Origin of the sequence: Natronospirillum sp. (assembly GCF_022565775.1) — a bacterium.
In the GTDB taxonomy this organism is placed as follows: domain Bacteria; phylum Pseudomonadota; class Gammaproteobacteria; order Pseudomonadales; family Natronospirillaceae; genus Natronospirillum.
Genome location: NZ_JAIUMC010000010.1, coordinates 1 through 55,840, shown reverse-complemented (window position 1 = coordinate 55,840; position 55,840 = coordinate 1). Strand labels below are relative to the sequence as shown.

The window sequence follows — 55,840 nt, the reverse complement described above, 5'->3', positions numbered from 1 at the left end:
TAGCGCTGCATGAAGGTGCAGAGAAATTCACTGACACAGACATCCAGCAGCGCCGTCGGGCAACTGAGACGCACCGTGCCGCAGGGCTCGGCGCGACGGCTGTCAATGGCTTCCTGAGCGGCTTCTGCTTCCACCAGCATGGCGCGACAGTGCTGAAAATACACCTGCCCGGCTTCAGTCACCGCCACATGGCGGGTCGAGCGCTGCAGCAGCCGCACGCCCAGACGCTCTTCCAGCGCCGCGATACGGCGGCTGAGTCGGGACTTGGCAATACCCAGAGCTCGGCCGGCCGGGGCAAACCCGCCGTGCTCCACTACCTTGGCGAAATAATAGAGATCGTTGAGATCCTGCATGCTAGCGTCTCGCATCGTTCTATATTTGGAACGATGAGTGTACCAATTGCCCTCTAGTCACTCCAGCGTTGCTGATTCAGAATAGTCACCATCATCCAACACACCCCTCAGGAGGTTGTCATGAAAAAGATACTCGGCGTCTACAAGGCTCCGCCCCGCCACTGGGTTGGCGACGGCTTTCCGGTGCGCTCCCTGTTCTCCTACAACAGCCACGGGCACCATGTCAGTCCGTTTCTGCTGCTGGACCATGCTGGGCCCAAGTATTTCGAACCGGCTAAGCGCCCGCGTGGCGTGGGTGAACACCCGCACCGGGGCATAGAGACGGTGACCATTGTCTACAAGGGCGAAGTGGACCACCTGGACTCCACAGGCTCTGGTGGCCGGATCGGCCCGGGCGATGTGCAGTGGATGACCTCCGGTGGTGGCATCATGCACCAGGAGTTTCATTCCGAGGCGTTCACTCGCCAGGGTGGCGAACTGGAAATGGTGCAGCTCTGGGTCAACCTGCCGGCAAAGGACAAGATGACCACACCGGGCTATCAGACCATTCTGAATACCGATATTCCGACACCGGAGCTGCCTGACGGTGCAGGTACAGTCAGGGTGATCGCCGGTGACTATGCGGGTCACAAGGGCCCTGCCCACACTTTCACCCCGATGAATGTCTGGGATGTGCGGCTGAACGCCGGCCATGAAGCCCGGCTCGATCAGCCTGAAGGCTGGTCCGGCATTGTGGTGGTGCTGCATGGTACTGTGCAGGTGAATGGCACCGAAACCGTCCGTGAAGGTGAGCTGGCCATGCTGGATCGTTCCGGCGACGGCCTGTCACTGACTGCAGACAGCGACGCCACCGTGCTGGTACTGGGTGGAGAGCCCATCGATGAGCCGATTGCCGGCTACGGACCCTTCGTCATGAACACCGAAGCGGAGATCCATCAGGCTATCAAGGACTTGCAGACCGGCAAGTTCAGCCGCATACCGGCCTGAACCACGAAAGCAATCGACTGCCTACTATTCCCGCCCCTGCGAGACCAGCAGGGGCCGGGACTTCTGCCGGGCTTCGAAGGTGGCACGGCTGTCGATATCCTGCCAGTTGGCAAGGATCAGGCACTGAGCGACAGCACTTTCCAGTGTTGTGCCGGGGCCGGTGATGATCACCCGATCCGGCGCAAACTCTCGCAATGCCACAGTCACCGCCCGCGTGAAGTCGTAGGGCTCGGTCACCTGATGGCCGAGCGTATAGTCCCAGAGTTTTGCCGGGTCTGTGCTCCAGGGCGACCAGATCTGTCCGCGGCCATCCACCATGGGAATGCGCGGCCGCTGCAGCGGCAGATCGGCCAGCAGGTCTCGGGCCCGCTCGCGCACTGGCTGCTGCAGCGGCGTATGAAAGGCGGCATGGTTCTGCAGCCGCAGGGGAAACTGCTTGCGCCTGGGCAGCGCCTTGGCCAGCGCCTCGATGCCGGCCTTGTCGCCGCCAAAGACCAGCAGCCCGCCGAGCTCGATGGAAATGTACAGTTCGTGCCCGTGCTCGGCCCGCAGAGCGGCCATGGTGTCTAGACAGGCCTGCCGCGCCGCCGGATCAGGGCGCCAGTCCTCATCGAACCAGGGGTAGACCAGTTGACCGCCGATCAGCTCTTGCTGCATCAGCGTACCCATCTGGTTGACCAGATGCAGTCCGGCTTCGGCTTCCAGCGCACCGGCAGCGGCCAGGGTGGTATACCAGCCCATGGAATTGCCGGTAACGGCGACGATTTCAAGCTCGCCTTCCAAAGCCTCCTGCGCGTCCAGATAGCTGCAGGCGTAGATCAGCGGTGAAGCGTGCTCCCCCCTACCCTGCAGCGCCGGGCTGAACGGCTGGTGACTGTCCAGTTCGGTCAGGGTGGGCTGGTTTTGCTCGCGGCGGTAATCATCGAACACCTGAATCAGATCCGAACGGCCGGGGTGCCGACGGTTCAGGTAGCCCCACTGTTCGGCATTGTAGGTGCCGCGCCCGGGGCAGATCAGTATGGCGCGCTCTTTCCGTGCACTCATAAGGTGGTCTCCCGGTCATGCTGGGCCGTCAGATTCAGGGCGGCGGCAACGATAGCGTCTCGACTCGGCAGGGTACTGGTGGCTGCCCGCCCAAGGGCAATAAAGCTGTCATCGGCGGTCAACCGGGCAAGTCGATCACCGGGAAAGCCGCGCTCGGTCAGCTCGGCCATCAGTTCCTCGCTCACCGAGCCGTGCCGTCGGCATTCGTCCACGATCAGCACATGGCTGCAGTCACGCACCGCCTCGTGCAACGCATCGTGGTCAATGTCAGTCAGCCAGCGCAGGTCGATCAGGCGCGGTGCCAGCCCCTGCTCGGTCAGCATCGGGCGGGCCTGTTCGCTCAGAAAGACGCCGTTGCCATAGGTAATGATGGCCAGTCTGATGGCGTTATTCGACCGGCTGCCGCTGTCTTCCGGCGCCTCATCGCAGCGGAACTGACGGTGCGGAATGCGATAATCCGCCCCCGGATCGGTGCGGCACCAACCCTGATCACCGTCTTCATGCAGGTCCCGGCAGTGATAGCGTGCAATGGGTTCGAGAAACACCACCACCCGCTGCTCCTCGTCGGCCAGTCGCACGCATTCCTGCAGCATGCCCACTGCCTCGGCACCATCACTTGGGCAAGCCACCACCAGCCCCGGAATATCCCGCAGCACGGCCAGGGCATTGTCGTTGTGAAAGTGTCCGCCAAAACCCTTCTGGTAGCCCAGACCGGCAATGCGCACGATCATCGGGTTGGTGTACTGGCCATTCGAGAAGAAGCTGAGTGTAGCGGCTTCGCCGCGTAGCTGGTCTTCCGCGTTGTGCAGATAGGCCAGAAACTGGATCTCGGCCATGGGCAGCATGTCGTTCTGACCCAGGCCTATGGCGAGGCCCAGGATGCTCTGTTCGTCCAGCAGGGTGTCTATCACCCGGTGCCGCCCGAAGGTCTGCTGCAGACGAAGGGTGACCCCATACACGCCCCCCTTGCGGCCGATGTCTTCTCCTGCCATGACCAGATGAGGATAGCGACGCATCAGGCGATGCAGCGCCTGGTTGATCAGCTTGGCCATGGGTTGCGGCGACTGACTGCCGGCCGGCAGGTGGGCGTCCGGGTCGGCCCGGCTGGCCCTTTTCGGTGGCACGATTGAGGCCATGACCTGCTTCGGATCCTGCAGTCGCGGGCGCAAACGGGCCTGCTCGGAGACGGCCTCCACCCGCTGCAGGGTCTGCTCCAGCATCTGCGCCAGATCCGCTCGACTGAAGCCCCCTTCGTGCACCAGACGGGCGGCGCTGTAGCGCAGCGGGTCTCTGGCCTCCATGGCGGTCATCTGATCCGGCGTCAGGTATGACTCCGGTGTGTCGGATCCGGCATGGCCCAACAGGCGCACCGTATCCAGATGCAGGAAGACCGGCTTCTGACGTCGCCGCGCATGGCGAGCGGCGGTGCAACCGGCCTGCCAGGTATCGACCAGATCCAGCCCGTTGGCATGGATATAATGCAACCCCGGGCGTTGACTGACCGAGGCTTCCACCCAGCCCGGCGGTGTGGGTGTGGAAATGCCGATGCCGTTGTCGGCACAGACGAATACCAGCGGCAGCGGCACCCCCTGAAAGGCCGTCCAGCCTGCTGTGTTGAGCGCGCCCTGGGCGGTGGAATGGTTCAGCGAGGCATCCCCGAAACTGCACAGCACCACACTGTCGTTGGCCCACTCGCCCTGCCCGCCCAGTCGGCGCCATAGCCCCAGGCTGTAGGCGGCACCGACGGCCTTGGGCAGATGTGACGCTATGGTGCTCGTCTGCGGGGGTACATTGAGTGGTCGGGAGCCGAGCACCTTGTGCCGTCCGCCAGCAATGGGGTCATCGGTGGAGGCCATGAAGCTGAGCAACATGTCCCAGGTGATGGTCTGCCCCGGCACCGCCTTACTGCGCTGAATGAACAGCGCCGCATCGCGATAATGAAGAAAGGCCGGGTCACCGGAACGAAAGGCCAGCCCGAGCGCGGCATTGGCCTCATGGCCGGCACTGCCGATGGTGTAATAGGCATCCCCGCGCGGCTGAAGGACGCGGGCCTGGAGGTCGAGCACCCGGCTCAGCAGCTGGGATTCGAACAGCTCTGCCAATGCAGGAACCCCCAAATCCGTATCCGCCAATCGGTTGCGGGTATCACTCAGATCGGGCAGCGGTGCCTCCAGCAACAAATGCCGCAGGCCTGTGAAGGGGGAGGTATCGGTCACCATGAACACGCTCCTGCCGAGACTGTCATGAGCTACAGCTTAGTCTTTCCAAAACTATAGGTATAATATTTATAAATTTGATCTGGTATCGGAACAAATTATGGACATTCGAGGTCTGCGCTACTTTCTGGCGACCTACAAGGCCGGTTCGGTGAGTGCCGCTGCCCGGCAATGCCACGTGGCTCAACCTTCCATATCAGCTGCCATCAAGCAACTGGAAGATGAGCTGGGAACGGCGCTGTTTGATCGCCACGCCAAAGGTGTGCGGCCAACCGCTGCGGGGCAGCGCCTCTACCCCATGGCCGCCGGATTGCTGGCAGACAGTGCCGCCATTGTGCAAAGCTTCCGGCAACCGGATCAGCGCCAACCACTGACGCTCGGACTGATGCGTTCGCTGGGTGCCCAGCGTATGAGCGGCTGGCTGCAACGACTGCTGCAGATGGAGGAGCGATTCGAGCTGACGCTGGTGAATCCGGAGGAGCCCTGCGATGCCCGCATCATCACATCATCCATGTGTCATCCGCATGAACACTTCGAGCCCATCTGGCAGGACGCCTACCGTCTTGCGCTGCCTGCCGGGCATCCACTGACCCTGAAACCAAGGCTTGGCCTGGCTGACCTGCACGGCCAGTCGTTCATAATCCGGGAGCACTGCGAAGCGAATGCCCACTTTCTGCAGGCCCTGCACCAGCAGCAGCTAACCGTGCAGCCGCGCGCCCATCTGCGCACCATCGAATACAGTCGCGCTCTGGTGCAGGCCAATGTAGGCCTGGCTCTGGTACCCGACTGGCCAGAACATCGAAAATGCACTGACATGGTGCTGGCGGAGTTGAGCGACTGGCAGCGCACAGTGGTAGTCGGCCTTGCCTACAGTCCCGATCTACCATCGGCACTGCTGGAGCCCTTGCTGCAGGCCTGCACTGCCTGCCAATAGTGCAACTTCAATGGGCGGCTTCCAGTACTTCGGACGGGGGCTAGTGTCCGAGTTCTGCCGGCCGCGACGTCAGCTCACAGGCAAACGGTTCACGGGACCCCGGCAACAGCTGCAGACAAATCTGCGCTATACTGGCAGACTAAAATTTCGTGACAGAGGGAACCTCATGACTGACAACACCCAGCCGCCTATTGTGATTTCATCACTGGACGCCGATCGTTTGGACGAACTGCTGGAGGGATTGTCTGCAGCCGATTTCCCGGGCAGGGCAGAGCTGGAAGCTGAGCTGGCGAGGGCGACCATCGTGGAGCCTCAGGAAGTGCCGGACACCGTAGTGTCGATGAACTCCACGGTTCGGTTCCGGGTGGAGTCCACGGGAGAAGTGTTCAACCTGACACTGGTGTATCCAAAGAACATGGACAACAGCGGCAGCAAGATATCCATTCTCGCCCCGGTGGGCAGCGCCCTGCTGGGGCTGTCACAGGGTGATCAGATCGCCTGGCCGAAGCCCGGCGGCGGGCAGCTTCGCGTTCGTATCGAGGAGATTCTGTACCAGCCAGAGCGCGCTGGAGATTATCATCGGTGAACAACCTGCCGGTATCGCCAGCTGACCACTCCTCGACACCAAACCCACTTCAGCACCAAGGTCAAGTCAGGGCTTTTTCAGGCCCTGACGCAGCATTCCCTCCAGCCCATTCAACTTCACCTCATACATCAGCGCCAACTGACGACCCAGCTTGCTGTCCGGGAAGCCCTGACGATGAAACCGCACCAGATAGGGTTCCGGCAGGTCCAGCAGCTTGCGGCCCTTGTACTTGCCGAACGGCATGGTCTGGTTGATAGCTTCAAGCAGTTCCTGTTGATTCATGCTGTGGTCACCCTCCACCTCCACCGGCTGGCCCGGCACCACCGCCACTGGTATATGGGGGCCGACCGAACAGTGCCTCCGTCCAGCCGAGCAAGCGAAAAATGCCTGTCATCATAATCGACAGGCAGACAACCAGTACCGCGATGCCACCCAGATCCAGCAAGGCAGCCAATGTTCTCGGCATGAAATGACTCAACTCGGCCAGCCCCGCCAACGAGGCAATCAGCGGCAGCATCGCCGAGCCAGTGAACAGGTAACAGAACAGCCGTTCGGCGCCCACCGGACGCTCATGCGCCCCGCGCCAGAAGCCGGGCACAGAAGCGAGCCAGTCGACCAACAGCCAGAACAGCAGCGGCACCAGAGCCCACAACCAGGCCTCGCGGGCATCCACACCCGCAGAACCCAGTATCCAGCCCCACAGCAACAGAACAAGCAGCGTGCCCACCCAATAAGCCCAGCCGAACATTGTTCCTCCAACCCAAGTAGCTACCAACAGGCTAAACGCCCGCTAAAGGCAAAGCAACGGGTTACGCCCCCGGTCCAATTGACCTCCAACATTGGCTACAATTGCCCACGACGTTTGACTGACCATGAGAAAGGAGAATCGGATGCCCATAGTCACCATTCAACAGTCTCCCGGCCGAACAAAGGAACAGCGCCAGCTATTGATCAAGCGCATCACCGAGGCGTTTGAGGAAGCTTATGGCACCCGTTCGGAAGCCGTAACCGTCTTCATGCAGGACTTTGATGACGAGCACTGGGGTAAGGGCGGACTGCTTCATGCAGATCGGGAGAAGAGCTGACTTCAGGGGACGGGTAGTTTTCGGGGTTTCAGAATAGTGCCACCTGAGATGCAATGCGTGGCCAAGGGCCACAGCCTACAGGTCAAGATGCGTAGTCAGGGGCCACTGCCTAAAGGGGACAGTTGCGAAGTCGGCGTTTTCGACAGCGGCTTAGGGTCCTGGCTCACCGGGTACAGAGGCTATGATGGCATCCTCGCTGGTGACAGCGCGGATGGCGAGCAGGCGGGCGAGTTGTTGCTCGTTGTGCATGATATCGCGCAGGGTGTACCCGTCCAGTACGGCCAGGAAGGCGCGCAAAGCTTCATTGAGAACGCCCGTCATCGAGCAGGCATGCTGAATTCTGCATTCGCACTGATCGTGGAAGCATTCAGTCAGGTTCATGTCGGGCTCCATGTCTCTGATCAGGCGACCCAGCACAATATCTTCCGGTGGCTGGGCCAGACATAGCCCGCCGTTTTTGCCACGGATGCCGGACACATACCCTTTGGTCACCAATCGGTTCGCGACTTTCATCAGGTGATTGCGGGAGATGTCGTAGGTCTCCGAAATTTCGGCAATTGTGGACCGCTCACCATCTCGCAGGGCAAGATAAATGAGGGTTCTAAGGGCGTAATCGGTAAAGCGGGTCAGTTGCAATTGGCCACCCGTGGTATGGCCTTACTGGGCCTCTGCGCGCATTAGCGGCGCAGAGGGGATCCACGAAAAGCCAGTCAGTCCATAGATCGTCTGTAATGATTTCATTATATGGACTGGGCCCAGGATGAATACCCCTTTAGGGGTATATCTTGCTGTTTTCCGCAGTCAGGAAAAAGGTGCCTTAAAAGCCCTACAGGTATTTTTTCTGCTCCTCATCCTCTTCGCCGAAGGTGAGGCCCTCCTCGGTGCAGTGGTATTCCTTGATGGCCTTCTCGGCATCAAACGAATAGAGGTGGACGTCAAACCCCCACAGGCGGTGCAGGTGTTTCATGACCTCGTCGGTATCCTGGCTCAGGGGTTTGTTGTTGTCGCGAATGTGATGCAGCGTGATGGAACGATCACCCTCGACATCCACCTCGACAATCTGCAGGTTGGGCTCGCGACTGGCCAGGTTGTACTGATTGCCCAGAATCTGGCGAATGCGCTGATAGCCTTTGGCATCGTGAATGGCTGCCACTTCATATTCCGGAGACTCTTCCCGGTCGAAGATGGCGAAGAAATGAAAATCCCGAATCACTTTGGGTGACAGGTACTGCTGGATAAAGCTCTCGTCCTTGAAGTTCTGCATGGCAAAATGCAGGGTTTCCAGCCAGTCGCTGCCGGCTATGTCGGGGAACCACTCCCGATCCTCGTCATCGGGCTCTTCACAGATCCGGCGCAGATCGCGGAACATGGCAAAGCCCAGCGCATAGGGGTTGATGCCCGAATAGTAGGAGGCATCAAACGGCGGCTGAAACACCACCTTGGCGTGGTTATCGAGAAACTCCATCATGAAGCCGTCGGTTACCAGGCCGCGGTCATAAAGCTCGTTCATGATGGTGTAGTGCCAGAAGGTGGCCCAGCCTTCATTCATCACCTGCGTCTGGCGCTGCGGATAGAAGTACTGCGCCATCTTGCGCACGATACGCACGATTTCCCGCTGCCAGGTCGGCATGATGGGCGCATGCTTTTCAATGAAGTAGAGCAGATTTTCCTGCGGCTCCTGCGGAAATCGGCGCCGGGAACGGGTTTGCTGCTTTTCTTCCGACACCGGGATAGTCCGCCACAGCAAGTTGAGCTGCTGCTGCAGGTATTCTTCCCGCTCTGCCTGCCGGTCGGCTTCTTCGGCTGCTGAAATGGGCGAAGGCCGCTTGTAGCGATCCACACCATAATTCTGGATGGCATGGCAGCTGTCGAGCACCTGTTCGACCGCCTCGACACCATATTTCTGCTCACACCGGCTGACATACTCCCGGGCAAATACCAGATAATCGATAATGGCCGAGGCGTCGGTCCAGGAGCGGAACAGGTAGTTGTTCTTGAAAAAGGAGTTGTGCCCGTAGCAGGCATGGGCAATGACCAGTGCCTGCATGGTGATGGTGTTCTCTTCCATCAGGTAGGCTATACAGGGATCGGAGTTGATGACAATCTCGTAGGCCAGCCCCATCTGCCCGCGACGGTAACCCTGCTGGGTCTGCAAGAACTGCTTGCCGTAGGACCAGTGATGATACCCCAGCGGCATACCGACAGAGCTGTAGGCATCCATCATCTGTTCGGAGCTGATCACTTCGATCTGGTTGGGATAGGTATCCAGGCCGAAGTCGGCGGCAATCTTGGCGATCTGCCGGTCATACTCCCGAATCAGATCAAAAGACCAGTCGGGTCCTCGGGAGATCGGTTCCTGCGCGCGAGCTGCGGTCATGCTTCTCTCCTCTGGAACAGTTCCCGGAACACCGGATAGATTTCGGACTGGTCAAGAATCTGCGCCATTGCAAACCCTTCTTCATGGGCTGCCTTCACGTCTTCATAGGCATACCAGAGGTCCTGATGATCACGCGGGCTGATTTCTATGTAGGAGTAGTAATTCACCTTGGGCATGATCTCGTTCATCAGCAGATCGCGGCAGATGGGTGAGTCGTCACCCCAGTTGTCGCCATCCGACGCCTGCGCGGCATAGACGTTCCAGGCGGAGGTGGGATAGCGCTCTTTCATGATGTCCTGCATCAGGCGCAATGCCGACGATACGATGGTGCCGCCGGTCTCCCGGCTGTAGAAGAACTCTTCTTCGTCCACCTCTTTGGCGCTGGTGTGGTGGCGGATGAACACCACTTCTATGGTCTGATAATTGCGCCGCAGAAACAGATAAAGCAGCAGAAAGAACCGCTTGGCAATGTCTTTGGTGTTCTGCGTCATGGAGCCGGAGACGTCCATCAGGCAGAACATCACAGCGGCGCTCGAGGGCACCGGATGCTTTTCGTGCCGGTTGTAGCGCAGATCGAAATCGTCGATGAACGGCAACTTGCGCAGCTTCAGCTTCAACTCGGCCATCTCGGCTTCCAGTTTGCTGCGTTTGCGCTCGGTGGTCTCGCTGGTGCCCTTCATGCGCGCCAGTTGCTCTTCTATCTCGCGCACCCGGCGGCGTTTCTTGCCACCCAGTGCGATGCGGCGCGCGTGGGCATTTTTCAGCGAGCGCACGACGTTGATATTGGCCGGCACACCCTCGGTGCTGTAACCGGCCCGATGGCGCTCGAACTCCTGTGATTTTTTCAGATCCTTGCGCACCATGTTGGGCAGCGCCAGATCGTCAAACAGGAACTCGAGGAACTCGTCCTGACTGATGTAGAAGGTAAAGTCATCCAGTCCTTCACCATCCTTGCTGGCCTGGTTGCCCTTGCCTTTCCCCTGCCCGGATTGCGGTTTACGGATGCGGTCACCTTCCACAAACTCCTTGTTGCCCGGATGCACCATCTCGCGGTTGCCACCCTGGCCATGGCCGACGACGGGCTCATGCAGATCCTTGCTGGGGATACTGATCGACTCCCCTTTCTCCATGTCGGTAATGGAGCGCTTGTTGACGGCATCATTGACCGCCGCCTTGACATGCCGGCGATACCGTTCAAGGAAACGCCGACGGTTGACGGCACTTTTGTTCTTGCCATTCAGCCTGCGATCAATCACGTAACTGTTGATCATGACGTCCCCTTGATAACCTCAATCAGTGTGACAGTGCCCTACTGGTACTTGCGCACGCGCAGGTACCATTCAGACAGCAACCGTACCTGTTTCTCGGTATAGCCCCGGTCGACCATGCGGTCAACGAAGTCCTTGTGCTTCTTTTGATCCTCTTTCGAAGATTTCGGATTGAAGGAAATAACGGGCAACAGATCTTCCGTGTTGGAGAACATCTTCTTCTCGATCACGGCCCGCAGCTTTTCGTAACTCTGCCAGTTCGGGTTCTGACCGTTGTTGTTGGCCCGAGCCCGCAAGACAAAGTTCACGATTTCATTGCGGAAATCTTTCGGGTTGCTGATGCCCGCCGGCTTCTCGGTTTTCTCCAGCTCTTCGTTCAGCGCCTGTCGATCCAGCATCTCGCCGGTCTCCGGGTCGCGGTATTCCTGATCCTGAATCCAGAAGTCGGCATAGGTCACGTAGCGGTCGAAGATGTTCTGACCGTATTCAGAGTAGGACTCCAGGTACGCGGTCTGGATCTCCTTGCCGATAAAGTCGACATAGTCCGGTGCCAGGTACTCCTTCAGATAGCCGATATACCGCTCATGGACCTCTTGCGGGAACTGCGCCTGTTCAATCTGCTCTTCCAGCACATAGAGCAGATGCACCGGGTTGGCGGCCACTTCGGAAGCATCAAAGTTGAAGACCTTGGACAGAATCTTGAAGGCAAAGCGGGTCGAGAGACCGGTCATGCCTTCGTCGACACCGGCTGAGTCCTTGTACTCCTGGATCGATTTGGCCTTGGGATCGGTGTCTTTCAGGCTTTCACCATCATAGACGCGCATCTTGCTGTAGATACTGGAGTTTTCGGGTTCCTTCAGTCGCGACAAGACGCTGAACTGCGACAGCATGCGCAACGTGTCCGGCGCACAGGGCGCCTGACGCAGAGAGGAGTGCTCCAGCAATTTGCGATAGATCTGCACTTCTTCTGTTACCCGCAGGCAATAGGGCACCTTGACGATATAGATGCGGTCCAGGAAGGCCTCATTGTTCCGGTTGTTCTTGAAAGTCTGCCACTCGGATTCATTGGAGTGCGCCATGATGGTGCCGTTGAACGGGATGGCTGACATGCCCTCGGTGGCGTTGTAGTTGCCTTCCTGGGTTGCCGTGAGCAGCGGATGCAGCACCTTCAAAGGTGCCTTGAACATCTCCACGAATTCCATCAGGCCCTGGTTGGCCTTGCACAGTGCACCGGAGAAGCTGTAGGCATCCGGGTCATGTTGGGGAAATTCTTCCAGTTGGCGGATGTCCACCTTACCCACCAGAGAAGAGATATCCTGGTTGTTCTCGTCACCCGGCTCGGTCTTGGCAATGGCCACCTGATCGACAATCGACGGGAAGAGTTTGACTACCCTGAACTGGCTGATGTCACCCCCGTACTCGTGCAGGCGCTTGATTGCCCATGGCGACATGATGCCGCGCACATAGCGTGGTGGAATGCCGTAGCGCTCCTCAAGCAGCTCCGCATCCTCCAGGGGGTCAAAGAGGTTGAGCGGGCTTTCAAATACCGGGGAACCCTTGATGGCGTAGAAAGGCACCTGCTGCATCAGCGACTTCAGCCGCTCCGCCAGAGACGACTTGCCGCCCCCGACCGGGCCCAGCAGATAGAGAATCTGTTTCTTTTCTTCCAGGCCCTGGGCCGCATGCTTGAAGTAGCTGACGACCTGTTCGATAGGCTCTTCCATGCCGTAGAAGTCATCGAACGAGGGATAGCGCTTGATCACCTTGTTACTGAAGATGCGGCTCAGGCGCGCATCCCGGGAGGTATCAATTACCTCCGGTTCACCGATGGCCTTGAGCATGCGCTCGGGCGCCGTCGAGTAGGCCATAGGATCATCCTTGCAGAACTCCAGATACTCCTGCAAAGAATACTCTTCGTACTTTCTTGCCTCATAACGGCTTTTGAAATGGTTGAAGATATCCATACGAACCCCTGAATTGACCTGACCAAATAGTGTGGGCATGGATTGGCCAAGACTGCGGGTGCAGTACCAAACCAACCTGAAGGAGGCACGCAACAATCCCTGACTCAGACGCTGCATCCGCTCTCGCGGAAGACGATCGGCAACCGACTGTTGGCGAGGTCATCAGAGTGTGATGTGTACCTCCATCCTTGCTGCCTTCAGGACGACCCCTGCCGGGGCCTCCTGTAATGAGTTTAGTCCAGAGGCTGCCAAAGCAAAGTAATCTATTTGTTTTTACACTCCATTACAGACAACTGAAGCCCTGGCATGTAAGACACATTGCCGACGGGTGAACTTTTGCGTAACCGGTGTGTCATACCCCGCAATTAACATTCACTTCAATATCCAGAGTCTGTCCGGGCTGGCCCCGGGCCTGTCTGGTGGAAACCGAAGGAGCAGACCATATGGCTTCAGCCCACCTGAAAGATCTGGTGGCAGAGAACAAGAGCCTGCTGGTGCAACTGGCAGGCCTGTTGGACCGCATTCCGCGGACGCACTACGCGCTGGCAGCCGACGGCAGACAGTCCATCGGTCGGCATCTGCGCCACATCACCGATCATTACGCGGCTTTTCTGGCGGCTGTGGAAGCCCCTGCCGACTTCTCGCTGGACTATGAAACCCGGCAACGGGACCCTGCTCTGGAAACAGAACCCGACAAGGCACTGCAGGTCATCGATGCGCTCGTGGATGAGTTGGATCAGTTGCCGGAAAAGTGCCTGCAGCACCCCCTCAGGATGTGCTATCCCATGGCGGCTGATCCCGGCTCCGGCGAACCGGCAACAAGCATTGTGGAGGTCCCCACCTGTGCGCTGCGCGAGCTGGTCTTTCTGTCCAGCCACACGGTGCACCACATGGCGCTGATCAAGCCGCTGGCCGGGAAACTCAAGGTCAGGCTTCCGGACTCCTTTGGTGTTCATCCCTCGACGCTGCGCCACTGGGCAGGGATGGCCCCGCCCTTGAACTGCGGAGCCCGTTGAGTGGACGCCCTGACCTGGCAACTGGAGGCAAATCGCCTGAGCCTGAAGCTGAGCAGCCGCGATTCGGCAACGACTGGAGCTGCAGGTAAGGCGCAGCAGCACGGGCTCTTCGGCTGCACGGCCGATGGGCAGGCGCAACTGCTGACCACGCACGCCGGCATGACCTTCGGCCTGCTGATGTGCGTCGTTGATCGGGACCGGCACACTCCCGAGACAGCAGATCAAACAACGGGCACAGATCTGTTGGTCAGCCTCTCGTCCACCTCCGACCTGGCCCAAGTAGCAGACTGCTTGCAGCACAGGGACCTGCACGGACAGCCACCCTGGTCTCTGCTGGTATTTCAGGGGTTGCGCCCGCCCGTGCTCTGGCATTGGAACGGACAGGCTCTGCGCCAGATCATTGCGCCTTCGCCGCCGCTGAAGACACCCGGTGCCACTGCTTCAATGGCCGGTCTGGCGTACTGGTCGCAATTCCGCCGAAATAAAGACAGCCTGGCGCTGCAGGTCAACGGCGGCACGGCAACCATGACAACGCACAAGAACGGCCAATGCACCGAGCACCCGTTATCGCTGACGCTTCCCCAGCCCCAGATCCTGCAGGGGGCGAAGGCACCTCGCTTCGAACCCGGGCCCATTGATGTCTGCGGTCTGTTCGAAGAAAAGAACCCCGGACTTTACCGCAGCCTGCCGGCACTTGTGCCGCCGCTGCTGCGCTGGATAGCGCGTGAGAAGGTAATGAACGAGGGACTTTGGGACCTGCGTGATGTACCGAGTTACCAGTTTTCCGACCGGGTTCTGAACAGGCTGGGCGTGCGGGCCAGCCTGCACCCCCGGTCCTGCGCCCTGCCCCAGCCGGCGGAACGCCCGGTTTTTATCGCCAACCACCCGACCGGTGGGTACGACGGGGTCCTGCTGCTCGCCTGGCTGCTGCAGTACTATCCTCGGCTGCGCGTTGTCGTGACCGATGCCCTGTTGTCCGTGCCGCACTTGCGCCCCTTCCTGGTACCCGTCGACCGCTACCGTCAGGCACGCAGTTCAACCCTGAACGTCAAAGAGGCGTTCGCAAGTGACGACGCACTGCTGATTTTTCCGGCCGGCCGCACCGGACGCACACAGGAGGGCCGAATCGTGGATGCCCCCTGGCAAAAAATGCCGGTCACCCTGGCCCGCCAGTTTGAGCGACCGCTGGTGCCGCTGCATATCGAGGGACACCATTCCAGGGTGTTCAACCGGGTTGCGGCCCTGCGCCAGCGCTTCGGTATCAAGCTGAATCTGGAAATGTTGCTGCTGGCCCGGGATTTCATGAACCCGCCCTGTCGCCATTTTGTGCTGGCCGCCGGCAAACCGGTATCGGTAAGTGAACTGGAGCAGATGGGCGCGCGCGACGACGAACGCTTGAAAGCACTGCGCGATCAATATGAGTTGTTCGCAGAGCAGCTGCGCTGCCAACTTCACCCCCCTACCGCCGCCATTACGGGAGAGGTTCCGGTATGACTACATCCATTGCCCATGACATCAGGCATCAGCAAGACCCCTTCATGCCACCGGCGTTTGACGTTGCGGCCGAACTGGACCGCCGGCCCCCCCTGACCACCCTGCGCACCCTGCAGATCCATTGTTTCTTTGGCGACGAGTGCCCGCAGACCCTGCTGGCAATCGGCCGACTGCGCGAGCTGGGCTTCCAGTCTGCCGGCGCGGGCCGGGGTGTGGATATTGACCTGGATCGGCTGGATCGGGGGGATGGCTGCTATGGCCAGTTGCTGGCCTGGGACCCGGACAACCGGGAAATTGTCGCCATGTATCGCTTTCAGTTGGGCGAGCGGGCCACCACCCATGGTGATGCCCAGTTGCGCACCAGCACCCTGTTCGATTACAGCGACCGCTTTCGTGCCGAGTTGCTGCCCTACTGCATCGAGCTTGGACGCTCCGTGGTCAATCGCGCGGCAAGGCGCCAGAGCATGGGCTTCTTTGCCGTCTGGGCCGGGTTGGGTGCCCTGTTGCGACGCTATACATCGGTGGCCTATTTCTTTGGCAACGTATCACTGTATGAAACCATGGACCTGACCGGACGCGACCTGCTGATTGCCTGGCTGGAGAAGCATTATCGACCGCAGGAAACACTGCTCAGGGCCCGCGACGGGCTGCGCCATGTGCCGGCACTGTCGACATCGGACCTGACGGCTGTCGAGCCGGGACAGGAGGACACACCGGAAAACCGTATCCAGTACCTGCGCTCACTGCTCGCCGAGCAGGGCGAAAAGATCCCACCGGTGATGCAGTCCTATATGGCGCTGTCCAACGGCATCTGGTGCGGAGAAACCGTATTCGATGCCGATTTTGGCGATGCGCTGGAGATCGGCATCATCGTACCGGTGGCCACCATCAACGACAGCATTCGCCAGCGCTTTATCAACGCCACCTGAGTGTCAGACCGTGGCCAGGCGAACGGTCTTGCCCGGCGCAACCGCCAGAGTGCGTTGATCCAGGGCCACGTTTACCGTACCCGGGTTGCGCTCCTGCGCCTCGACCACCAGCCCCTCGTCATCCAGGGTAACCCAGAGATGGTTGTCCCGGTACGTCAGCGGGAACCTGAGCCGCTGCCAGGGTGTTGGCAAGTGGGGCTGAAAATGCAACGTATTGTCATGGATCTCGAAGCCGGAAAAACCGCGCACGATCACCTGCCAGATGCCGCCACAGGCGGCCGTATGAATGCCGCCCAGAAACGATCCGCCGCTCATCACCTTCTTGCTGCGGCTGTACAGGTCAATGGTTGCGGCCTCCTTGAAATACCGCCAGGCCTCATCCTGCAGGCCCGCCTTGGTGGCAATCAGTGCATGTACCGACGGGCTCAGTGACGAGCCGTGCTCGGTGCGGGGCTCATAGTAGCCGTAGTTGGCGCGCAGCACCTCGGGCGAGAAGTCATCCACCAGCGCGAACAACTGCAGCAGGTCAGCCTGCTTGAGCACCTGTGCGTGCACGGCAATACCGTTGGGCCAGCCCCAGTACTCACTGGGATCGATCAACCGCTCGCGCAGCGTGTCTGGCGTAATGTCTTCCAGGTTAAAGAAGCCGTCAAACTGCTCTATCAGCAGCGTTTCCGAATCTGGCTTGGGCAGGTAGAGGCGATTAAGGATGTCCTGCCAGTAGTCGACCTCCTGATCGGTCAGGTCAATGGCCGCACGCAATTCAGTCAGCCGTTGCGGTGAACGCTCTGTCATCTGCCGATACAGCGTCAACGCCTTGTCCAGCGCAAAATGGCTCAGATAGAGGGTATAGGCGTTGTTGTCCACATTCTCATGATACTCGTCCGGCCCCAGCAGGCGGATCAGCTCGTACCGGTCAAGGTCGACCCGCAGATGAACCCGGGACCCCAGGAAGCGGGCGATCTCGAAGGCCATTTCGGCGCCGCAGCGCTCGATAAAGTCCCAGTCGCCAGTGGCTTCGTAATACAGCCAAAGGGCATAGGTGATGTCCGGCGAAATGTGAATCTGCCAGCAGTTGAAATGATTGCGGATCGGCCGCCCGGTCAGCACATCGGTAAAGAAAAAATCGGGAAACAGCTCGTCACCCGTCTTGCCACTGGTCCAGGCATAGTAGGCCCCCTGATAACCCAGCCTCTCGGCCTTGCGTCGGGCACCGTCCAGCGTGTCGTAGCGGTACTCCAGTATGCGCCGCGCCAGCTCCGGCTGAGTATACAGATACATGGGCAGGTTGAAGGTCTCCTGGTCCCAGAAGGCCGCTCCCTGATACACCTGACACGACAGCCCCCGCGCCCCGACGGGCAGCCGTGCATGTGACGGCGTGTGTATGATGTTGTGAAATACATTGAAGCGGGCCAGCAACTGGCTCTCCAGATCGCCCTCGATCTGTATATCGCTGACCGCCCAAATGCGCTCCCAGCAACTTCGATGCGCGGCCAGCAAGGCATCAAAACCGGTATTCCGTGCACGCTCGACAGTCGCAACTGCGCCGGCCTGCGGGTCTGTCACGCCATTGCTGTGCTGAATGCTGGCGTACTTCTCAAACACCAGGCTGTCTCCGGCGCGCAGTTGAAAGGTCATCTCACGCAGCACACGGCGCTCGACCTGACGCAGTGTCGTATGCACAGGCACACTGCCCTGCACGGTCATGTCCTCAGCCACCCGAATCAGGGTGTCGTACTCTACTGTGCGCACATCCATCGCGATCAGGTCTGCCGTGTCGCCCAGTGTATGTGCTTCCTGTGAGCGGAAATGCTCGCCACTGATACTCCAGACGCGGCCATCAATCCCGGTCAGCACACTGATTTCCGCGTCCTCTTCAACGGTCAGGCGGTAGCGCATGACCAGCAGATGAATATCGTCATAGGAGGCGAACTTTTCCTCCTCTATCGTGACCGGTCCACCATCGCGCCCCTGCCAGGTAGATCGGCGCGAAAAGAGACCGCAACGCAGATCCATGGCACGCTCGTAAGCCAGCGTCTTGCCGGAGAAAGCCGACAGGGTTTCGCCATTGACCCGCACCTGGAAATACAAAGGATTCGGCACATTGCACAACTCGGTCAGCCGCCCAGGCTCCGCAGTATCCCAGGTGTCGGTGACCACACAGGCCACATAGTGCTCGGCATCCCACTCGGCAAAGGTACCCCGATAACCCATATAGCCATTGCCGACCATGAAGTTGCTGCCCGTCGTGACGATCTGCTCCGGGTCGAAAGTTCGCTCGTAGAACTCCCAGCCCGTATCGGTCTGCAGGTGGTTACTCAGTTGCATGACATCTCCCGGTTCTGAAGGCTGTAGGCGGTCGGCACACGCGATGCTATGGTTGCATCCCTGTCGCAGGCTTTCGTGTCTGCGCGCGCCGGCCGCGGCTATGCATTCGATTGCATTAACGGTTGACCGCGATTGTACACCATTGATTGATGATAGGAACTGCCATGCCTGACCAACACCCAATGATGCCGTTCGAGCAGGCCCGGGAGCGGCTGCTGGCTGCGCTGAAACCCCTGGGCAAGCACCAGACAGTCAACCTGACTGAGGCCTGTGCAAAAACCCTGGCCACAGACCTGAGAGCCCCGGTCAGCTTGCCTCCGGCAGCTAATTCGGCTATGGATGGCTTTGCCCTGGCTACCGACAGCAGTGTCGGTGCCCCCGCTGACAGCCGGTTCAAGCTGCGTGGAGAGGCGCTGGCCGGGCAGCCCTGGCAGGGTAAGCTGGCGCCCGGCGAAGCGATCAGAATCATGACCGGTGCCGTAGTGCCAGCCGGAGCCAACACGGTAGTCATGCAGGAAAACACCCATCTCGATCAAGACCTGCTGACGCTGACCCATGACTGCCCGCCCGCCAACAATATTCGCCCGACCGGAGACGACATTCAGGCCGGAGAGACGGTATTCAAGGCCGGCCGACGGCTCCAGGTCGCTGATCTGGCGCTGCTGGGCGCACTCGGCTTCAGCGAGGTGCCGGTTATCCGGTCATTGCGCGTGGCTCTTCTGGCAACCGGTGATGAACTGCGCAGTGCCGGCGAGACCCTGCAGCCGGGAGATATCTATGAAAGCAACCGATTGGCCGTGTCGCTGCTGGTGCGCCATGAACCCATTGAGCTCACCGATCTGGGCATAGTGCGTGATGACCCGGACTCCCTGCGTAGGGTTATGCAGAGCGCCATGACCCATCACGACGTGGTGGTGTCAACGGGTGGGGTCTCGGTCGGGGCCGCTGACTACACACGGGATATTCTGCAGGAGCTGGGTGACATCGACTTCTGGAAAGTGGCCATGAAGCCGGGCAAACCGGTGGCGTTCGGCAGGTTGGGTGGCGGCTGGTTCTTTGGCCTGCCGGGGAATCCGGTATCGGCGCTGGTAACCGCTCACCAACTGCTGATACCCGCGCTGCAGAGCCTGGCCGGGCAGTCCGTGCACCCTCCGCTGACCCTGACGGCAGAGGCAGCGGAAGCCTTTCGCAAGAAACCCGGTCGACTGGATTTCCAGCGCGCCTGGCTGTTACAGCAGCAGGACAGTTCGGGCCGATGGGTGCATCACGTTCGCCCGGCACCCGGGCAGGGGTCGCACATGCTGTGGTCGCTCAGTCAGGCCAATGCCTATTGTGTGCTGCCTGCGGAGGCCGGGGATGTGGCGCCGGGCGACCCGGTCACGGTGGTGCCATTTGACGGGGCTTTGCGGGTGTAGGCATGCGCGGCCAAGGCCGGCGCCTACAGATGTTCCTCAACTGCTTTCGGTCACCTGCGGCAGTATGCCCTGAAGTACCTGTTCGCTCTGCGCCTCTTCGAGATAGGATTCGTTCAGAGAAATCGCCTGATGCAGCGACTGAATGGCTTCTTCGGTGCGCTCCATCATGGCGTAGGCGCAGGCCAGTTGATAATAGGCGTGGGCGTAGTCCCGGTCGGCACCCAGCGCCAGCTGACAAAGATTGATCGCCCACTGCGGCTCATTCAGATCCAGCACGGCATCAGCCTTGTAGGTCAGCGCCTCGGCATCACGAGGCCGGATGGCCAGGATCTGGTCATAGATCGAAATACGCGTCGGTATGCTGCGCTCCTGACTGGCGCGCAGCCACAGCGCATGAATTTCGTTGGTGCGCTCGATCTCGTCCGCATTCACCTCGATCTGGTGACTGGTCTTCGCCAGATCCTGCTCCAGATCGGCCAGTCGCTGCTCATACTGCTGGATCACCTGGCCAATCTCCGACTTGGCCTGCTTGCGCACGGACAACCGGATATCGCGCAATGATTTCCATCCGGCGATAATCAGCACAGACGACGCGGCGGCGATAAGGTAGAAGAAATAGGTCACCGTGTCCGTGGTATAGGACATGGCCCGATCCATGGTACTCAACTGACGGTCGGTCAACTGCTCGGTCATACGCACCTGAGTCTGGGCAAGCTCCATGCGCAGGCTGCGGATTTCATCCATCAGATAGCGCTCGATAAAGGGCGAATACAGGGGTTCGTCCAATTGCTCGACCTGGCGGCGGAGTGCCCGCTCTTCTTCCGGAGACTGATACAGGCTGCTGTCGAGCTCAAGCCCGGTACCCGGCTCAAAACCCTGCCCTGAAACGAGACTGGCCGCCCCGAAGGCGGCCAGCAACAGACTTGCGGACAGAATGATTCCTGTCAGGCTGCGCATATGGCGTACTCATGATTATGTGGTTCGATAAGAGCTCCATGGAGTGCCTTGACGGACTCCACGTACTTATCTTCTTCCACAATAATCTGAATGTCCACCTGTCGCATGCCCTGGTGAATGGCCAGTACATTGATTTGCCGGTCAGCCAGAGATTGAACCGTCTTGGCCAGCAAGCCGGTAACCTCCATATCACTGCCGATAGCTGACACAACGGCCACTTTCTTCGACGTGATCTGCGCCGAAGGAATCCGCTCATTGAAGTTTTCAGCCACCTTCTTGGCGGTCTTCAGACTGCAATCCACATAGGCGGTCAGGGTGTTGGCGTTGGAGTCCCGACCCAGTACCCGCAATTTGAAGCGCTTGATCATGTCCTGCAGACGCTCTTCATAGCGCGACCGCTCACCTACCATGTCCTGATCGAAGATCTGGATGGCCAGCAGGTGCGGCTGCCCGGCAATTATTTCCACGCGTGGTGTTTCGCTGGTGTAGTCACGGGTGATCAGGGTGCCCGTATGCTCTGGCTCGAAGGTATTCTTGACGCGTAACGGAATATCCCGCTGTCGCATCCCCTTGGCTGCCTTGGGGTGAATGGCTTCCATACCCAGATTGCTGAGCTGGTCTGCTACGTCATAGTTGGTACGACCGATCGGCACCACTTTGCCATCGCCAACCACTTTCGGGTCGGCACTGCTCAGGTGATACTCCTTATGGATGATGGCTTCATCGACATCGAGTTCGCAGGCAATGGTGGCAAAGGTTATTTCGCTGTAGCCCCGGTCAAAGGTGCGCATCAGACCTTCGGTGCAGTGCGCATAACCCGTGACAATGGGCAGCTCACTGTCGACCTGTATGTCGCGAAAGGCGTCGCTGATCCGCTCGACAAGGTTGAGCTCGCGCTCATCCCGCCAGCCGGTCAGGTCGACAAAGCGGGCGTTGATGCCTTCCAGTTGCAGCAACTGGGTCATGTTGTAGGCACTGTGTGCCTCACCCAGTGACGCCAGCAACTCACGCACCGTCAACAGGTGCTCATCAAGCCGAAAATGCCCGTAGCTGCAAAGGCGCTGCAGATCAAGCAAACAGCTGCGCACACCCTCTACCCGCTCGCGCACGAACTGGTCAGCTTGCTGCAACAGCGGGGTGTCTTCAAACAGCTTGGCGTTGATCTCGCACAAGTGCTGGCTGACTCGAGTCAGGGCATCGCCCCAGGCCCAGTCGGAGTCATCGTTGGCAAACAGCTCGTAGACACCCGGCTCGCCGGTTTTCTTGTGTTCGAGCAGCAGATTGGTCACGCCACCATAGGCCGATACCACAAACACGCGATTGTAGAGGCGCGCAGGATCATACTTGATGATATTGTCGCGCACTCTCTCGAACTCGCTCATCGAGGTGCCGCCGATCTTCTCTACGCTGAGTCGGCTGGTAACCGACTCGCTGTTATTATCCTGTTGGGCAGACTCTTCTTCACTCATTGCACTCACTCCTCCGTGCATCAACCGCCGTCTTTGCGGCCATTGATGCCTGTCTGTTCTCACTGACCATGATAGCTCAAATTGATGACCGGTCAGTGACGGGTCGCCAGAATTACCATTCACTGGCAAAAATCAAAGAGGCTACTTGCGTAGCCCCTCTTGAACCTGCCCTGACCGTATCACAGTCAGCCTGATCTGCTTGCCGGTTCAGGCCGCAGATCTGTCGCTAGCGGTCAGGTTCTGCTCGGCAATGGCGGCCTGCAGAATATCCAGACCCCGGTCAAGCTCTTCCTGCGTAATAATGAGCGGCGCCAGACACTTGACCACTTCATCTTCCGGGCCACTGGTTTCGATGATCAGGCCCTTCTCGAAACACCGGGCCGTGATGGCGGAGGCAATGTCGCCGTTCGGGCACTGCAGGCCGGACATCATACCGCGGCCTTTCAGGAACAGCGGCGTGCCCTTGGCCATGGCTTCCAGACGAGTGCGCAGGTGCTTGCCTTTGGCCTGTACCGACTCGGCGAACTTGAGGTCACCCCAGTAATGCTCCAGAGCGGCCCGGGCAGTGATAAACGCATGGTTGTTGCCGCGGAAGGTACCGTTGTGCTCACCCGGTTCGAACTTGTCCAGTTCAGGGCGAATCAAGGTCACCGCGAACGGCAGGCCATAGCCACTGAGTGACTTGGACAGGGTAATGATGTCGGGCTCGATACCACTGGACTCGAAGCAGAAGAAGGTACCGGTGCGTCCGCAACCTGCCTGAATGGCATCGGCAATCAGCAGAATATCGTGCTTGCGACAGATGCTCTCGAGGCGCACCAGCCATTCGTCAGAGGCGGCGTTCAAACCACCTTCACCCTGTACCACTTCGACAATGACAGCGGCAGGCAGGTCAAGACCCGAGCTGTTGTCATTCAGCATCTTCTCGAACAGTGCCAGACCGTCCACACCTTCCATATAGTTTTCAAAGGGCAGGCGGAACACGCCATCCAGCGGCATGCCTGCACCCTGACGGTGGTGCTGATTGCCCGTAGCGGCCAGCGCACCCATCGACACACCGTGGAAACCATTAGTGAACGACACAATAGTATGGCGGCCGGTTACCTTGCGGGCCAGCTTGAGGGCTGCCTCGACGGCGTTGGTGCCAGTAGGCCCGGGGAACATCACCACGTGGTTCAGACCACGGGGTTCCAGAATGACCCGCTGAAAGGTTTCCAGAAAGCGGGCCTTGGCATCGGTGTGGAAGTCCAGGCCGTGGGTCACACCGTCACTTTCGATGTATTCCAGCAGGGCCTTCTTGAGCACGGGGTTATTGTGACCGTAGTTCAGGGTTCCGGCGCCAGCCAGGAAATCCAGGTACTCTTTCCCGTCTACGTCGGTCATCACTGAACCGCGTGCTGTCTTGAATATGGACGGCACGCTCCGGCAATAAGACCGGACATTGGATTCAACGTCTTTAAAGATTCCCATGGTATTTTCCTCCTGGCCTATTTGAATGGGCCGATTGTGTATAGGTACTCGGTATCGTGCTGTCCGGCAAAATGGACTTCACGAGTGAAAAAGGGTTCGTTGGTGATGCCGGTTGAACGACGCTCGGCCAACTTGGTGAAGACCCGCTTTGACGCTTCATTGTCGTCAGTGATGGTGGTCTGCAACTGGGTGACAGCAGAGCAGGCCGGCAGCGCCAGCGCCTGGTGGATCATTCGCTGCGCCAGGTTCTGGCCACGAGCCGCAGCGGCGACGGCAATCTGCCACAGAAAATAGGTGTCGGGCTGACGGGGCAGAATATAGCCAGAGACAAATCCGACCAGCTCATCATCCATCCACGCGGCCACACAGGTGTCACCAAAATGACTGCATTGCAACAGGTTGCAGTAGCGGGAATTCGTGTCCAGCGGTGGGCAGTTGGCGATCAGATCCGATACAAGCGGACCGTCTTCAGGATTCGGGGTACGCAGCGTTATCTGTTTGTCCATGAATAAATTTGGGCAGTTCTTCTGCTTCAGTTAGGGCAAACAGTTTAGCGCCCAATCATTTCATGTCAAACGATTTCAGTTCATCACTAAGGTAATTGAGAGGAATCTTGAGTCTCTGAAATCAGCCATGAAAACGTGAAATGCGCCTGTAATGCCCATATTACGGGGCTTAAATAAAAGAACAGGCCATAGGCAGACAAGACTCAGAAGCCAAAACTCCATAGAACACTAAGCAATTGCAAACTCTGTTCATTTCGAGTACAAATAATTAGACGTGATACGAGTTGCGCCACGCCGAGGAGATCTCATGAACGAAGAAAAGCACCGCGAGGTCATCGCATCCATCCGCCGCATCATTCGGGCGACCGATGTGCATTCCCGGCAACTGGTGAAGTATTCCGGCATGACTTCGGCACAGATTCTGATCATGCATGCCATCGGTTCGGAGCGTTTTCACAACACGTCGAAGATTGCCGAAGAGGTGGCCCTGAGCCCGGCTACGGTAACCAACATCGTTGAGCGGCTTGAGCACCGCAATTACATCGAGCGCCAGCGCGACGAGCGGGACAAGCGGAAAGTGAACCTTTGGCTCACCGACAAGGGACGGGAAGTGCTGAACAACGCGCCGACCCTGCTCCAGCAGAGTTTTGTCGAGCGCTTTGATCGGCTGGAATCATGGGAGCAGAACATGATTGTGGCGGCACTGCAGCGCGTTGCCGGCCTGATGAATGCGGAAGGCCTGGATGCATCGCCGGTACTGGATGTGGGCATCCTTGCCCGTCACGATTGACCACTCGGGACACTAGGGCTGCAGGCGGTTGATTGTCCAGCTTCCCAATTCGAGTGTGTACACCAGCCGGTCGTGCAAACGGCTGCGGCGACCCTGCCAGAACTCCAGGCGCTCCGGCACCACACGAAAGCCTCCCCAATGTTCCGGTAACGGCACGGGCTGGTCTTCCGGAAATCTTGCTTCGGCTTCCGCAAACTGCTTTTCCAGACTGCTTCGTGACTCAATAGGCTGACTTTGTCGGGATGCCCAAGCGGCAACCTGAGAGCCCCGGGGCCGCGACTGGAAATAAGCCTGCGCCTCTTTGGCCGGCACCTGCTCTGCCTCACCGTAGACAATGACCTGCCGCTCTATGGGGTGCCAGGGAAAGTGCAGGCACACTTTAGGATTGGCCTGCAGTTCCCGCGCCTTGCGGCTTTGCAGGTTGGTATAAAACACAAAGCCCTGCTCATCCGCATGCTTCAGCAACACCATCCGCTGACTGGGCCAGCCGCCCTCACCGACTGTGGCCACCACCATGGCCGAGGCGTCCGGGCTGAAGCCCGCCTCCCGGGCGTCGGCGAACCAGGCGTCAAACTGGCGAAACGGCGATGCATCCAGATCCTTGATATCAAGCTCACCCTGGGAATACTCCCGGCGCATGTCATGCAGGTCCATAAATTCTGTTCTCCGATTGGGCTGATAAACGCTTAGCAGTACGCGACTGAGCCACAAGCCGGTTCAGTGCGTACCCGATGTTAACTTGCACAGCACAGGAACGGCACCATGCATTGGTTGATTGTCGGTGGCGGCGCCATCGGTACGGCTCTTGGTCGGACATTGTCCGAGCAGGGAGACAGCGCAGATCTGGTCTCGACCTCGGACCAGAACGGGCTGCCTGACGGAGTGACACATCAGCAGCTCGACAGCTGGGAATGGGCCAACGTGCATCAGTGCATCAGTGACCTCAATCAGTTGCCGGACCGGGTGGTGATCACCTGCGGCCTGCTGTGGCAGGGCGAGCAGCAGCCGGAAAAGCGGCTGGAAGACCTCACCCCGGAACACCTCATCAACAGCCTGAACGCCAATACCCTGGCACCCATGGCAGTCCTGCAGGCCCTCACTCGGCGCCTGCAACGCCAGTCAAGGCTGCAGGCTCTGGTGCTGACTGCCAAGGTGGGCAGTATCAGCGACAACCGGCTGGGAGGGTGGTACAGCTATCGCGCCACCAAGGCTGCGACCAACATGCTGATCAGAACCACTGCGATCGAATGGGCGCGCCGCTTTCCCGACTGTGCCGTTGGCGCCTATCACCCGGGCACCACGATCAGTGACCTGTCGAGCCCCTTCCAGGCGCGAGTGCCGGAGGGCCAGCTCAAATCGGCAGCAGATGCCGCGCAGTGCCTCTGTGCCACCATGAGCAAGGTATCACCCGCTACGACCGGCCAGTTCTGGAACTGGGACGGCTCAACCCTGCCCTGGTAGACAGACAGGACACTAGCGAGCCTAATCCTGCCCCTCGGGCATGGTGGAAGAGTGGTGCTCGATAATCTGCCAGCGCGTGCCGTCATGCCGATAGGCGAAGGTGAAGCGGGCTCTGACATCGGCGCCGGTGGCACCCATGTGAAACAGATAGACGCCCGAGTGCAGCGCTATATCACCGTGCAGGCGCACATGGCTTTCCTGCACTGTGCCCTGAGGCTGCAGGCCGAGAAATTCGGAAAAATAGTCCCTGATGCCCTCGTGATCGGTTCGCACCCGGTTGGACACCGTGGGCAGCAGCACCGCATCCGGCGCATACAGGGCGACAACATTGTCCGGATCCAGGGTGGCCAGCGCCCGATTCCAGTCGTCAAACAGTGCTCTGATTTCCTCGTGATTGGTACTCAACAATATCTGCTCACTCTTGCTGGTTTATCGAATTCTTTTCCCAGCGTTGTGCTCTGTCGACATCACTTCCGCGTGCCTCCAGCCAACGCTCTCCCTCTGCGGTTATTTCCTTCTTCCAGAAAGGTGCCCGGGTTTTGAGGGCGTCCATTATAAAGTCTGTGGCAGCGAACGCATCCCCTCTGTGCGGACTGGTCGTGCCTACCCAGACAATCTGGTCGCCGGGTTCCAGCCGGCCCACCCGGTGAATCAGGCTGATCCGACCGAGTTGCCAGCGGCCCCTGGCCTCCGCCACCAGAGCCTGCAGGCTTTTCTCGGTCATGCCTGGATAGTGCTCCAGCTCCATCGCGGCAACCGGGTCACCCAGGTTGAGGTCGCGCATTCGGCCCACAAAGGAAACCACCGCACCATCGCCTGTATTGCCGGATACCAGCCAGTCGTACTCGGCGGCAAAAGAAAAATCGGCGGTCTGCACCAGAATGCGGTCGGTCATGGCTCAGCCTCCTGTGACCGGAGGGAAAAAAGCCACTTCATCGCCCGGCTGCACAGGCGCCGTGGAGGACGCCATCTCCTGATTGACCGCCACCAGCAGATCTGACGTCAGTGCCTGCCAATCAGCGCCCCGGGCACGCAGTGCCGCGCGCAGGTCGGCTACCGTAGCGGTCTTGGGCCAGGCCAGTTGCACCTGGGGCTCGGGCAGCGCCTCACGCAGGCGGGCGAAAAAGAGTACCTTGACGGTCTGTTCACTCATAATGCCGACTCCGCAGTCCAGTGCCCGCTCTTGCCGCCTTGCTTTTCCAGCACCCGGATGTTTTCGATGACCATGCCGGGGTCAACGGCCTTGCACATATCAAACAGCGTCAGCGCGGCCACGGAGACTGCCGTGAGCGCTTCCATTTCCACCCCGGTCTGGCCACTCAGGCGACACAGGCTCAGCACTTCAACGCCGCTGTTCTCATCATCCAGTGTGAAATCAACCTGCACCTTGGACAAGGCCAGCGGATGACACAGGGGTATCAGGTCCCAGGTGCGCTTGGCCGCCTGAATGCCGGCGATCCGCGCCACCGACAGCACATCACCCTTCTTGTGACCGCCGTCGGCTATCAGTTTCAGCGTTGCCGGCTGCATGCGCACGAAGCCGGCCGCGCGCGCTTCACGGTGTGTCACTGCCTTGGCGGACACGTCGACCATGCTGGCCTCGCCAGCGCTGTTCAGGTGGGTCAGTTTGCTCATCAGGCACTACCTCCCGAGTGGCCGGCTGCTCTGACATGAGGTGCAAAGTTGCAGGGACGGCTGCGGCTGTCCAGTTGCGCCTGCAGAATGCCTTCCCAGGCCAGACGGCAGGCACCGGTTGAGCCGGGCAGGCAGAAAATGAGGGTTCGATTGGACAAGCCGGCCAGCGCTCGACTCTGTACCGTGGCCGTACCGATATCAGCCAGAGAGAGATGACGGAACAACTCGCCGAAGCCATCCACAGTCTTGTCAAACAGCACACTCAGAGCTTCCGGCGTCGAGTCGCGGCCCGTAAGGCCGGTGCCACCGGTGACCAGCACCACCTGGATCTCCGGGTCAGCGATCCATTGCGCCACCACAGCGCGCAACTGGTAGACATCGTCGCGCACCAGATTGCGGGTGGCGAGCCGGTGCCCGGCAGTCTGCAGGCTGTCCACCAGATAGTCACCCGAGGTGTCGTTGTCTGCAGTGCGCGTGTCTGACACGGTCAGCACGGCAACGTTCAGCGGTTCAAATTCGGAAGAGGCGTGATTGCTCATGATGGGGTCTCGTTCTGTTCGGATTCAGCAGGGATGATCTGACGCAGGTCATCCGGTGTATTGGCATTGCTCAGGGCCTGCGCATCACCCTGCAGCCAGGTCACGTCGGCACCCAGGTCCTGCAGCAGCCCCCTGACGGAGCGATGTGCGGGGTCCTGCGACTCAAGGCGCGCTTGCAGCAGGGCCAGACAGTCCGGGTTGCCGGTCAGCAGCAACGGAAACAGGCTGTTGCGGTAGGCGGCATGAGCGGTCGATGTCTGCAGCAAGGCACCCAGATGCTCCACTGGCACGCGCGGCATATCGACCGGCAGAAACAGGCAGCGCTCTCCCGGACTGGCGGTCATGATCGTGGCCATGCCCGCCAGCGGCCCAGGCTGATCGGGCAGCAGGTCGGGCTGACCGTCCGGGCCACTGACACAGACCTCGCTGCAGACCTGCAGCAGCCGATGCCGGGCATGGTCCAGCCAGGTGATATCGCCAGCGGGCGTCGGCCAGCGCAGGGTCTGCTTGGGCTGGCCCATGCGCCGGGACTGACCGCCGGCCAGAATGACTCCACAGACGGCACTCATGCTCAGCCACCCAGCATCGACAGGTCGCGGGTAATGCCGGTATCGCGCTCATGCAGCCCGTGAGTGGCCTTCTTGTCGCCCAGAGAACTGCGTATGACCGCCGCCAGTTCATCGGCCTGCTCGTCATGCTGCAACCAGGGCCTGAGGTCATAGCCGTGATCGCCAAACAGGCAAAGGTGCAGTTTGCCCTGGGCGGACACCCGCAACCGGTTGCAGGTAGTGCAGAAATCAGGACTGTAGGGCATGATCAGCCCGATGCGACCGGCATAATCGGGGTGCCAGAATTCCTGGGCGGGCCCGGCATCGCGCCGCTTCACGACCGGCTGCCAGCCTTCGAGCAACAATTGCTGCTTCACCTGACTGAGGGGCACATGGTGGCGCTCATAAAAGCCCGGGTCAGCACCGGTTTCCATCACCTCGATAAAGCGCATGGTGATCGGCATGTCTCTGAGCCAGTGCAAAAAGCTGCCCAGATGGTCGTTCACGCCGCGCATATAGACGGCATTGACCTTGACGGTCAGACCGGCCTCAAGCGCACAGTCGAGTCCGCGCAGCACCTCCTGCAGCCGGTCATGGCCGGTTATGGCCTGAAACTGGGCCGGGTCCAAAGAGTCGATGCTGACATTGAGCTGATCAAGCCCGGCAGCCGCCCAGCCGGCGGCCCGTTCGGGCAACCGATAGCCATTGCTGGTCAGCGCCACCCGCTCGATATCGGGTGTGGCGCGCGCATCGGCGATGATGGCGTCGAGATCCTTGCGGATGGTGGGCTCACCACCGGTCAGGCGAATCTTGCGGGTGCCGTGCTCGGCGAAAACACGCATTACCCGCCGCAGTTCATCGCGGCGCATGAACGCGCTGGCGCTCGGCCCCGAATACCCGTTGGGCAGGCAATAGGTACAGCGGAAATTGCAGATTTCCGTAATTGACAGGCGCAGGTAATAAAACCGACGCCCGAACTGGTCAGCAAACATCTGGTTAACCCCTTTCCAAATACCGGGAGGCACAGACGTTTCCATACTGTACCCTGCCGCCAGCACGTTGACTGGCGAGGCCCAGGACCCATCTGCAGGTGACGTGTCACCGCAGTGCAGGCATCAAGGGCTCGGAGTTCAAGTTTTCAGTTTCCATCCTACGGCTGAAGCGTAAAATAGCAATACAAAACGGGGGCGTAAGCCCACCGATTACACACTATTTGATCTGAATCTATCAGGAGAGTCTGGTCTGTGAGCGCAGAATCCTTTGGCACCCTCGACACGGGTGACGACAATATTGTTGAAGTCACCGAACAAACCTTCATGCAGGACATCGTGGAGCAGTCCAGTCGCAAACCGGTTCTGATCGATTTCTGGGCCGACTGGTGTGGCCCCTGCCAGAATCTGATGCCAGTACTGGAGGGGCTGGCGCGCGCGCAGCCAGACCGCTTTGTGCTGGCCAAAGTCAACGCCGACGCGGAACAGGGACTGACGGCCCAGTTTGGCGTGCGCAGCCTGCCCACCGTGGTACTGGTGAGGGATGGCGCGCTGGCCGGTCACTTCACCGGCGCCAAGAGCCAGTCCGAAGTGGAAGCCTTTCTCGACGAGCACCTGGGCCCTTATGCCGCGGACACGGCCGAAGCAGAAGAGGCTCCGGAACCGCCGGTGCACAATGAAGAACTGGCCCTGCTGGAAGCCAGCTATGCCGCCGACCCGGGCCCGGCCAGCGCCCATGCTCTGGCCATGGCGTTGGCGGAAGCCGGCCAGTTCGAACGGGCCTTCGAACTGCTGTTGGACCTGCTGCGGCAAGATCTCGGCTGGAACAACAATCAGGGTCGGCAGGACATGCAGCGCCTGTTTGGCGAGTGCCCTGACAAGGCGCTGGTTGCCCGCTTTCAGCGCCGACTGATGACGTTGCTCTATTGAATCCGGCAGCTAAACCGATAATACCGGTGCAAAATGTTGAGTCGCTTCCTTGCACTCTCCATGGCTGAACTATACTTCAGCGATGGGGGTGCATCATGTCGCAGTCAACAAGTTCCGCACCAGAATTGATCGATGCGTTGCCGGTGGGCGTCCTGCAGGTCGCTCCGGACGGCCGCATTGTGAGCATCAATCAATGGGTTCGTCGGCTGCTGCCCGAAAAAGCCCTGGGGCAGTCTCTGAAGCTGTCCGACCTGCTGCCAGACGGGCTCTTGTCCCTGCAATCCGGGGAAAGCATCCAGTGTGTTTTCGGGGGCCTGCCCTGCCAGGCCCTGCTGACTCGCCTCGACACTTCGGCAAAAAAAAACCGGGTGATTACGCTGATTCCCCAGCGGGCACTCTGACTGCGAGCTGAGCTCAGTGCTCGCTGCGCCGCAGGATGGCAAAGTACATGGTATCGGCGTCCTGCTCCGGAAAACCGACCAACTGTTGACTGACCAGAGTGAAGTCGGGCTGGCCCTGGAGCCATTGGAAAACCTGCTCCTCGTTTTCGGCGGTCAGCCAACTGCAGGTTGCGTAGACCAGTGTACCTCCCGGTCGCACTGAGGGTGCTACCTGATTCATGATCCGGGTTTGCAACTCTGTCTGTTCGGCAATGCCCTGCTCACTCAGGCGCCAGCGAGCATCCGGATTGCGCCGCCAGGTGCCGGCGCCGGTGCAGGGTGCATCAACCAGCACACGATCGAACCCGCCCTGCCCTGCTGCTTCTGAAGGCAGTTCCAGCGGCCCGGAAGCATCCCAGGGTCGGGTCTGAATATTGAACCAGCCCGCGCGCTGCGCCCGCCGCTGCAATTCTTCCAGTTTGTAGGCCCGGATATCGGTGGCGATGAGGGTACCCCGATTGTTCATGCGACTGGCCAGAGCCTGCGTTTTCCCGCCGCCCCCGGCGCAGGCATCCCAGACCACTTCTCCGGGACGCGCCCCCACCGCCCGACTGATCTGCTGGCTGGCCCAGTCCTGAATTTCCAGACCTCCGAGACGGTAAGCTGCGCTCTGATAGATACTGCGCCCGCCCGTTGCCTGCAGCGCATCTTCGTCAGCACTCACGGTAAAGCCCAACTGCTCCAGTTCGCGCACCACTGCGCCAGCCTGCTTCGGCTTTTGCACGCGCACCCAGAGGGGCGGCCGCGTATTCTGACCCAGCAGGAACTGATTGACGATGTCTTCGCTCCAGTCACTGGCCTCGGCCCGACGGCGCAACCAGGTGTGCCAGCCGGTTCTCCACCCGTGCAGCAGCCCGCGGGTCTGTTCATTGGCCTGCCATTGGTCCCGGGCACGGTCCCAGAAGGGCTGGCGAAAAGGCAGGTCGTCCTCCAGTTCCCGCGGCGCATCGGCCGATCCAGGCAAGAGTTGCTGCAACCAGAACCAGACCGTGGCAGGGGGCAGGTGTCGCGCCGCCTGCCAGATATCGGTGCCGGCCAATTCGGCATCCCGCGCCAGCGCAAAATCCGCCATGTCACTGACCTGGCGCTGATAGCCTTCTTCCAGCAGCGTAATGGGCAGCAAAAAGCGCATGGTGGTAAACAGGGCGTCGGCGTAAAACAGCCGGTCTTGCCGACCAAACTGTTTTTGCGCCCGCAGTTGCTGACTGAGCCAGCGATCCAGTTGTGGCAACTCGGGCTCTTCACACAGGCGCTGCCACAGACGGCCGAGATGCGGATAGCGATACCCGCGGAAGTCCGGCAGAGCGGGCTGCAGATGAGACCAGTCGCTGGTCATAGGACAGTTTTCCTCAGTGTACAGGTGTTGATTTGTCACCGGTGGGCCGCCATGATGAGCCCCTCAAAAATCCAGTCAGGTCCCGCATGGTAATGGCTCAGGCAGCGCAATTAAACTCTGTTCTACAACAGCACACCTGGTATGCCCGCCTGGTACTGCTGGGCGGCGGCGCCCTGGCTCCGCTTGTTTTCGCACCCTTCAATGTCTGGCCATTGGCCTTGGCACTGCCGGTGCTGTTCTGGTGGCTGACGGCCCGTCAGGCCCCGAAAACGGCGTTCTGGCATGGCTGGTGGTTCGGTGCCGGTTTTTTCGGCACGGGCATCTCCTGGGTGTATTTCTCGATGCGGGCCGTCGAGACGCCGGTGTGGATCTCTCTGGTACTGACCATTGCTTTCTGTCTGGCCATGGCCTTCCTGTTCGCTCTGCAGGCTGGCTTGCCCGCTCTGGCCCGGCGCCGAGTCAATCTGCACTGGCTGATCTACCCGCTGCTATGGCTGGCCTTCGAGGGGCTGCGAAGTACGCTGTTCACCGGCATGCCCTGGCTGATCTGGGGCACCGTGGCCACCGATACGGTGCTGCGCGGCTGGCTGCCGATCGGAGGCGTTTTCCTGGTCAGCCTGCTGTTGCTGGTGACCGCGGCCTGCTTCTGGCAAGTGAGTCCGGCACGCAGGCTTACCCTGGCGGCACCGCTGTTGCTGATCCTGCTCACCTGGGGTGGCGGCACCCTGCTGCTCGACCGCGACTATACCGAACTGGCTCGTGAGACACCGATCACGGCAGCCGCGCTGCAAGGCAATGTACCCCAGGACATCAAATGGCAGCGCCAGCAGATACAGCGCAATCTGGACCTCTATGAGGCGCTCAATGCCGAGCACCCGGAGGCAGATCTGCTGGTGTGGCCGGAAACTGCCATAACCGCCTTTCCGGAAGAAATTCAGTCCCAACTGGAGGCACTTGAACAGCGCCTCTCCGACAATGGCCAGGGCTTGGTGGCCGGGCTGCCCCTGTGGGGCGAGGGTCGTGACTATTACAACGCCATGCGTGGTTTCGGCACCGCCAGCGGGGACTACAACAAGCAGCACCTGGTGCCTTTTGGCGAGTACCTGCCTTTGCAGGGTCTATTGCAGGGCCTGATCGCCTTTTTTGACCTGCCCATGTCGGGTTTTTCAGCCGGTGCGGCAGAACAGGCCCCGATCATCCTGAACATCGATGGCGAGGATTGGCGACTGGGCACCCTGATCTGCTACGAAGCGGCCTACCCCGGACTCTCACGCACCCAGACGCTGGATACCCACCTGCTGGTGGTGATCAGCAACGATGCCTGGTTCGGTCGCAGCCTGGCGCCGGCACAGCATCTGCAGATCACGCGCGCCCGGGCGATAGAAAACCAGCGTGACATGGTGCGGGCCACCCAGAATGGCATCTCCGCCGTGGTCAATCATCATGGCCAACTGATGGCGCGCACACCACAGTTCGAGGCAGCGACCGTTGCCGGACAATTGTTTCTGCGCACCGGTACCACACCCTACCAGCGCTGGGGAGAGGGGCTGGTCTGGTTGCTGAGCACGCTGACCCTGCTGGCCGCTCTGGTGCTGACCCTGGGACTGGTGCGCCGCTGACGAAACCATTGCCACTAGAACCGCCTGCATGGCGATTTCTCGGCGCGTGTTCCGGCAGAGTCCAGTCGAAATAGCGCCGCGACTCAGGTATCCTTGTGGGCCGAAAATCAGCGCATTCGAAACCAACCTTCCGCACCCGGCGGCGGCATGCCGCGCGGACCCGAACCGAGAGAAGTGAACCGAACCCTATGGAAGCCAATTATTCTCCCCGTGACATTGAACCCGGAGTCCAGCAGCTGTGGGCTGAGAACCAGGTGTTTCGTGCTGTCAAGGACAGCAGCCGGGAAAAGTACTATTGCATGTCCATGTTCCCCTACCCCAGCGGTCACCTGCACATGGGGCATGTGCGCAACTACACCATTTCCGATGTCATGGCGCGCTACCAGAAGATGCTGGGCAAGAATGTGCTGCATCCCATGGGGTGGGATGCGTTCGGTCTGCCGGCAGAGAACGCCGCCATCCAGAACAAGACGGCGCCGGCCAAGTGGACCTACGCCAATACCGACTATATGCGCGAGCAGCTCAAGTCGCTGGGCTTCGGTTTTGACTGGTCGCGTGAAGTCACCACCTGCAGCCCTGACTACTACCGCTGGGAGCAGTGGTTCTTCACCCGGCTGTACGAAAAGGGCCTGGTCTACAAGAAGATGGCTACCGTCAACTGGGACCCGGTCGACCAGACAGTACTCGCCAACGAACAGGTTATCGACGGACGCGGCTGGCGCTCCGGTGCGCCGGTTGAGCGCAAGGCGATTCCGCAGTGGTTCATCAAGATCACCGAATATGCCGAAGAACTGCTGAACGATCTGGACAAGCTTCCCAACTGGCCGGAACAGGTCAAGACCATGCAGCGCAATTGGATCGGGCGCTCCGAAGGCGTCGATCTGGAGTTTGGACTGGAAGACAGCGAGCGCACCCTGGCGGTTTACACCACCCGACCGGACACCCTGTTTGGTGTGACCTACATGGCCGTGGCCGCCGGTCATCCGCTGGCCGCCGAGGCCGCTGCCGGCAACCCTGAGTTGCAGGCGTTTATCGATGAATGCCAGCACTCCACCACCTCGGAAGCCGACATGGCGACCATGGAGAAGAAGGGTATGCCCCTCGGCAGGCATGCCATCCACCCGCTGACCGGTGACCGCATACCGGTCTGGATCGCCAATTTCGTGCTGATGGATTACGGCAGTGGCGCCATCATGGCGGTGCCCGGGCACGACGAGCGGGACTGGGAATTTGCCACCAAGTATGACCTGCCTATCCGGCAGGTGATTAGCCCGGCAGAAGGCAGCAAGGATACCGTCGATCTGACACAGGCGGCCTACAGTGCCAAGGGCGTGGTGATGAATTCCGGCCAGTACGATGGCATGACTTCGGAAGCTGCATTTGATGCCATCGCCCAATACCTGGAAGACGCCGGCAAGGGCAAGCGCACGGTCAATTATCGTCTGCGTGACTGGGGTGTCTCGCGGCAGCGTTACTGGGGCGCGCCGATTCCCATGTTCAACCTGCCTGATGGCGGCGAGATTCCGGTGCCGGCGCACAAGCTGCCCGTATTGCTGCCAGAAGACGTGGTCATGGACGGTGTACAGTCACCGCTCAAGGCGGACCCCGAATGGCGCAAGGACGAACTGGATGGCCAGCCCGTCGAGCGTGAGACCGATACCTTCGATACCTTCATGGAGTCGAGCTGGTATTACGCCCGCTACACCAGCCCGCAGTATGCCGACGGCATGGTAGACCCGGAGGAAGCCAACTACTGGCTGCCGGTCGATCAGTATGTCGGTGGCATCGAACACGCCATCCTGCACCTGCTGTATTCCCGCTTCTTCCACAAGTTGATGCGCGACGAAGGCATGGTCGATTGTGACGAGCCGTTCGAGAGCCTGCTTTGCCAGGGCATGGTGCTGGCCGAGAGTTACTACAAGACTGAGAATGGTGCGCCTCAGTGGATATCCCCGAAAGACGTCAAGGTCGAGCGGGACGACAAGGGTCAGGTGGTCAAGGTCAATCAGGTCAGCACCGGTGACGAATTGGTCTACGGCGGCATGACCAAGATGTCCAAGTCGAAAAACAATGGCGTGGATCCGCAAGATGCCATAGCCACCTATGGTGCCGACACGGTGCGTCTGTTCTCCATGTTCGCGGCACCCCCGGAGCAGACTCTGGAATGGATCGACTCGGGTGTTCAGGGGTCGCACAAATTCCTGCAACGCCTGTGGCGCGCGGTACATGCAGTGCAGGGCCAGAGCAAGGGTGACCCGATACCCGCAGACCTGTCAGACGAGGCGCGGGCGTTGCGCCGCAAGACCCACGAGACCATTCAGAAGGTCACCGACGACTTTGGCCGCCGGTTTACCTTCAACACGGCTATCGCGGCCATCATGGAACTGCTCAACACCCTGAACCGCTTTCCGGATGACCGGCCCCAGGAGCTGCCGGTGGTGCGGGAATCACTGGAAGCCATGGTGCTGATGCTGCAGCCAGTGGCCCCGCACATTACCCATGTGCTCTGGCAGGCTCTGGGTCACGACAGCCTGATCGTGGACCATGCCTGGCCACAGGTAGACGAGAGCGCTCTGGTGCGCGATGAAATCACCTATGTGGTGCAGGTCAATGGCAAGGTGCGCGCTCGTATCGACATGCCCGCGGATGCCGACAAGGCGACCATCGAAGCCACTGCCCAGGCAGCGGACAATGTGCGCAAGTTCACCGACGGCAAGGACGTGAAACGGGTGATCGTGGTGCCGGGCAAACTGGTCAACATTGTTGTGGCCGGCTGAGCAGGCCCACTGACGAGATGGATATTCGCCTGGAACAGCTGCGCGGTCATCTGCAGGAGCAACTGCTCCCGATCTATGTGGTGACCGGTCAGGAGCCGCTGCTGATGCAGGAGGCTCTGGACCAGTTGCGCCAGGCGGCCCGTGAACGCGACTATGGCGAGCGGCGGGTGTTCAATGCCGATGCCCAGTTTGACTGGAGCGAACTGGTGGCCGCCAATCAGGCACTGTCGCTGTTCAGTGAACGGCAGATTCTGGAAATACAGCTGGAACGCAAGCCGGACAGCTCAGGGCAGGCTGCGCTGCTTGAGTATGCCGCCTCCCCCAACCCGGACAACCTGCTGCTGCTCAGCGCGGAGCCGCTGGACACGGCGGCGCGCAAGACCAAGTGGTTTCGAACCTTCAGTGCCCAGGCGGGCGTGATCACCGCCTGGCCCGTCAGTCGGCAGGAGTTGCCGAACTGGCTGGCCCAGAGAGCTCGCCAGATGGACCTGCAACTGGATCAGGCCGCTGTGCAGTTGCTGGCGGAGCGCGTGGACGGCAATCTGCTGGCGGCGCGCCAGGAACTCGACAAGCTGGCCTTGCTGTATGCGGGAGAGTCTGTCACTGCCGAAGCCGTGCTGGAAGCGGTCGTCGACAACGCCCGCTTTACCGTTTTTGATCTGGTGGATGCCCTGCATGGGGGTGACCTGGGACGCAGTCAGCGTATTCTGGACAGCCTGCACAGCGAAGGGGTCGAGCCCTTGATCATTCAGTGGACGCTCACCCGGGAAGTCAGAACACTGCTGGCGCTGCAGGCCCGTCTGCAAGCCGGTGAAGCGCCACAGCAGGCCTGCCAGGCGTTGCGCATCTTTCGCCAGCGTCAAGGCCTGGCGCAGCAGGCGGCCCAGCGTGTCCGTCCGGCGCGCTGGCAGGGCTTGCTGACCCTGCTGCAGCGCACGGAAGCAGCGGCCAAAGGCTCGGAGACGCTCAGCCCCTGGCTGCTGCTGGGTCAGGTGGTGCTGCGCTGGACCAGTTAAGGGCCTTCCACAGACCCACGCTCAACTGTGCCGGACCACGCTGACGTCTTCCGCCTGCAGGCCCTTCTCGCTCTCTACCACACCAAAGCGCACGCGTTGCCCTTCATGCAGCGTGCGGTGGCCGCGCCCGCGAATGGACCGGAAGTGCACAAACACATCCTCTTCATTGTCACGCGTAATGAAACCAAACCCCTTGGCCCCATTGAACCATTTCACGATACCCTCTTCACGGGTGTCGACCACGGCCTCAAGGGGCAAAAACAGAACCGCTATCTGAGCCAGCACCACGACAAACCAGGTGGTGAGCAGCGCCGGCCAGAAACCCTCTGCGCCCATGACTCCGGCTTCCGGGCTACCCTGCCAGAAAGCGATACCATAAAGAATACCCAGCGCTGCCACGAGCCCGATGGCGGCGCGAATGACCAATACCAGAACCTTCATCATAAGTTGTCTCTTCAACCTCTATTCAACCTGAAAACCAATGAAAATAACCGACACAGAGGATTGTCTCCGCGGCACACTGTCGCTCTGGCTGATCTCAGGCAATTGCCCGTCGGCCGTGTTATCCTTGACAGTGCGAGTGAGCATAATGCCAAAAAGCGCACCGGGAGGGCAAACGCACGCATGAGCACCGAGTCGGAAAATGGTGTTGCAAAGCGCCTTGACGAACTGGAGGCCAGACTGACATTTCAGGATGATCTGCTGGACCAGCTCAATGCGGTTGTCGCTCATCAGGATGCTCTGCTGCGCCAGTATGAGCAGCGCCTCAGTACTCTGGATTCCAGAGTACGTCAGGTGTCCGAGCAGGTGGCGCCCGAAATCGACAATGCCCCACCCCCTCATTACTGACAGCCTGGTCCGGATGACTGAACGATGTACGCATTGCTGAAAAAACTGCTGAAGCTCTGGATCCGCTTCGACCAGAAGACCGCTGTCGAACTGCCCAGACTGGATCCCGGAAAACCGGTTATCTACGTGGTGCGCTGGCAAAGCCTGTCAGACAGCATGGCGGCTGATCTGTTTCTGGAGCACCATCGCCTGCCCAGGTTGCGCGAAGTCAGTTCCGACCGCCCCCTGGTGGCTCTGGAACTGAAACGGCGCTATCAGAGAAGGCTGCGCCGGCGTGGTGAAGCCAGCACTCTGGGCATGCTGTGCCAGCGTGTTCATGATGATGAGTCGCTGGATTATCAACTGGTGCCGGTCAATGTGTTCTGGGGCCGCGCACCCAACCGGGAAAGTTCTCTTTTTCGCGTCCTTTTTTCCGACCGCTGGACCATTCCCGGTCCGATTCGCAAGTTTTTTACCGTCCTGTTCAATGGGCGCAACACCTTTGTCGAGGTCAGTGCCCCCGTGTCTCTGCGGGAACTGCAGCAGGGCACACGCTCTGCAGAACATATCAGCCGCAAGGCACACCGGGTGCTGCGGGTGCACTTCAACCGGGTACGGCGGCGGGTGCTGGGGCCGGACCTGTCACACCGGCGCACACTACTCACGCAGATTGTTCACTCTGCGCCCGTGCGCCAGGCCATCACACAACATGCGCGCAGCCAGAAGAGCACCCTCGAGAAATCCAGACAGCAGGCCGTACACTATCTGGAAGAAATCATGGCGGACATCTCGCACCCGACCATCCGGGTGCTGGATATTTTTCTGTCCTGGCTGTGGAACCGGATCTACAACGGCGTCAGCATCAACAACATAGAGGCCATCAAGCAGGCCGCACAGCAGAACGCCATTGTCTATGTGCCCTGCCACCGATCTCACATCGATTATCTGCTGTTGTCCTACTGCCTCTATCACCAGGGCCTCAGTCTGCCGCACATTGCCGCTGGCAAGAACCTGAACATGCCAATCGTCGGGTCGATTCTGCGCCGTGGCGGGGCGTTTTTCATGCGCCGCAGCTTCAAGGGTGACAAGCTCTACACGGCAGTATTCAACGAGTATCTGTATCAGATGTTCAGCCGCGGCTTTCCGGTCGAATACTTTGTCGAGGGCGGGCGCTCGCGCACGGGTCGTATGCTGGTCCCGAAAGCGGGCATGCTGAGCATGAATGTGCGCAGCTTCCTGCGCGGCCACGAGGAAAGCCATGAACTGCCGATGAAGTTCGTACCTGTCTATATCGGTTATGAAAAGGTGTTCGAGGCCAACAGCTACCTGAAGGAGCTGCGCGGTCGCTCCAAGCAGAGCGAGTCAGTTCTGGGGTTGCTGGGCACCGTTCGGCGACTGAAAAACTATGGCACGGTCAATCTCAACTTCGGCACGCCCATCGACCTGGGCCAGTTGATCAGTGATACAGCGCCGGACTGGCGTCAGCAGGTGCAGCAGGACAGCCGGCCAGCCTGGATCAATCAGGTGGTGCATGAGCTCAGTGAACAGATTGCCAAGGGCATCAACAAGGCAGCCGCGCTCAATTCCATCAACCTGCTGGCGCTGGTTCTGTTATCCAGCCCTCGCAACGCGCAGGACCGCAACAGTCTGGTGCAGCAACTCAATATCTATTGCGACCTGCTGCGCGCCGTGCCCTACAGCGACGAGATGTCCTTTCCGCCGGGCAATCCCGATCAATGGCTGGATCATGCCATTGGCATGAAGGTGGTGGAAAAGATCGAGCAGCCGTTAGGTGACATCTATTCGCTCAACGATCATCAGGCCGTGCTGATGACCTACTACCGCAACAATATCCTGCATCTTTTTGCGGTACCGGCACTGATCTGCTGTGGTTTGCAGGTGCACGGTACTGCCAAGACACGTGAGACGCTGCGCAAGCAGTTGACACTGATCTACGGTTATGTCCGCCGGGAGCTTTTCCTGCACTGGTCACTCGAAACCGCACTGGAGAAGGCAGACGCCTACATCGACAAGCTGCTGGAACAGGGCCTGATTGTCGCCGACGGGGAAGACCTGCGCGCGACCAAGGAGCCCGAACGTCTGGTTCACTTCATGGAACTGAGTCGCCTTATGATGCCGACGCTGGAGCGCTACTATCTGACCCTGGCCACACTGGATGCCAGTGGCCAGTCGTCGTTGAGCGCCGGGCAACTGGAATCGCGGGCCCAGGAGGTGGCGCAACTGGTCTCTGTGCTGAATGGCCTGAATGCACCCGAGTTTTTTGACAAGTCCCTGTTCAAACAGTTCGTGCAGACGCTGCGCGAGAAAGAGGTGATTCACACCGACGCTGACAACAGGATCCGCTTTGACCAGCGGGTTCCGGACGGGCTGGCAGCAGCGGAATCACTGCTGAACCCGGAGCTGGTGCGCAACGTAAACTGGATTACCGGGCAGTGGCGCACCGGCGATTGAAATCGCTGGCCTATAATGGAGCCTCCTTTGTAGGCGCTGGCCTTGGCCGCGCTCCGGTGCAGAGGCGCGACCCGTCAAGGCGTCCTGCGGACGCTTATGCGTGGGCAAGCCCACGGCCTACAGATGTAGCTACCGGTAGGCCAGGGGCGTAAGCCCCACTCCGGGGCCGACAGGGCGGCTGACCTGCAGAAAACCGCAGACCTGTGATAAACTGCGCACCAGACACGACAGCGCCTCCAGAGGCGCGCCAATGGAGCTCAAACATGACTGATTCGCCTTCCGGCCGCATCGGCAGCGGTGACAAATTCCGTACCGAGCAGGGTTTTTCGGCCATCAAGAATGGCCAGAAAAAGCGCACACCGGAACCTGATGGTGTAGCGCCCGGACGCAAGCCCAAATGGCTGCGCGCCCGCATCCCCGGCGGCGAGCGCTTCGAAGCGGTCAAGCGCAATGTGAAACAGCATCGTTTGAGCACGGTTTGTGAAGAATCCCATTGCCCGAACCTGGGTGAATGCTGGAACAACGGCACCGCCACCATCATGGTCATGGGGTCGGTCTGTACGCGGGCCTGCCGTTTCTGCGCGGTCGATACCGGCAACCCGAACGGCTGGCTGGATCATGAGGAACCCGAGAACACAGCCAAGTCTGTGGAGCTCATGGGCCTGCGCTATATCGTGCTGACCTCGGTCGATCGTGATGACCTTGAAGACGGCGGCGCCGCGCACTATGCGGCCTGTGTGCAGGCCATCAAGGCGCGGACACCGGAAGTCGTTGTGGAAGCCCTGACACCTGACTTTGACGGCATCCGGAGCCATGTGGAAACCGTCGTCGACTCGGGCCTGGAAGTGTTTGCTCAGAATGTCGAGACGGTGAAACGCCTGACGCATCCGGTGCGCGACCCGCGCGCCGGCTATGAAAAGACGCTGAACGTTCTGGCGCATGCCAAACAACACCGGCCGGACGTCATCACCAAAACCAGTTTGATGCTTGGGCTGGGTGAAACCGACGAGGAAATCATGCAGACCTTCAGGGATCTGCGTGCCATTGGTGTCGACATTGTGACATTGGGACAGTATCTGCGCCCCACGGCCAACCACCTGCCGGTAGAACGCTGGGTAACGCCGGAACAGTTTGACGCCTATCGTGAGGCGGGTCTGGAGATGGGTTTCATGGAAGTGCCGTCCGGACCCATGGTGCGGTCCAGTTATCGTGCCGATCGGGTGTTCGAGAAGAATAATCTGGGTCTGGCGGAACCGGCGGCTGTGCCGGGGCAACAAGCCGATCCGTCCATCATCGCCAAATCAGCCAGTTAGCGCAGGCAAGCCAGCGCCCACAACGGAGCCCCATCTGTAGGCCAGGGGCCTTGGCCCCGCTCAAGCACAGGCAAGTCGATACGTCGAACCGCAGCGCCCATAACGTAGGCTCATTTGTAAGCCAGCGGCCTTGGCCGCGCTCAGGGGGCCACAAGCCCCTTCAGAAATGGCGAATGTCGCCGTGCCCCAGGCGCTGCGTAAAACTGCTCAGCCAGGCCTCGCCGACCGACTCGACACTGATCTCGGCATCCGTGAAGCTCTTGAGATGGGTAACGGCCAGCCCCTGGTAACCGCAGGGATTGATGCGCTGAAACGGCGCCAGATCCATGTCGACGTTCAATGCCAGCCCGTGGTATGAGAAGCCGCGACGAATGCGCAGCCCCAGCGAGGCGATCTTGGCCTCTTCTCCCTGCTCGGTTTCCACATACACACCGGGTGCATCCGACTTGGGATAGGCGCTGACACCATACTGTGCCAGCACATCCACCACCGAATGCTCCAGATGATTGACCAGATCGCGCACACCCAGACCAAGGCGGCGGATATCCAGCAGCACGTAGGCGACCAGTTGCCCTGGTCCGTGGTAGGTCACCTGGCCGCCGCGATCCACCTGCACCACCGGAATATCGCCCGGCATCAGCAGGTGCTCAGCCTTGCCCGCCTGCCCCTGTGTGAATACCGGTGGGTGCTCCAGCAACCAGATTTCATCGGCTGAATCCGCACTGCGCTTGTTGGTGTAGGCCTTCATCTGTTCGAAGGTGGGCTCATAGGCCACTGCCCCGAGATGTCTGACCTGCAGCGTTGGTGCGTCTTCCTGTTGCATCAAAGTACCATGCGCACGAAGTCCAGCTTTCTGAGTTCGCTGTTCAGTTGCTGAAGCTGCGCTTCATGCTCCGCGGTAATGAAAATGGTCAGTGAGACAAAACGGCCATTGCGGCTCGGTGATTCGCGCATCGAGTCGCTGAACTCTACCGACAGATCCTGCAGCACAGAGACCACACACTGCCGAAAAGCCGGATCCGCATCACCGACCACCTTGATCGGATAGTCGCGACTGGGGAATTCTATTTCAGGTCGGTTTTGCTGCGTCATGATCCGCTCGTTAACTGAATAGTCCGATAAAGAAGAGGATGATACGGTCCCAAATCCGCTTGAACAGACTGCCCTGCTCAACGGCCGACAGAGCGACCAGGTCGCGCTCGACCAGCAGGTCATCACCGCGCGTCACGCGGATCTGTCCGAGCACATCGCCGACCGCCACTGGCGCTTCCAGTTGGGCGTTGATGTCAAAGGCCGTGCGCACTGTATCGCCGGAGCCTTTGGGGATGGTGATGTAGAGGTCGTCCGCCAGGCCCAGCGAAACGGTATCACTCTGACCGGCCCAGATACGGGACTCTTCCAATTCCCGCTCGCCTTGATGCAACAGCACGCTCTCGAAGTAGCGGAAACCGTAACCGAGCATTTTCTGGGTCTCCTGGAGGCGCGCCTGTTCACTGGCAGTCCCCATGACCACGGTGATCAGCCGCATGTCATCTTCGACGGCAGAGGCCACCAAGCTGTAGCCCGGGTCAGCGGTATAACCGGTTTTCAAGCCGTCGACGGAAGGGTTCTGCCAGAGCAGTCGGTTCCGGTTGGACTGGGTAATATCGGCGTAGGTGAATTCGCGCTCACTGTACCAGCCATAAAACTGGGGATGGTCCTGAATAACGCGCCGCGCCAGCTCCGCCATATCACGCGCTGACGTATAGCCCGGGGGCAAACCGGTCATGGATTCCGGCAACCCGGTCGAATTGCCGAACCAGGTATTGGTCAGCCCCATCTGGTTGCCATACTGATTCATGATCTCGGCAAAGTTTTCCTCGCTGCCGGCGAGATGTTCTGCGATGGCAATGGAGGCGTCGTTACCCGACTGAATCACGATACCGCGCATCAGATCTTCAACGGTGACTTCCGAGTCCACCAGAACAAACATCTTTGAGCCACCGGTGCGCCAGGCCCGCTCGGACACCCTGACCCGATCATCCAGGCTGAGACGACCGGCAGTCAGTTCCACCTCAGCCACATAGGAGGTCATCATCTTGCTCAGGCTGGCGGGCGGGTGCTGGTCGTCCGCATTCCCTTCTATCAGAATCTCGCCACTGTTAGCATCGATCATGATGTAAGACTTGGCCGCGATCGTCGGCGCCGCCGGCACGATCATGCCCTGAGCCATTGCTGTGGAGCAGAGTGACAATGCGACAAGCGCAGCAGTAAAGGTTCTGATCATCTTTCCGTGGAATCCGTCAGGTTGAGGGTCTTTCATTGAATTGTCCGGCGACACGACCTGTGGTCGCGGCTCGGTGAGTATTCTAAGCAATACGGGCCTGCAGGGGCACCCCTGCGCGTGAATCAGGGCCGGATCAGCAATGGTTTGTCATTTCCTTTACTCTGCCACTCTGTCTGCAAGGTTTCTGCACGAGCCCCGGTCAGAGGGCCGACCCGCACACGATGGAAGTCATTGCCCGATTCAACCACTACGTCTTCGTTCAGCTCTCGCGCCAGGGCATCACGAAACTGGTCTGCGGCAGAGCGTTCACGATAGGCACCGAACTGCAGCCAGAAATCAGAGCGTTCTGCAGTCGGGCTGCCACCTGACCCGGGCGTCAAGGCTTCAACACGAACCCGCGCCACGCCCTGCTCGGCAAAACCGAGCCGAATCGCTGCGGCATAAGACATATCGATGATTCTGTTGTCGTGAAACGGCCCCCGATCATTGACCCGGGCCACTACCTCCCGGCCGTTCTCCAGGTTGGTTACCCTGACGAAGGTGGGCAGTGGCAAGGTGGTGTGCGCCGCTGACAGCTTGTACATGTCATAGGTTTCACCGTTGGACGTGGTGTGGCCATGAAACTTTTCGCCGTACCAGGAGGCATAGCCTTCTTCGACATAGCCATCAGCCGAGTCCATGATGACATAGCGCTGGCCAAACAGGGTGTAGTCGGAGTTGCCGCCCCGGCTGCGCGGCTCATGCAGGATCTCAATATCTTCGATGTCCGACTCACTGATCTGAGTGGACGGGCCACGATCCTGGCTCAGCGCGTAGCGCCCGGCATTGGGGCCCGGATCCTGGGTCTCCAGAGCAGAGTAGCCAGCACATCCGGTTAGCAGAAGCAGCATTGCAGCCACTCCGGAAAACAACCCTCGTTTCATCGCCTCAGAATTCCCGACTCAGTTGATACACCGCCATGGCGTAGCTGACGCTGTGATTGTATCGGGTTATAACATAAAAATTCTGAAAACCGTACCAGAACTCGGCACCATTATCGCCTTCGAGGCGCAGCGTGCTGACCATCCGCTCATCTTCCATCGGTCGCACCGGTGACCAGCCGGACTGGCGGCTCTCGGCCAGCGTCATATGCGGCTGGCGTCGGTTGTTGGCCACAATGTCTTCAAAACCGTTGCCTTCCACATGCGCCCGCATGGCCACCGGCCCACCGGTTTCCCAGCGATGCTCGGCCAGATAATTGGCCACACTGCCGATGGCGTCTTCCGGGTTGTTCCAGATATCCCTGCGGCCATCATTGTTGAAATCTATCGCATAGGCGAGATAGCTGCTGGGCATGAATTGCGGCATACCCATGGCGCCGGCATAGGACCCGGTCAATTCGAGGGGGTCGACGCCTTCTTCAGTCACCAGGCGGAAGAAGGCTTTGAGCTCCCGCTGAAAATAGTCACTGCGCGCACTATCCCCAAAGGCGGTGGTACCGATGGCATTCATCACCGGATGATTGCCCGTGATACGACCATAGCGGGTTTCCACACCGATGATGGCGGTGACAATTCGCGGGTCAACACCCAGCTCGTCTTCCACTCGGGCCAGGGTGTCCGCATGTTCTTCCATGAAGTCGCGGCCGCGCTCAACACTCAAGTCGTTGACAAAGATGGGCCGATAATCTGCCCAGGTCGAGGTGCGCTCCCGTGGCGCGGCGATGTTGGTGCGGGTGCTTTCAAGAAATTCACCCTGGCTCAACCAGGCGCGAATCTGCTCCGCATCCAGCCCTTCTTCAGCCAGCTCCAGAACCATGGCTTCGGCTCGCGGGTCGACCAGAAATCCGGTGTCTGCGCTTGCCTGCGTGCCCAATAGCAGGCCAACGCCCACTGCCAATCCCGCTGTCCACTGCTTCATTGCGCACCCCTCGCTGGTAAGGTCGTTGTCGCTGTTATAATTTCTTGTGTGTGGCCACCGACATGATGATGCCGAACGCGGCCAACAGGGTTACCACTGATGTCCCTCCATAGCTGATCAGCGGCAGCGGAACGCCAACCACTGGCAATATGCCGGAAACCATCCCTACATTGACGAATACGTAGACAAAGAAGGTCAGGGTCAATCCACCGGCCAACAGCCTGCCGAAAGTATCCCGCCCGTTGATTGCTATAATCAAGCCGCGCGCGGCAATAGCGAGGTAAAGACACAGTAAGACCACCAGCCCGATAAACCCGAATTCTTCGCCCATGACCGCAACAATGAAGTCGGTATGGCTTTCAGGCAGGAAATTGAGCTGCGATTGCGTGCCCATCAAGTAGCCCTTGCCTTCCCAGCCACCCGAGCCGATCGCCGTCTGCGACTGAATGATGTTCCAGCCAGACCCCAGAGGGTCTTTTTCAGGGTCAAACAGAGTGAGAATGCGCTGTTTCTGATACTCGCGCAGAACCAGCAACCAGAGCGCGGGGAAAGCCGCCACTGCCAGCAAAAGCCCGCCACCGATATACCACCAGCTCATGCCGGCCAGAAACACCACAAACAGGCCACTGGCAATGATCAGCAGGGCTGTTCCGAGATCCGGCTGCTGAACCACCAGAAACGCCGGAATCAGGCACATCACCAGACACACTATGACCTGCCAGAGGTTGGGCGGCAGCTCGCGTCGGGTCAGATACCAGGCCAGCATGGCCGGTGCGCCAAGTTTCATGATCTCGGCAGGCTGAAACATGAACACGCCTCTGATACCCAGCCAGCGCGTAGCCCCCATGGCACCAGTACCGACAAACAGCACCATGATCACGAACACCAGGCCTACCACATAAACCGGCAGACTCCAGAAGCGGATGGTTCTCGGGTCCAGTTGTGCCAGCACAAGAAGCGCGACAAAACCAATGCCAAGCCGGGCAGCCTGGCGCTGCACGTAGTACATTTCGCCAGAAGCGCTGTACAGGGCCACCAGCCCAATGGCCGACAGGGCCGCGATCATCAGCAACAGCGGCACATCCAGATGCAGTCGTTTGGCCCAACCGGAGGTTGGCACCGACAACGCAAGCGCATCAAGCCGCAGGCTCACTGCTGGCCACCAGACTGCGCCAGGGGCGCTTCGAGCAGGTACTGATCGAACATGCGGCGGGCAATCGGCCCAGCCACCCGGCCACCACTGGCACCATTCTCAACCAGCACGGCGACGGCGATTCGGGGATTGTCACGCGGCGCATAGCCGACAAACCAGGCGTGGTCCCGCATGCGCTCGTCCACTTCATCGGAATCATGGTCTTCAAAGTTCTCGATGCTGAACACCTGTGCCGTCCCGGTCTTGCCGACAATCTGGTAATCAATGCCTTGGGCCAGCGATCGGGCCGTGCCTCGGGGACCATGCACCACGCCGACAAGCGCCTCTTCCATACGTTGCCAGTGGTTCGGATTCGACAGCGCCACATCTGGCGGGGGTTCGGGCAGAGCTTCCAGCAGGCTGTCGTCGGAACTGTCTTTCAGCAGCCTGGGTGTAAACCATTCGCCATGCCGTCCCATCACTGCCGTGGCTATGGCCATCTGCATGGGGGTTGTCAGCATGAAGCCCTGCCCGATCCCGAGGTTGACCGTATCGCCGGCATACCAGGAATAACCATGGCGTTCCCGCTTCCATTCCCGGGTCGGGTTGATGCCTCGAGCCGGGTTGTGCACATCCGCCGTGGTGATTCGACCCAGACCGAACTGGTCAAGCATGTCGTGCAGACCTTCAAGTCTTGTGTTGTAGGCCATGTGGTAGAAGAAGGTGTTGCTGCTTTCCTGGATGGCCTGCGCCATGCCGATTTTGGCGCCCCGGCCCTCCGGCCGAATGCGCCAGGTCCAGTCATAGAAAATACGGTCGTCATTCGGCAACTGGAAAAATCCGGGGTCTTCAATCCGCTGATCCCACGAGGTACTGCCGACTTCAAGCCCCGCGAAGCCCAGAAACGGCTTGATGGTCGAAGCAGGGGCATATTGGCCTCGGGTGGCGCGATTCAGGAAAGGCAGGTCGATATCACTCTGCATGGCGGCATAATCCGCCGAGTTGAATCCGACCACAAACTGATTGGCATCAAAGCTGGGACTGCTGACCATGGCCACGATGCCGCCCGTTTCCAGGTCAATGGCCACGGCACCGCCGCGACGCCCATCGAAAGCGTCGTAGGTCGCTTTCTGCAGATCGATGTCCAGATAGAGCTGCAGATCGGCCCCGGGTTCCGGCAGCGTCTGATCCAGTACACGCAGAATCTGCCCGCGGGCATTGATTTCAACGGTCTGAGAACCCGGCTTGCCCAGCAGAGCTTCTTCATAGAAACGTTCGACACCGGACTTGCCGACATACTCGGTGCCCACATAGAGCCGGTTATCCAGGCTGCGACGCTCGGCGCTGTTGATCCGCCCGACATACCCCAGCGCATGCGCAAAAATCTCCCCGTGCGGGTAGCTGCGCATCAGATTGGCTTCGACTTCGACGCCATCCAGAAAATAACGGTTGGTTGCCAGGCGCGCGATTTCTTCTTCATTGAGGCCATTTTTCAGCGGCACCGGAGAAAAAGGCCGGCGCGGACGCTGGCGCTGCTGATGGAAGCGCTGGATGTCATCTTCCGAGAGGTCGACCAGATCCGTGAGCTGTTCCAGCGTGGCATCGAGATCGATCACGCGTTCCAGAACCAGGCTGAGCCGGTGATTGGGCAGGTTCTCCGCCAGCAGGCGGCCCTGACTGTCATAGATCAGGCCTCGATTGGGCGGCAGGGCCTGCAGAGAGATACGGTTGTTGTTGGAACGGGCAACATGGACATCATGAGTGACCACCTGCAGATAGAACAGGCGGGCAGCGAGCAGAACACAGAGCAACGCAATCAGGGAAAACGCCAGCAGGGTCCGGCGGAATACCAGCACCTGCTCTCGCGCATAATCCTGAAAACGTTCAATAGACATGGGTTCAGTCGGTTCTCATACTTGTCACTTGTGGTAAGGATGTCCCTGCAACACCGTCCATGCCCGGTACAACTGCTCGGTTAGCAGGATACGAACCAGAGGGTGCGGCAGCGTCAGGGCCGACAGAGACCACCGCTGTGCGGCCTGCTGTCTTACCCTGTCGTCTACACCATCCGGCCCGCCAATTACCAGCGATACATCTCGGCCTTGCAACTGCCAGGCCTGCACATGGTGTGCCAGTGTGGGCGTGTCCCACGCCTTTCCGGTCACATCCAGTAACACCATATGCCAATCTGAGCGGACTGACTGCAGCAGACGATCCGATTCTTCCGCCATCACCGCAAGCGGGTTTACGTTCCGGCTACGCTTGCCCAGCGGCAATGTGACCCAGTCGGGCTGCAGTTCTCGGGGCAGTCGACGGCTGTATTCCTCCACGCCGGCTTCCACCCACGCCGGCATCTTGCCGGCCACGCTGTGGATACGCAGTTTCATGCCTCAGCCTGATGGCCCCTGGCGAGCTGCATCCGAGGCCTCTGCCTGGCTGGGCGAGGCGCCTGACCAGAGCTGCTCCAGATCATAGAAAGCCCGGGTTTCCGGCAGCATGACATGCACAATCACATCACCATAATCAATCAGCACCCAGTCTGATCCGGGGCTGCCTTCGCGCCCCAGCGGTTCGATGCCGGCACCTGACATGGCCTCGTCAACGCGATCCACCAGCGCCTGCAGATGACGGTTGGAGGTGCCTGAGCCCACCAGCATGAGATCAGCAATGGTGGTCTTGTCTCTCACGTCCAGAACCGTCAGGTTCTGTACTTTCACATCTTCCAGCGCGGCTGTAATGATGGCCTGCATCTGCTCTGTCTTCATTCCACCTCTAATGACGGATATAACCGTTCCTGTTTGATATAGTCTAGTACTCTTCCCGGCACCGTGTCTGCCAGGCTTGCATGCCCGTCCCGAATGTCGGAACTGGCACAGGCCAGCGCCCGCCCTGACAACTCCATGGCTCGGCCACAGGCCTCCTGAGCCAAGGTGCCGCCGTCTCGAGATGACAGCCAGCGCCCGGTAAAGTGCTGCCGCACAGCGGCGGGTAATGCCTCTTCACAGCCAGGTCGCGGCAAAACCAGTATGTGGGCCACGTCGGTCAACTGCTGCCAGCGGGACCAGGTCGGCAACCCCGCCAGTGAATCACTGCCCAGCGCGAACACCAGCGATTTCTTCGGCCCCAGTTCCTGGCGCCAGGCGATCAGTGTATCCAGAGTATAGCAGGGTGCACGGGCATGAATTTCGCGCTGATCGATGCGTACACCGTGCCAGGGCTGCAGCAGGGCCCGCAACATGCCGAGTCTTGCCTCGGGCGAGGCGGTAGCCTTGTCTTTGTGCACGGGTTGCCAGCACGGCAGCAGGTGCACTCTGGCGTCCGGCAGGCGCGCCATCATCAATTCGACAAAGCGCTCGTGCCCCTTGTGGGGAGGATCAAAGGTGCCACCGTATAGAATGTCCATCAGGCTCGCGTGTGGCCATCACCAAACACAACATACTTCTGACTGGTCAGCCCGACCAGCCCGACCGGGCCGCGCGCATGAATCTTGTCGGTGGAAATGCCGATTTCCGCACCCAGACCATATTCGGCGCCGTCGGCAAAGGCGGTAGATGCATTGACCATCACCGAACTGGAGTCCACCTCGGTCAGAAAGCGGCGCGCCAGGGTGAAGTTCTCGGTGACAATGGCGTCGGTATGCTGGGAGCCATAGTGATTGATATGGGCAATGGCCTCATCCGCATCACTGACGATACGCACCGCCAGCACTGGGGCCAGATACTCGGTGGTCCAGTCTTCCGGCGTCGCCGGCAGGCAGTCCGGCAGCAGCGCCCGCGTGCGTTCGCAGCCGCGCAGTTCAACACCTTTTTCTTTGAACATGGGCGCCAGCGTGGTCAGCACCTCGGTGGCCTCGGCATGCACCAACAGGGTCTCCATTGCATTGCACACGCCATAGCGCCGGGTCTTGGCATTGAAGGCGATGGCCACGGCCTTGGCGGCATCCGCCGCTGCGTCAACATACACATGGCAGACGCCGTCCAGATGCTTGATCACCGGTACTCGCGCGTCGCTGGCGATGCGCTCGATCAGCCCCTTGCCACCGCGCGGCACAATCACATCTACATACTCGGGCATGGTGATCAGCGCGCCCACGGCAGCGCGATCGGTGGTTTTGATAATCTGCACCGCATCCGCCGGCAAACCAGCGACTTCAAGACCTGCCTGCACGGCCAGTGCGAGCGCCCGGTTGGAGTTGATGGCTTCCTTGCCACCGCGGAGAATCGCCGCATTGCCTGACTTGAGGCACAGTGCGGTTGCGTCAATGGTGACATTGGGTCGGGATTCGTAAATGATGCCGACAACACCCAGCGGCACCCGCATTTGACCGCGCTGAATGCCGGAGGGTAGATACTCCATGTTGTCGATCTGGCCGACCGGGTCCTGCAGGGTCGCGACCTGGCGCAGACCTTCGACCATGCCCTTGATGCCGTCCGGGGTCAGCGTCAGGCGGTCCAGCAACGCGTCTGACAAGCCGTTGGCCCGCCCTGCGCTGAGGTCCTTTTCATTGGCCGCCAACAGGCTGCCCTCGCTGGCCAGCAAGGCATCCGCGATGGCATGGAGCGCTGAATTCTTTTCCGCAGTCGTGGCGGAGCGCAACCGGGCTGACGCCTGGCGTGCCTGCTGACCCACCTGCTGCATATAGGCCGCAACATCCTGGACTGTCGATTCGGTACCTGTCTGTTCAACCTGTCTCTGTGTACCAACCACTGAAACCATCACCTTTTGCACTGGGTATAAAGTGTTCACGATTATACACCGCGCGCCTCAGGCTCGCATCCATTCATCCAGCATTCGACGCAGAACGACCAGGCGCTGCTGCTGGTCCAGTTCACTGAGCAGCGACTGCTTCTGCACCTCGGTCATGGGCAGCCAGCAACAGAGTTGGTTCAGTAACGGGCCAGGCAGTGTCTGTTCGATGTCCTGCGGTGGCAAGAGGTTGTCCAGCAGCGGGTGCTCTGCCAGTTCGGCCATCACCGCCCGCAGATCGTCAACGGGTTCATCTTCCGGCAACGGGATCGTCTCAGCCGCATGAACCGGCGCACACCAGAGGCCATCATCTTCCTGATGGGCCTGCCCAATCCAGGTCTCTGCCTCTCCTTCCACAGTGATGCCCAGCAGACCACCGCTCAAGGGTTCAAAATCGACGATGCGGCACAGGCAGCCGAGGTCATGAAAGTGCGTGGGGCCGGTGCCGGCGCGAATCACCTCCTGCCCCTTGTCGAGCAGGGTAATCACAAAGCCGGTACCGTCCCGACTGGACTCCGACACCATGCGCAGATAACGGGGCTCGAATATGCGCAACGGCAACCGGCAGCCCGGAAACAGTGGTTGTGACAACGGAAATAGTGGCGTGTAAGACACTCGGTTATTCCTGCTTCGACTTGATGACATTGGTGCAGCCCAGGTAACTAGCCCATTAGCATAGTCAGTCAAAGGGCATTATAGGAGGCGCTTTTCGCAGTCGCATCTATTCCCAGTGAAGCTGCTTCATGTACACTGCGCTACTCAGGCTTCAGGCAAACAGGATGACATCAATGCGGCCGGATGCAAAAGCAGTGGCACCCGTATCATTGAACCTGAAAGGCAGCATGACCGCACACGCGTTGCTTCAGGTGCCCGCCGAGGCAGACCTGCAGTCTGCCTGTCAGGCACTGACCACCCTGCTGGCCGAAGACGGGCCGGCCCTGCAACACACTCCCTGCATACTGGCATTTCCGGAACGCGATCACCTGCCCGACTGGCTGGGCGACTGGGTTGAGCAGCTGCGGGCCGCAGACCTGGTGCCTTTCGCAGTGCAGTGTGGCACGGAGGAAGACCAGCAACTGACACACAGCCTGGGGTTGGCCGACATGCCGGTTCCCGAGCCCTCGTTTCGCCGCCCTCGCCCGGCCCATCAGGCCAGGATGGCGGCGCAGGTGCCACCCATGGTGGTGCGCCAACAGGTCCGTTCAGGCCAGCAGATCTATGCTCAGGGCGGCGACCTGGTGATCATGGCGTCGGTCAGTGCCGGTGCCGAAGTGATGGCAGACGGCCACATTCACATTCATGGTGACCTGCGCGGCCGAGCACTCGCCGGCGTCAAGGGGCATCAGGAGGCGCGCATCTACTGCCGGCGCCTGGATGGCGAACTGGTCGCCATCGCCGGGGTCTACATGATGCAGGAACAGTTTCCGGAGCAGCGGGACCAGGTGGAAGTCAGTCTGGAGAACGACCAACTGGCGATTACCGGCAGCACAGCGCGTTGAAAAACAGCAAAAGGGCCCGACAGTCGGGCCAATCATCAGGAGAAACAGCATTGACCAGAATTATCGTGGTGACCTCCGGCAAGGGAGGCGTCGGCAAAACCACCACCAGTGCCGCGATCAGCATGGGCCTGGCCAAGGCCGGCCACAAGACCGTTGTCATCGATTTTGATATCGGCCTGCGCAACCTGGATATCGTCATGGATTGCGAGCGCCGGGTGGTGTTCGATTTCGTCAATGTCATTCAGGGCGATGCGCGGCTGAACCAGGCACTGATTCGCGACAAGCGGTGCGACAATCTGTCCATACTCCCCGCTTCCCAGACCCGCGACAAGGAGGCCCTGACCCGGGAAGGTGTTGCCGCCGTGCTTGAGGAACTGAGCAAGGATCATGAATACATCATTTGTGACTCGCCGGCCGGCATTGAAGGCGGCGCCATGATGGCGATGTATTTTGCCGATGAGGCCATCGTGGTAACCAACCCGGAGGTCTCCTCGGTGCGCGATTCGGATCGCATCATCGGCCTGCTGCAGAGCAAGAGCCGACGCGCCGAGAACAACGAACCACCGATTCAGGAACATCTGCTGATCAGCCGTTATGACCCGGAACGGGTCGGACGCGGCGACATGCTCAGCATTGAGGATGTCGAGGAGATTCTCGCCAGCCCCCTGATTGGCGTGATCCCGGAAAGCGAAGCAGTGCTGCGCTCCTCCAATCAGGGGGTCCCGGTCATTCTGGATGAAGACAGCCACGCCGGGCAGGCTTATGCCGACGTGGTGGCCCGATTGCGTGGGGAAGACCGCCCGATGCGCTTTACTGAACTGGAACGCAAGAACATCCTGCGCCGGATGTTTGGAGGTTGAGCATGGCTCTGTTCGATTTTTTCAAGGACAAGAATACCGGCGGCACCGCGACCGCCGCCAAGGAACGCCTGAAGGTCATCGTTGCCCATGAGCGGATGCAGCGCAACCAGCCGGATTACCTGCCGGCCATGCAGCAGGAGATCCTGCAGGTGATCCGCAAGTATATTCCGGTGGAATATGACGACGTGAATATTCAGATTGAGCAGGAGGGGCAGGTGTCCGTCCTCGAGTTGAACGTGACGCTGCCGCAGTAGAACAGACCAACATGCTTCGGGCCGCCTGAAGACGGGGAGTACTGACCGCAGACACGCAAAAAACGTCATCCCTGACAGCTCGACTCCGCACAT

Annotated in this window: 57 protein-coding genes and 1 riboswitch (1 of these 58 cut by a window edge); of the genes, 21 read left to right on the top strand and 36 right to left on the bottom strand. The window is 59.8% G+C overall.

Features of this window, described 5'->3' with window-relative positions:
• On the bottom strand, positions 1-353 hold the beginning of the coding sequence (locus tag LAT62_RS04200; RefSeq protein WP_293379419.1) for a LysR family transcriptional regulator. The gene continues 580 nt to the left of window position 1, outside the view; only the first 353 of its 933 coding nucleotides appear in the window; it begins with the start codon at positions 351-353; its stop codon lies off the left edge, out of view.
• Positions 354-473: 120 nt separating this feature from the next.
• Between LAT62_RS04200 and LAT62_RS04195 the strand changes: the two genes are divergently transcribed.
• Positions 474-1,340, top strand: coding sequence for a pirin family protein (locus tag LAT62_RS04195; RefSeq protein WP_293379416.1), 867 nt, complete (start codon positions 474-476; stop codon positions 1,338-1,340).
• 24 nt (positions 1,341-1,364) lie between these two features.
• On the opposite strand, the gene LAT62_RS04190 is transcribed toward LAT62_RS04195, so the two are convergent.
• Together LAT62_RS04190 and LAT62_RS04185 are read right to left on the bottom strand one after the other, a co-directional pair.
• Positions 1,365-2,384 carry an ACP S-malonyltransferase gene (locus tag LAT62_RS04190; RefSeq protein WP_293379413.1) on the bottom strand — a complete coding sequence of 340 codons (1,020 nt, stop codon included), beginning with the start codon at positions 2,382-2,384 and terminating at the stop codon, positions 1,365-1,367.
• Complete coding sequence (locus tag LAT62_RS04185) at positions 2,381-4,603, bottom strand: alpha-ketoacid dehydrogenase subunit alpha/beta (RefSeq protein WP_293379410.1); 2,223 nt, start codon at positions 4,601-4,603, stop codon at positions 2,381-2,383. The genes LAT62_RS04190 and LAT62_RS04185 overlap by 4 nt, the downstream gene beginning before the upstream one ends.
• A gap of 97 nt (positions 4,604-4,700) precedes the next feature.
• On the opposite strand from LAT62_RS04185, the gene LAT62_RS04180 reads away from it, so the two are divergent.
• Both LAT62_RS04180 and rnk read left to right on the top strand, forming a co-directional pair.
• Complete coding sequence (locus tag LAT62_RS04180; RefSeq protein WP_293379406.1) at positions 4,701-5,534, top strand: LysR family transcriptional regulator; 834 nt, start codon at positions 4,701-4,703, stop codon at positions 5,532-5,534.
• A 166-nt stretch (positions 5,535-5,700) separates the two neighbouring features.
• A complete protein-coding gene (gene rnk, locus LAT62_RS04175) occupies positions 5,701-6,120 on the top strand; it encodes a nucleoside diphosphate kinase regulator (protein WP_293379404.1) in 420 nt (139 codons plus the stop codon).
• Positions 6,121-6,186: 66 nt separating this feature from the next.
• Here the strand turns inward: rnk and LAT62_RS04170 are convergent, their stop codons facing one another.
• A complete protein-coding gene (locus tag LAT62_RS04170) occupies positions 6,187-6,402 on the bottom strand; it encodes a DUF3820 family protein (RefSeq protein WP_293379402.1) in 216 nt (71 codons plus the stop codon).
• Between the two features lie 7 nt (positions 6,403-6,409).
• Positions 6,410-6,868, bottom strand: a complete 459-nt coding sequence (locus LAT62_RS04165; RefSeq protein WP_293379400.1) for a hypothetical protein — start codon at positions 6,866-6,868, stop codon at positions 6,410-6,412.
• Between the two features lie 124 nt (positions 6,869-6,992).
• On the opposite strand from LAT62_RS04165, the gene LAT62_RS04160 reads away from it, so the two are divergent.
• Positions 6,993-7,205, top strand: coding sequence for a 4-oxalocrotonate tautomerase family protein (locus tag LAT62_RS04160; protein ID WP_293379398.1), 213 nt, complete (start codon positions 6,993-6,995; stop codon positions 7,203-7,205).
• 150 nt (positions 7,206-7,355) lie between these two features.
• Here the strand turns inward: LAT62_RS04160 and LAT62_RS04155 are convergent, their stop codons facing one another.
• The 4 genes from LAT62_RS04155 to LAT62_RS04140 all read right to left on the bottom strand — a co-directional run bounded on the left by LAT62_RS04155 (position 7,356) and on the right by LAT62_RS04140 (position 12,814).
• Positions 7,356-7,841 (bottom strand): Rrf2 family transcriptional regulator, encoded by a 486-nt coding sequence (locus LAT62_RS04155; RefSeq protein WP_293379396.1) that lies wholly within the window; start codon positions 7,839-7,841, stop codon positions 7,356-7,358.
• Positions 7,842-8,031: 190 nt separating this feature from the next.
• Positions 8,032-9,582, bottom strand: coding sequence for a SpoVR family protein (locus tag LAT62_RS04150; RefSeq protein WP_293379394.1), 1,551 nt, complete (start codon positions 9,580-9,582; stop codon positions 8,032-8,034).
• Positions 9,579-10,853: a YeaH/YhbH family protein gene (locus LAT62_RS04145; protein ID WP_293379392.1), complete on the bottom strand. Its 1,275-nt coding sequence runs from the start codon at positions 10,851-10,853 to the stop codon at positions 9,579-9,581. The genes LAT62_RS04150 and LAT62_RS04145 overlap by 4 nt, the downstream gene beginning before the upstream one ends.
• A gap of 38 nt (positions 10,854-10,891) precedes the next feature.
• Positions 10,892-12,814 (bottom strand): PrkA family serine protein kinase, encoded by a 1,923-nt coding sequence (locus LAT62_RS04140; RefSeq protein ID WP_293379431.1) that lies wholly within the window; start codon positions 12,812-12,814, stop codon positions 10,892-10,894.
• Positions 12,815-13,257: 443 nt separating this feature from the next.
• Here LAT62_RS04140 and LAT62_RS04135 point away from each other — a divergent pair, with 443 nt between their 5' ends.
• From LAT62_RS04135 to LAT62_RS04125, 3 genes are read left to right on the top strand one after another with little or no spacing between them, the layout of a single operon-like run.
• Complete coding sequence (locus LAT62_RS04135) at positions 13,258-13,830, top strand: DinB family protein (protein WP_293379390.1); 573 nt, start codon at positions 13,258-13,260, stop codon at positions 13,828-13,830.
• Positions 13,831-15,324, top strand: a complete 1,494-nt coding sequence (locus LAT62_RS04130) for a 1-acyl-sn-glycerol-3-phosphate acyltransferase (protein ID WP_293379388.1) — start codon at positions 13,831-13,833, stop codon at positions 15,322-15,324.
• Positions 15,321-16,253, top strand: coding sequence for a GNAT family N-acyltransferase (locus LAT62_RS04125; RefSeq protein WP_293379386.1), 933 nt, complete (start codon positions 15,321-15,323; stop codon positions 16,251-16,253). Before LAT62_RS04130 ends, LAT62_RS04125 begins: the two co-directional genes overlap by 4 nt.
• A gap of 3 nt (positions 16,254-16,256) precedes the next feature.
• Here LAT62_RS04125 and LAT62_RS04120 read toward each other — a convergent pair whose 3' ends face one another.
• On the bottom strand, positions 16,257-18,581 hold the full coding sequence (locus LAT62_RS04120; RefSeq protein ID WP_293379384.1) for a glycosyl hydrolase family 65 protein: 2,325 nt from the start codon (positions 18,579-18,581) through the stop codon (positions 16,257-16,259).
• 164 nt (positions 18,582-18,745) lie between these two features.
• Between LAT62_RS04120 and glp the strand changes: the two genes are divergently transcribed.
• The gene (gene glp, locus LAT62_RS04115) at positions 18,746-19,996 is read left to right on the top strand and encodes a gephyrin-like molybdotransferase Glp (protein WP_293379382.1); all 1,251 of its coding nucleotides are present in this window, start codon (positions 18,746-18,748) and stop codon (positions 19,994-19,996) included.
• A 36-nt stretch (positions 19,997-20,032) separates the two neighbouring features.
• On the opposite strand, the gene LAT62_RS04110 is transcribed toward glp, so the two are convergent.
• The 4 genes from LAT62_RS04110 to ectA all read right to left on the bottom strand — a co-directional run bounded on the left by LAT62_RS04110 (position 20,033) and on the right by ectA (position 24,398).
• Positions 20,033-20,953 (bottom strand): tetratricopeptide repeat protein, encoded by a 921-nt coding sequence (locus LAT62_RS04110; protein ID WP_293379380.1) that lies wholly within the window; start codon positions 20,951-20,953, stop codon positions 20,033-20,035.
• A complete protein-coding gene (locus LAT62_RS04105; RefSeq protein WP_293379378.1) occupies positions 20,941-22,422 on the bottom strand; it encodes an aspartate kinase in 1,482 nt (493 codons plus the stop codon). The genes LAT62_RS04110 and LAT62_RS04105 overlap by 13 nt, the downstream gene beginning before the upstream one ends.
• A gap of 207 nt (positions 22,423-22,629) precedes the next feature.
• A complete protein-coding gene (gene ectB / locus LAT62_RS04100) occupies positions 22,630-23,892 on the bottom strand; it encodes a diaminobutyrate--2-oxoglutarate transaminase (protein ID WP_293379376.1) in 1,263 nt (420 codons plus the stop codon).
• Positions 23,893-23,909: 17 nt separating this feature from the next.
• On the bottom strand, positions 23,910-24,398 hold the full coding sequence (gene ectA / locus LAT62_RS04095; protein ID WP_293379374.1) for a diaminobutyrate acetyltransferase: 489 nt from the start codon (positions 24,396-24,398) through the stop codon (positions 23,910-23,912).
• 307 nt (positions 24,399-24,705) lie between these two features.
• Here ectA and LAT62_RS04090 point away from each other — a divergent pair, with 307 nt between their 5' ends.
• Positions 24,706-25,188, top strand: a complete 483-nt coding sequence (locus LAT62_RS04090) for a MarR family transcriptional regulator (RefSeq protein ID WP_293379372.1) — start codon at positions 24,706-24,708, stop codon at positions 25,186-25,188.
• Positions 25,189-25,200: 12 nt separating this feature from the next.
• On the opposite strand, the gene pdxH is transcribed toward LAT62_RS04090, so the two are convergent.
• Positions 25,201-25,842 (bottom strand): pyridoxamine 5'-phosphate oxidase, encoded by a 642-nt coding sequence (pdxH, locus tag LAT62_RS04085; RefSeq protein WP_293379370.1) that lies wholly within the window; start codon positions 25,840-25,842, stop codon positions 25,201-25,203.
• A 108-nt stretch (positions 25,843-25,950) separates the two neighbouring features.
• Between pdxH and LAT62_RS04080 the strand changes: the two genes are divergently transcribed.
• A complete protein-coding gene (locus tag LAT62_RS04080) occupies positions 25,951-26,649 on the top strand; it encodes an SDR family NAD(P)-dependent oxidoreductase (protein ID WP_293379367.1) in 699 nt (232 codons plus the stop codon).
• A gap of 21 nt (positions 26,650-26,670) precedes the next feature.
• On the opposite strand, the gene LAT62_RS04075 is transcribed toward LAT62_RS04080, so the two are convergent.
• The 7 genes from LAT62_RS04075 to moaA form a co-directional block, all read right to left on the bottom strand.
• Positions 26,671-27,054, bottom strand: a complete 384-nt coding sequence (locus LAT62_RS04075; protein WP_293379364.1) for an SgcJ/EcaC family oxidoreductase — start codon at positions 27,052-27,054, stop codon at positions 26,671-26,673.
• 10 nt (positions 27,055-27,064) lie between these two features.
• The gene (gene moaE, locus LAT62_RS04070) at positions 27,065-27,544 is read right to left on the bottom strand and encodes a molybdopterin synthase catalytic subunit MoaE (RefSeq protein WP_293379361.1); all 480 of its coding nucleotides are present in this window, start codon (positions 27,542-27,544) and stop codon (positions 27,065-27,067) included.
• Positions 27,545-27,547: 3 nt separating this feature from the next.
• Complete coding sequence (gene moaD, locus LAT62_RS04065; protein ID WP_293379358.1) at positions 27,548-27,802, bottom strand: molybdopterin converting factor subunit 1; 255 nt, start codon at positions 27,800-27,802, stop codon at positions 27,548-27,550.
• Positions 27,799-28,284, bottom strand: a complete 486-nt coding sequence (gene moaC, locus LAT62_RS04060; protein WP_293379355.1) for a cyclic pyranopterin monophosphate synthase MoaC — start codon at positions 28,282-28,284, stop codon at positions 27,799-27,801. The genes moaD and moaC overlap by 4 nt, the downstream gene beginning before the upstream one ends.
• Positions 28,284-28,823, bottom strand: a complete 540-nt coding sequence (gene moaB / locus LAT62_RS04055) for a molybdenum cofactor biosynthesis protein B (RefSeq protein ID WP_293379351.1) — start codon at positions 28,821-28,823, stop codon at positions 28,284-28,286. The genes moaC and moaB overlap by 1 nt, the downstream gene beginning before the upstream one ends.
• The gene (locus tag LAT62_RS04050; RefSeq protein WP_293379348.1) at positions 28,820-29,392 is read right to left on the bottom strand and encodes a molybdenum cofactor guanylyltransferase; all 573 of its coding nucleotides are present in this window, start codon (positions 29,390-29,392) and stop codon (positions 28,820-28,822) included. Before LAT62_RS04050 ends, moaB begins: the two co-directional genes overlap by 4 nt.
• A gap of 2 nt (positions 29,393-29,394) precedes the next feature.
• A complete protein-coding gene (gene moaA, locus LAT62_RS04045) occupies positions 29,395-30,363 on the bottom strand; it encodes a GTP 3',8-cyclase MoaA (protein WP_293379345.1) in 969 nt (322 codons plus the stop codon).
• Positions 30,356-30,512, bottom strand: a riboswitch (molybdenum cofactor riboswitch). Its footprint overlaps the gene before it by 8 nt.
• A gap of 103 nt (positions 30,513-30,615) precedes the next feature.
• Between moaA and LAT62_RS04040 the strand changes: the two genes are divergently transcribed.
• Both LAT62_RS04040 and LAT62_RS04035 read left to right on the top strand, forming a co-directional pair.
• Positions 30,616-31,290 carry a tetratricopeptide repeat protein gene (locus LAT62_RS04040; RefSeq protein WP_293379342.1) on the top strand — a complete coding sequence of 225 codons (675 nt, stop codon included), beginning with the start codon at positions 30,616-30,618 and terminating at the stop codon, positions 31,288-31,290.
• Positions 31,291-31,385: 95 nt separating this feature from the next.
• A complete protein-coding gene (locus LAT62_RS04035; RefSeq protein WP_293379340.1) occupies positions 31,386-31,691 on the top strand; it encodes a hypothetical protein in 306 nt (101 codons plus the stop codon).
• A 13-nt stretch (positions 31,692-31,704) separates the two neighbouring features.
• Here LAT62_RS04035 and LAT62_RS04030 read toward each other — a convergent pair whose 3' ends face one another.
• Entirely contained in the window at positions 31,705-33,066 is a 1,362-nt protein-coding gene (locus LAT62_RS04030) for an RsmB/NOP family class I SAM-dependent RNA methyltransferase (RefSeq protein WP_293379336.1), read from the bottom strand.
• A gap of 92 nt (positions 33,067-33,158) precedes the next feature.
• On the opposite strand from LAT62_RS04030, the gene lnt reads away from it, so the two are divergent.
• From lnt to holA, 3 genes are all read left to right on the top strand, one after another.
• Complete coding sequence (lnt, locus tag LAT62_RS04025; RefSeq protein ID WP_293379333.1) at positions 33,159-34,685, top strand: apolipoprotein N-acyltransferase; 1,527 nt, start codon at positions 33,159-33,161, stop codon at positions 34,683-34,685.
• A gap of 188 nt (positions 34,686-34,873) precedes the next feature.
• A complete protein-coding gene (gene leuS / locus LAT62_RS04020; RefSeq protein ID WP_293379330.1) occupies positions 34,874-37,462 on the top strand; it encodes a leucine--tRNA ligase in 2,589 nt (862 codons plus the stop codon).
• Positions 37,463-37,479: 17 nt separating this feature from the next.
• Complete coding sequence (gene holA / locus LAT62_RS04015) at positions 37,480-38,478, top strand: DNA polymerase III subunit delta (RefSeq protein ID WP_293379327.1); 999 nt, start codon at positions 37,480-37,482, stop codon at positions 38,476-38,478.
• Between the two features lie 21 nt (positions 38,479-38,499).
• Here the strand turns inward: holA and LAT62_RS04010 are convergent, their stop codons facing one another.
• The gene (locus tag LAT62_RS04010; RefSeq protein WP_293379324.1) at positions 38,500-38,922 is read right to left on the bottom strand and encodes a cold-shock protein; all 423 of its coding nucleotides are present in this window, start codon (positions 38,920-38,922) and stop codon (positions 38,500-38,502) included.
• A gap of 180 nt (positions 38,923-39,102) precedes the next feature.
• On the opposite strand from LAT62_RS04010, the gene LAT62_RS04005 reads away from it, so the two are divergent.
• From LAT62_RS04005 to lipA, 3 genes are all read left to right on the top strand, one after another.
• Positions 39,103-39,327 (top strand): SlyX family protein, encoded by a 225-nt coding sequence (locus tag LAT62_RS04005; RefSeq protein WP_293379321.1) that lies wholly within the window; start codon positions 39,103-39,105, stop codon positions 39,325-39,327.
• A 24-nt stretch (positions 39,328-39,351) separates the two neighbouring features.
• Positions 39,352-41,778 (top strand): glycerol-3-phosphate 1-O-acyltransferase PlsB, encoded by a 2,427-nt coding sequence (plsB, locus tag LAT62_RS04000; protein ID WP_293379318.1) that lies wholly within the window; start codon positions 39,352-39,354, stop codon positions 41,776-41,778.
• Positions 41,779-42,041: 263 nt separating this feature from the next.
• Positions 42,042-43,091, top strand: a complete 1,050-nt coding sequence (lipA, locus tag LAT62_RS03995; RefSeq protein WP_293379315.1) for a lipoyl synthase — start codon at positions 42,042-42,044, stop codon at positions 43,089-43,091.
• A 160-nt stretch (positions 43,092-43,251) separates the two neighbouring features.
• Here the strand turns inward: lipA and lipB are convergent, their stop codons facing one another.
• The 12 genes from lipB to LAT62_RS03935 all read right to left on the bottom strand — a co-directional run bounded on the left by lipB (position 43,252) and on the right by LAT62_RS03935 (position 53,749).
• Positions 43,252-43,914 carry a lipoyl(octanoyl) transferase LipB gene (lipB, locus tag LAT62_RS03990; RefSeq protein ID WP_293379312.1) on the bottom strand — a complete coding sequence of 221 codons (663 nt, stop codon included), beginning with the start codon at positions 43,912-43,914 and terminating at the stop codon, positions 43,252-43,254.
• The gene (locus LAT62_RS03985; RefSeq protein WP_293379309.1) at positions 43,914-44,183 is read right to left on the bottom strand and encodes a DUF493 domain-containing protein; all 270 of its coding nucleotides are present in this window, start codon (positions 44,181-44,183) and stop codon (positions 43,914-43,916) included. The genes lipB and LAT62_RS03985 overlap by 1 nt, the downstream gene beginning before the upstream one ends.
• A gap of 10 nt (positions 44,184-44,193) precedes the next feature.
• The gene (locus LAT62_RS03980; protein ID WP_293379306.1) at positions 44,194-45,393 is read right to left on the bottom strand and encodes a D-alanyl-D-alanine carboxypeptidase family protein; all 1,200 of its coding nucleotides are present in this window, start codon (positions 45,391-45,393) and stop codon (positions 44,194-44,196) included.
• Positions 45,394-45,479: 86 nt separating this feature from the next.
• Complete coding sequence (locus LAT62_RS03975; protein ID WP_293379303.1) at positions 45,480-46,247, bottom strand: septal ring lytic transglycosylase RlpA family protein; 768 nt, start codon at positions 46,245-46,247, stop codon at positions 45,480-45,482.
• Between the two features lie 37 nt (positions 46,248-46,284).
• Complete coding sequence (gene mltB, locus LAT62_RS03970; protein ID WP_293379300.1) at positions 46,285-47,256, bottom strand: lytic murein transglycosylase B; 972 nt, start codon at positions 47,254-47,256, stop codon at positions 46,285-46,287.
• A gap of 34 nt (positions 47,257-47,290) precedes the next feature.
• Entirely contained in the window at positions 47,291-48,409 is a 1,119-nt protein-coding gene (gene rodA / locus LAT62_RS03965; protein WP_367120522.1) for a rod shape-determining protein RodA, read from the bottom strand.
• Entirely contained in the window at positions 48,406-50,283 is a 1,878-nt protein-coding gene (mrdA, locus tag LAT62_RS03960; protein ID WP_293379297.1) for a penicillin-binding protein 2, read from the bottom strand. The genes rodA and mrdA overlap by 4 nt, the downstream gene beginning before the upstream one ends.
• Positions 50,284-50,307: 24 nt before the next feature.
• A complete protein-coding gene (gene rlmH / locus LAT62_RS03955; protein ID WP_293379294.1) occupies positions 50,308-50,775 on the bottom strand; it encodes a 23S rRNA (pseudouridine(1915)-N(3))-methyltransferase RlmH in 468 nt (155 codons plus the stop codon).
• Between the two features lie 3 nt (positions 50,776-50,778).
• Positions 50,779-51,153, bottom strand: coding sequence for a ribosome silencing factor (gene rsfS / locus LAT62_RS03950; RefSeq protein ID WP_293379291.1), 375 nt, complete (start codon positions 51,151-51,153; stop codon positions 50,779-50,781).
• Positions 51,150-51,791 carry a nicotinate (nicotinamide) nucleotide adenylyltransferase gene (gene nadD / locus LAT62_RS03945; protein ID WP_293379288.1) on the bottom strand — a complete coding sequence of 214 codons (642 nt, stop codon included), beginning with the start codon at positions 51,789-51,791 and terminating at the stop codon, positions 51,150-51,152. Before nadD ends, rsfS begins: the two co-directional genes overlap by 4 nt.
• Complete coding sequence (locus LAT62_RS03940; protein WP_293379425.1) at positions 51,791-53,026, bottom strand: glutamate-5-semialdehyde dehydrogenase; 1,236 nt, start codon at positions 53,024-53,026, stop codon at positions 51,791-51,793. The genes nadD and LAT62_RS03940 overlap by 1 nt, the downstream gene beginning before the upstream one ends.
• A gap of 126 nt (positions 53,027-53,152) precedes the next feature.
• Positions 53,153-53,749: an LON peptidase substrate-binding domain-containing protein gene (locus LAT62_RS03935; RefSeq protein WP_293379285.1), complete on the bottom strand. Its 597-nt coding sequence runs from the start codon at positions 53,747-53,749 to the stop codon at positions 53,153-53,155.
• Between the two features lie 128 nt (positions 53,750-53,877).
• On the opposite strand from LAT62_RS03935, the gene minC reads away from it, so the two are divergent.
• From minC to minE, 3 genes are read left to right on the top strand one after another with little or no spacing between them, the layout of a single operon-like run.
• Entirely contained in the window at positions 53,878-54,633 is a 756-nt protein-coding gene (gene minC, locus LAT62_RS03930; RefSeq protein ID WP_367120521.1) for a septum site-determining protein MinC, read from the top strand.
• Between the two features lie 50 nt (positions 54,634-54,683).
• A complete protein-coding gene (gene minD, locus LAT62_RS03925) occupies positions 54,684-55,493 on the top strand; it encodes a septum site-determining protein MinD (protein ID WP_293379279.1) in 810 nt (269 codons plus the stop codon).
• Positions 55,494-55,495: 2 nt separating this feature from the next.
• Positions 55,496-55,747, top strand: a complete 252-nt coding sequence (minE, locus tag LAT62_RS03920) for a cell division topological specificity factor MinE (protein WP_293379276.1) — start codon at positions 55,496-55,498, stop codon at positions 55,745-55,747.
• Positions 55,748-55,840 lie beyond the last annotated feature (93 nt).

What these genes read in the sequence shown, in the direction of transcription:
- LAT62_RS04195 (WP_293379416.1), top strand. Translation starts at nt 474, where the DNA reads ATGAAAAAGATACTCGGCGTCTACAAGGCTCCGCCCCGCCACTGGGTT.
- LAT62_RS04190 (WP_293379413.1), bottom strand. Translation starts at nt 2,384, where the DNA reads ATGAGTGCACGGAAAGAGCGCGCCATACTGATCTGCCCCGGGCGCGGC.
- LAT62_RS04185 (WP_293379410.1), bottom strand. Translation starts at nt 4,603, where the DNA reads ATGGTGACCGATACCTCCCCCTTCACAGGCCTGCGGCATTTGTTGCTG.
- LAT62_RS04180 (WP_293379406.1), top strand. Translation starts at nt 4,701, where the DNA reads ATGGACATTCGAGGTCTGCGCTACTTTCTGGCGACCTACAAGGCCGGT.
- rnk (WP_293379404.1), top strand. Translation starts at nt 5,701, where the DNA reads ATGACTGACAACACCCAGCCGCCTATTGTGATTTCATCACTGGACGCC.
- LAT62_RS04170 (WP_293379402.1), bottom strand. Translation starts at nt 6,402, where the DNA reads ATGAATCAACAGGAACTGCTTGAAGCTATCAACCAGACCATGCCGTTC.
- LAT62_RS04165 (WP_293379400.1), bottom strand. Translation starts at nt 6,868, where the DNA reads ATGTTCGGCTGGGCTTATTGGGTGGGCACGCTGCTTGTTCTGTTGCTG.
- LAT62_RS04160 (WP_293379398.1), top strand. Translation starts at nt 6,993, where the DNA reads ATGAGAAAGGAGAATCGGATGCCCATAGTCACCATTCAACAGTCTCCC.
- LAT62_RS04150 (WP_293379394.1), bottom strand. Translation starts at nt 9,582, where the DNA reads ATGACCGCAGCTCGCGCGCAGGAACCGATCTCCCGAGGACCCGACTGG.
- LAT62_RS04145 (WP_293379392.1), bottom strand. Translation starts at nt 10,853, where the DNA reads ATGATCAACAGTTACGTGATTGATCGCAGGCTGAATGGCAAGAACAAA.
- LAT62_RS04140 (WP_293379431.1), bottom strand. Translation starts at nt 12,814, where the DNA reads ATGGATATCTTCAACCATTTCAAAAGCCGTTATGAGGCAAGAAAGTAC.
- LAT62_RS04135 (WP_293379390.1), top strand. Translation starts at nt 13,258, where the DNA reads ATGGCTTCAGCCCACCTGAAAGATCTGGTGGCAGAGAACAAGAGCCTG.
- LAT62_RS04125 (WP_293379386.1), top strand. Translation starts at nt 15,321, where the DNA reads ATGACTACATCCATTGCCCATGACATCAGGCATCAGCAAGACCCCTTC.
- LAT62_RS04120 (WP_293379384.1), bottom strand. Translation starts at nt 18,581, where the DNA reads ATGCAACTGAGTAACCACCTGCAGACCGATACGGGCTGGGAGTTCTAC.
- glp (WP_293379382.1), top strand. Translation starts at nt 18,746, where the DNA reads ATGCCTGACCAACACCCAATGATGCCGTTCGAGCAGGCCCGGGAGCGG.
- LAT62_RS04110 (WP_293379380.1), bottom strand. Translation starts at nt 20,953, where the DNA reads ATGCGCAGCCTGACAGGAATCATTCTGTCCGCAAGTCTGTTGCTGGCC.
- LAT62_RS04105 (WP_293379378.1), bottom strand. Translation starts at nt 22,422, where the DNA reads ATGAGTGAAGAAGAGTCTGCCCAACAGGATAATAACAGCGAGTCGGTT.
- ectB (WP_293379376.1), bottom strand. Translation starts at nt 23,892, where the DNA reads ATGGGAATCTTTAAAGACGTTGAATCCAATGTCCGGTCTTATTGCCGG.
- ectA (WP_293379374.1), bottom strand. Translation starts at nt 24,398, where the DNA reads ATGGACAAACAGATAACGCTGCGTACCCCGAATCCTGAAGACGGTCCG.
- LAT62_RS04090 (WP_293379372.1), top strand. Translation starts at nt 24,706, where the DNA reads ATGAACGAAGAAAAGCACCGCGAGGTCATCGCATCCATCCGCCGCATC.
- pdxH (WP_293379370.1), bottom strand. Translation starts at nt 25,842, where the DNA reads ATGGACCTGCATGACATGCGCCGGGAGTATTCCCAGGGTGAGCTTGAT.
- LAT62_RS04080 (WP_293379367.1), top strand. Translation starts at nt 25,951, where the DNA reads ATGCATTGGTTGATTGTCGGTGGCGGCGCCATCGGTACGGCTCTTGGT.
- moaE (WP_293379361.1), bottom strand. Translation starts at nt 27,544, where the DNA reads ATGACCGACCGCATTCTGGTGCAGACCGCCGATTTTTCTTTTGCCGCC.
- moaD (WP_293379358.1), bottom strand. Translation starts at nt 27,802, where the DNA reads ATGAGTGAACAGACCGTCAAGGTACTCTTTTTCGCCCGCCTGCGTGAG.
- moaC (WP_293379355.1), bottom strand. Translation starts at nt 28,284, where the DNA reads ATGAGCAAACTGACCCACCTGAACAGCGCTGGCGAGGCCAGCATGGTC.
- moaB (WP_293379351.1), bottom strand. Translation starts at nt 28,823, where the DNA reads ATGAGCAATCACGCCTCTTCCGAATTTGAACCGCTGAACGTTGCCGTG.
- LAT62_RS04050 (WP_293379348.1), bottom strand. Translation starts at nt 29,392, where the DNA reads ATGAGTGCCGTCTGTGGAGTCATTCTGGCCGGCGGTCAGTCCCGGCGC.
- moaA (WP_293379345.1), bottom strand. Translation starts at nt 30,363, where the DNA reads ATGTTTGCTGACCAGTTCGGGCGTCGGTTTTATTACCTGCGCCTGTCA.
- LAT62_RS04035 (WP_293379340.1), top strand. Translation starts at nt 31,386, where the DNA reads ATGTCGCAGTCAACAAGTTCCGCACCAGAATTGATCGATGCGTTGCCG.
- LAT62_RS04030 (WP_293379336.1), bottom strand. Translation starts at nt 33,066, where the DNA reads ATGACCAGCGACTGGTCTCATCTGCAGCCCGCTCTGCCGGACTTCCGC.
- lnt (WP_293379333.1), top strand. Translation starts at nt 33,159, where the DNA reads ATGGCTCAGGCAGCGCAATTAAACTCTGTTCTACAACAGCACACCTGG.
- leuS (WP_293379330.1), top strand. Translation starts at nt 34,874, where the DNA reads ATGGAAGCCAATTATTCTCCCCGTGACATTGAACCCGGAGTCCAGCAG.
- holA (WP_293379327.1), top strand. Translation starts at nt 37,480, where the DNA reads ATGGATATTCGCCTGGAACAGCTGCGCGGTCATCTGCAGGAGCAACTG.
- LAT62_RS04010 (WP_293379324.1), bottom strand. Translation starts at nt 38,922, where the DNA reads ATGATGAAGGTTCTGGTATTGGTCATTCGCGCCGCCATCGGGCTCGTG.
- LAT62_RS04005 (WP_293379321.1), top strand. Translation starts at nt 39,103, where the DNA reads ATGAGCACCGAGTCGGAAAATGGTGTTGCAAAGCGCCTTGACGAACTG.
- plsB (WP_293379318.1), top strand. Translation starts at nt 39,352, where the DNA reads ATGTACGCATTGCTGAAAAAACTGCTGAAGCTCTGGATCCGCTTCGAC.
- lipA (WP_293379315.1), top strand. Translation starts at nt 42,042, where the DNA reads ATGACTGATTCGCCTTCCGGCCGCATCGGCAGCGGTGACAAATTCCGT.
- lipB (WP_293379312.1), bottom strand. Translation starts at nt 43,914, where the DNA reads ATGCAACAGGAAGACGCACCAACGCTGCAGGTCAGACATCTCGGGGCA.
- LAT62_RS03985 (WP_293379309.1), bottom strand. Translation starts at nt 44,183, where the DNA reads ATGACGCAGCAAAACCGACCTGAAATAGAATTCCCCAGTCGCGACTAT.
- LAT62_RS03980 (WP_293379306.1), bottom strand. Translation starts at nt 45,393, where the DNA reads ATGAAAGACCCTCAACCTGACGGATTCCACGGAAAGATGATCAGAACC.
- LAT62_RS03975 (WP_293379303.1), bottom strand. Translation starts at nt 46,247, where the DNA reads ATGCTGCTTCTGCTAACCGGATGTGCTGGCTACTCTGCTCTGGAGACC.
- mltB (WP_293379300.1), bottom strand. Translation starts at nt 47,256, where the DNA reads ATGAAGCAGTGGACAGCGGGATTGGCAGTGGGCGTTGGCCTGCTATTG.
- mrdA (WP_293379297.1), bottom strand. Translation starts at nt 50,283, where the DNA reads ATGTCTATTGAACGTTTTCAGGATTATGCGCGAGAGCAGGTGCTGGTA.
- rlmH (WP_293379294.1), bottom strand. Translation starts at nt 50,775, where the DNA reads ATGAAACTGCGTATCCACAGCGTGGCCGGCAAGATGCCGGCGTGGGTG.
- rsfS (WP_293379291.1), bottom strand. Translation starts at nt 51,153, where the DNA reads ATGAAGACAGAGCAGATGCAGGCCATCATTACAGCCGCGCTGGAAGAT.
- nadD (WP_293379288.1), bottom strand. Translation starts at nt 51,791, where the DNA reads ATGGACATTCTATACGGTGGCACCTTTGATCCTCCCCACAAGGGGCAC.
- LAT62_RS03940 (WP_293379425.1), bottom strand. Translation starts at nt 53,026, where the DNA reads ATGCAGCAGGTGGGTCAGCAGGCACGCCAGGCGTCAGCCCGGTTGCGC.
- minC (WP_367120521.1), top strand. Translation starts at nt 53,878, where the DNA reads ATGTACACTGCGCTACTCAGGCTTCAGGCAAACAGGATGACATCAATG.
- minE (WP_293379276.1), top strand. Translation starts at nt 55,496, where the DNA reads ATGGCTCTGTTCGATTTTTTCAAGGACAAGAATACCGGCGGCACCGCG.